Source organism: Actinoplanes sp. CA-142083, from assembly GCF_050942195.1.
Taxonomy (GTDB): Bacteria; Actinomycetota; Actinomycetes; order Mycobacteriales; family Micromonosporaceae; genus Actinoplanes.
This window is the reverse complement of the sequence record NZ_CP192076.1, coordinates 336,357-392,511: the sequence shown is the minus strand read 5'-3', so window position 1 is coordinate 392,511 and position 56,155 is coordinate 336,357. Positions and strand designations below refer to the sequence as shown.

Annotated in this window: 55 protein-coding genes, 1 tRNA gene and 1 pseudogene (2 of these 57 only partly in view); 21 read left to right on the top strand and 36 right to left on the bottom strand. The window is 70.5% G+C overall.

What is annotated here, in order from left to right:
- Together ligD (ACQPZX_RS01895) and ligD (ACQPZX_RS01890) are read right to left on the bottom strand one after the other, a co-directional pair.
- Positions 1–868 carry the 5' portion of a non-homologous end-joining DNA ligase gene (ligD, locus tag ACQPZX_RS01895; RefSeq protein ID WP_433373439.1) on the bottom strand. The gene continues 47 nt to the left of window position 1, outside the view, so the window shows 868 of its 915 coding nt (coding positions 1–868); the start codon lies at positions 866–868; the stop codon falls past the left edge of the window.
- Positions 858–1,808 carry a non-homologous end-joining DNA ligase gene (gene ligD / locus ACQPZX_RS01890; RefSeq protein WP_433373436.1) on the bottom strand — a complete coding sequence of 317 codons (951 nt, stop codon included), beginning with the start codon at positions 1,806–1,808 and terminating at the stop codon, positions 858–860. The genes ligD (ACQPZX_RS01895) and ligD (ACQPZX_RS01890) overlap by 11 nt, the downstream gene beginning before the upstream one ends.
- 63 nt (positions 1,809–1,871) lie before the next feature.
- On the opposite strand from ligD (ACQPZX_RS01890), the gene ACQPZX_RS01885 reads away from it, so the two are divergent.
- From ACQPZX_RS01885 to ACQPZX_RS01865, 5 genes are all read left to right on the top strand, one after another.
- Positions 1,872–2,729: a Ku protein gene (locus ACQPZX_RS01885; protein WP_433373434.1), complete on the top strand. Its 858-nt coding sequence runs from the start codon at positions 1,872–1,874 to the stop codon at positions 2,727–2,729.
- Positions 2,730–2,742: 13 nt separating this feature from the next.
- A complete protein-coding gene (locus tag ACQPZX_RS01880) occupies positions 2,743–3,228 on the top strand; it encodes an NUDIX domain-containing protein (protein WP_433373431.1) in 486 nt (161 codons plus the stop codon).
- Positions 3,229–3,268: 40 nt separating this feature from the next.
- Positions 3,269–4,561, top strand: a complete 1,293-nt coding sequence (locus ACQPZX_RS01875) for an MFS transporter (protein WP_433373428.1) — start codon at positions 3,269–3,271, stop codon at positions 4,559–4,561.
- A gap of 84 nt (positions 4,562–4,645) precedes the next feature.
- Positions 4,646–5,311 carry a hypothetical protein gene (locus tag ACQPZX_RS01870; RefSeq protein WP_433373426.1) on the top strand — a complete coding sequence of 222 codons (666 nt, stop codon included), beginning with the start codon at positions 4,646–4,648 and terminating at the stop codon, positions 5,309–5,311.
- Positions 5,312–5,495: 184 nt separating this feature from the next.
- The gene (locus ACQPZX_RS01865) at positions 5,496–5,711 is read left to right on the top strand and encodes a hypothetical protein (RefSeq protein ID WP_433373423.1); all 216 of its coding nucleotides are present in this window, start codon (positions 5,496–5,498) and stop codon (positions 5,709–5,711) included.
- Positions 5,712–5,728: 17 nt separating this feature from the next.
- On the opposite strand, the gene ACQPZX_RS01860 is transcribed toward ACQPZX_RS01865, so the two are convergent.
- Positions 5,729–5,802: transfer RNA gene (locus tag ACQPZX_RS01860), tRNA-Thr, on the bottom strand.
- A gap of 86 nt (positions 5,803–5,888) precedes the next feature.
- Here ACQPZX_RS01860 and ACQPZX_RS01855 point away from each other — a divergent pair.
- On the top strand, positions 5,889–7,610 hold the full coding sequence (locus tag ACQPZX_RS01855) for a metallophosphoesterase (RefSeq protein WP_433373421.1): 1,722 nt from the start codon (positions 5,889–5,891) through the stop codon (positions 7,608–7,610).
- Here the strand turns inward: ACQPZX_RS01855 and ACQPZX_RS01850 are convergent.
- Complete coding sequence (locus ACQPZX_RS01850; RefSeq protein ID WP_433373418.1) at positions 7,607–8,443, bottom strand: PSP1 domain-containing protein; 837 nt, start codon at positions 8,441–8,443, stop codon at positions 7,607–7,609. The two genes, ACQPZX_RS01855 and ACQPZX_RS01850, sit on opposite strands and share 4 nt — an antisense overlap.
- Positions 8,444–8,602: 159 nt before the next feature.
- Between ACQPZX_RS01850 and ACQPZX_RS01845 the strand changes: the two genes are divergently transcribed.
- Positions 8,603–10,303, top strand: a complete 1,701-nt coding sequence (locus ACQPZX_RS01845) for a hypothetical protein (RefSeq protein WP_433373415.1) — start codon at positions 8,603–8,605, stop codon at positions 10,301–10,303.
- Between the two features lie 221 nt (positions 10,304–10,524).
- On the opposite strand, the gene ACQPZX_RS01840 is transcribed toward ACQPZX_RS01845, so the two are convergent.
- Genes ACQPZX_RS01840 through ACQPZX_RS01830 form a run of 3 tightly spaced genes read right to left on the bottom strand, consistent with a single transcriptional unit; the run spans position 10,525 to position 11,739 of the window.
- Positions 10,525–11,115: a hypothetical protein gene (locus ACQPZX_RS01840; protein WP_433373413.1), complete on the bottom strand. Its 591-nt coding sequence runs from the start codon at positions 11,113–11,115 to the stop codon at positions 10,525–10,527.
- Positions 11,115–11,411, bottom strand: a complete 297-nt coding sequence (locus tag ACQPZX_RS01835) for a hypothetical protein (protein WP_433373410.1) — start codon at positions 11,409–11,411, stop codon at positions 11,115–11,117. The genes ACQPZX_RS01840 and ACQPZX_RS01835 overlap by 1 nt, the downstream gene beginning before the upstream one ends.
- A gap of 1 nt (position 11,412) precedes the next feature.
- Positions 11,413–11,739, bottom strand: a complete 327-nt coding sequence (locus ACQPZX_RS01830; RefSeq protein WP_433373408.1) for a YbaB/EbfC family nucleoid-associated protein — start codon at positions 11,737–11,739, stop codon at positions 11,413–11,415.
- 159 nt (positions 11,740–11,898) lie between these two features.
- On the opposite strand from ACQPZX_RS01830, the gene ACQPZX_RS01825 reads away from it, so the two are divergent.
- Entirely contained in the window at positions 11,899–13,092 is a 1,194-nt protein-coding gene (locus ACQPZX_RS01825) for a DNA polymerase III subunit delta' (RefSeq protein WP_433373405.1), read from the top strand.
- A 20-nt stretch (positions 13,093–13,112) separates the two neighbouring features.
- On the opposite strand, the gene ACQPZX_RS01820 is transcribed toward ACQPZX_RS01825, so the two are convergent.
- The 3 genes from ACQPZX_RS01820 to ACQPZX_RS01810 form a co-directional block, all read right to left on the bottom strand.
- Entirely contained in the window at positions 13,113–13,382 is a 270-nt protein-coding gene (locus tag ACQPZX_RS01820) for a hypothetical protein (RefSeq protein ID WP_433373403.1), read from the bottom strand.
- Positions 13,383–13,678: 296 nt separating this feature from the next.
- Complete coding sequence (locus tag ACQPZX_RS01815) at positions 13,679–14,893, bottom strand: MFS transporter (RefSeq protein WP_433373401.1); 1,215 nt, start codon at positions 14,891–14,893, stop codon at positions 13,679–13,681.
- Positions 14,893–15,468: a TetR/AcrR family transcriptional regulator gene (locus ACQPZX_RS01810; protein WP_433373398.1), complete on the bottom strand. Its 576-nt coding sequence runs from the start codon at positions 15,466–15,468 to the stop codon at positions 14,893–14,895. The genes ACQPZX_RS01815 and ACQPZX_RS01810 overlap by 1 nt, the downstream gene beginning before the upstream one ends.
- A 63-nt stretch (positions 15,469–15,531) precedes the next feature.
- Here ACQPZX_RS01810 and ACQPZX_RS01805 point away from each other — a divergent pair, with 63 nt between their 5' ends.
- Positions 15,532–16,650, top strand: coding sequence for a geranylgeranyl reductase family protein (locus ACQPZX_RS01805; RefSeq protein WP_433373395.1), 1,119 nt, complete (start codon positions 15,532–15,534; stop codon positions 16,648–16,650).
- Here ACQPZX_RS01805 and ACQPZX_RS01800 read toward each other — a convergent pair.
- From ACQPZX_RS01800 to ACQPZX_RS01770, 7 genes are all read right to left on the bottom strand, one after another.
- The gene (locus ACQPZX_RS01800; RefSeq protein WP_433373392.1) at positions 16,639–17,166 is read right to left on the bottom strand and encodes a DUF6226 family protein; all 528 of its coding nucleotides are present in this window, start codon (positions 17,164–17,166) and stop codon (positions 16,639–16,641) included. The two genes, ACQPZX_RS01805 and ACQPZX_RS01800, sit on opposite strands and share 12 nt — an antisense overlap.
- A gap of 70 nt (positions 17,167–17,236) precedes the next feature.
- Positions 17,237–17,530 (bottom strand): DUF397 domain-containing protein, encoded by a 294-nt coding sequence (locus ACQPZX_RS01795; RefSeq protein WP_433373389.1) that lies wholly within the window; start codon positions 17,528–17,530, stop codon positions 17,237–17,239.
- A gap of 50 nt (positions 17,531–17,580) precedes the next feature.
- Positions 17,581–18,504, bottom strand: a complete 924-nt coding sequence (locus tag ACQPZX_RS01790) for a helix-turn-helix domain-containing protein (protein ID WP_433373386.1) — start codon at positions 18,502–18,504, stop codon at positions 17,581–17,583.
- Positions 18,505–18,685: 181 nt separating this feature from the next.
- Positions 18,686–18,877, bottom strand: a complete 192-nt coding sequence (locus tag ACQPZX_RS01785) for a DUF397 domain-containing protein (RefSeq protein WP_433373384.1) — start codon at positions 18,875–18,877, stop codon at positions 18,686–18,688.
- A 550-nt stretch (positions 18,878–19,427) separates the two neighbouring features.
- Positions 19,428–19,859, bottom strand: coding sequence for a DUF6232 family protein (locus ACQPZX_RS01780; protein WP_433373381.1), 432 nt, complete (start codon positions 19,857–19,859; stop codon positions 19,428–19,430).
- A 276-nt stretch (positions 19,860–20,135) separates the two neighbouring features.
- Positions 20,136–20,315 carry a hypothetical protein gene (locus tag ACQPZX_RS01775; RefSeq protein ID WP_433373378.1) on the bottom strand — a complete coding sequence of 60 codons (180 nt, stop codon included), beginning with the start codon at positions 20,313–20,315 and terminating at the stop codon, positions 20,136–20,138.
- Between the two features lie 83 nt (positions 20,316–20,398).
- On the bottom strand, positions 20,399–20,845 hold the full coding sequence (locus ACQPZX_RS01770; RefSeq protein WP_433373376.1) for a DUF6232 family protein: 447 nt from the start codon (positions 20,843–20,845) through the stop codon (positions 20,399–20,401).
- A gap of 401 nt (positions 20,846–21,246) precedes the next feature.
- On the opposite strand from ACQPZX_RS01770, the gene ACQPZX_RS01765 reads away from it, so the two are divergent.
- Positions 21,247–21,705 carry a DUF2231 domain-containing protein gene (locus ACQPZX_RS01765; RefSeq protein WP_433373373.1) on the top strand — a complete coding sequence of 153 codons (459 nt, stop codon included), beginning with the start codon at positions 21,247–21,249 and terminating at the stop codon, positions 21,703–21,705.
- A gap of 185 nt (positions 21,706–21,890) precedes the next feature.
- Entirely contained in the window at positions 21,891–22,934 is a 1,044-nt protein-coding gene (locus tag ACQPZX_RS01760; protein WP_433373371.1) for a peptidoglycan-binding domain-containing protein, read from the top strand.
- 3 nt (positions 22,935–22,937) lie between these two features.
- Here ACQPZX_RS01760 and tmk read toward each other — a convergent pair whose 3' ends face one another.
- The gene (tmk, locus tag ACQPZX_RS01755) at positions 22,938–25,073 is read right to left on the bottom strand and encodes a dTMP kinase (RefSeq protein WP_433373368.1); all 2,136 of its coding nucleotides are present in this window, start codon (positions 25,071–25,073) and stop codon (positions 22,938–22,940) included.
- 195 nt (positions 25,074–25,268) lie between these two features.
- On the opposite strand from tmk, the gene ACQPZX_RS01750 reads away from it, so the two are divergent.
- The gene (locus ACQPZX_RS01750) at positions 25,269–26,471 is read left to right on the top strand and encodes an amino acid deaminase/aldolase (protein ID WP_433384943.1); all 1,203 of its coding nucleotides are present in this window, start codon (positions 25,269–25,271) and stop codon (positions 26,469–26,471) included.
- Positions 26,472–26,484: 13 nt separating this feature from the next.
- On the opposite strand, the gene ACQPZX_RS01745 is transcribed toward ACQPZX_RS01750, so the two are convergent.
- Positions 26,485–27,114: a TetR family transcriptional regulator gene (locus tag ACQPZX_RS01745; RefSeq protein WP_396033620.1), complete on the bottom strand. Its 630-nt coding sequence runs from the start codon at positions 27,112–27,114 to the stop codon at positions 26,485–26,487.
- 137 nt (positions 27,115–27,251) lie between these two features.
- On the opposite strand from ACQPZX_RS01745, the gene ACQPZX_RS01740 reads away from it, so the two are divergent.
- Positions 27,252–28,550 (top strand): D-arabinono-1,4-lactone oxidase, encoded by a 1,299-nt coding sequence (locus tag ACQPZX_RS01740; RefSeq protein WP_433373365.1) that lies wholly within the window; start codon positions 27,252–27,254, stop codon positions 28,548–28,550.
- Here ACQPZX_RS01740 and topA read toward each other — a convergent pair whose 3' ends face one another.
- From topA to ACQPZX_RS01710, 6 genes and pseudogenes are all read right to left on the bottom strand, one after another.
- The gene (gene topA, locus ACQPZX_RS01735) at positions 28,551–31,358 is read right to left on the bottom strand and encodes a type I DNA topoisomerase (protein ID WP_433373362.1); all 2,808 of its coding nucleotides are present in this window, start codon (positions 31,356–31,358) and stop codon (positions 28,551–28,553) included.
- 957 nt (positions 31,359–32,315) lie between these two features.
- A pseudogene (locus ACQPZX_RS01730) lies at positions 32,316–32,663 on the bottom strand (hypothetical protein); the annotation flags it as partial.
- Position 32,664: 1 nt separating this feature from the next.
- Positions 32,665–33,195 carry a hypothetical protein gene (locus ACQPZX_RS01725; protein ID WP_433373359.1) on the bottom strand — a complete coding sequence of 177 codons (531 nt, stop codon included), beginning with the start codon at positions 33,193–33,195 and terminating at the stop codon, positions 32,665–32,667.
- Positions 33,196–33,277: 82 nt separating this feature from the next.
- On the bottom strand, positions 33,278–35,632 hold the full coding sequence (locus ACQPZX_RS01720; RefSeq protein ID WP_433373356.1) for a sodium-translocating pyrophosphatase: 2,355 nt from the start codon (positions 35,630–35,632) through the stop codon (positions 33,278–33,280).
- A 247-nt stretch (positions 35,633–35,879) separates the two neighbouring features.
- Positions 35,880–36,320 carry an ATP-binding protein gene (locus tag ACQPZX_RS01715; protein WP_433373353.1) on the bottom strand — a complete coding sequence of 147 codons (441 nt, stop codon included), beginning with the start codon at positions 36,318–36,320 and terminating at the stop codon, positions 35,880–35,882.
- Complete coding sequence (locus ACQPZX_RS01710) at positions 36,317–36,676, bottom strand: STAS domain-containing protein (protein ID WP_433373350.1); 360 nt, start codon at positions 36,674–36,676, stop codon at positions 36,317–36,319. Before ACQPZX_RS01710 ends, ACQPZX_RS01715 begins: the two co-directional genes overlap by 4 nt.
- 113 nt (positions 36,677–36,789) lie before the next feature.
- Between ACQPZX_RS01710 and ACQPZX_RS01705 the strand changes: the two genes are divergently transcribed.
- On the top strand, positions 36,790–39,132 hold the full coding sequence (locus tag ACQPZX_RS01705; protein ID WP_433373347.1) for a DEAD/DEAH box helicase: 2,343 nt from the start codon (positions 36,790–36,792) through the stop codon (positions 39,130–39,132).
- 43 nt (positions 39,133–39,175) lie between these two features.
- On the opposite strand, the gene ACQPZX_RS01700 is transcribed toward ACQPZX_RS01705, so the two are convergent.
- The 8 genes from ACQPZX_RS01700 to ssd form a co-directional block, all read right to left on the bottom strand.
- Positions 39,176–39,538 (bottom strand): Rv3654c family TadE-like protein, encoded by a 363-nt coding sequence (locus ACQPZX_RS01700; RefSeq protein ID WP_433373344.1) that lies wholly within the window; start codon positions 39,536–39,538, stop codon positions 39,176–39,178.
- Entirely contained in the window at positions 39,535–39,891 is a 357-nt protein-coding gene (locus ACQPZX_RS01695) for a TadE family type IV pilus minor pilin (RefSeq protein ID WP_433384941.1), read from the bottom strand. The genes ACQPZX_RS01700 and ACQPZX_RS01695 overlap by 4 nt, the downstream gene beginning before the upstream one ends.
- On the bottom strand, positions 39,891–40,019 hold the full coding sequence (locus ACQPZX_RS01690; protein ID WP_378966372.1) for a DUF4244 domain-containing protein: 129 nt from the start codon (positions 40,017–40,019) through the stop codon (positions 39,891–39,893). The genes ACQPZX_RS01695 and ACQPZX_RS01690 overlap by 1 nt, the downstream gene beginning before the upstream one ends.
- Before the next feature lie 142 nt (positions 40,020–40,161).
- Positions 40,162–40,875 carry a type II secretion system F family protein gene (locus tag ACQPZX_RS01685; protein ID WP_433373341.1) on the bottom strand — a complete coding sequence of 238 codons (714 nt, stop codon included), beginning with the start codon at positions 40,873–40,875 and terminating at the stop codon, positions 40,162–40,164.
- A complete protein-coding gene (locus ACQPZX_RS01680) occupies positions 40,872–41,183 on the bottom strand; it encodes a hypothetical protein (protein ID WP_433373340.1) in 312 nt (103 codons plus the stop codon). The genes ACQPZX_RS01685 and ACQPZX_RS01680 overlap by 4 nt, the downstream gene beginning before the upstream one ends.
- Positions 41,180–42,007, bottom strand: a complete 828-nt coding sequence (locus ACQPZX_RS01675) for a hypothetical protein (RefSeq protein ID WP_433373337.1) — start codon at positions 42,005–42,007, stop codon at positions 41,180–41,182. Before ACQPZX_RS01675 ends, ACQPZX_RS01680 begins: the two co-directional genes overlap by 4 nt.
- A complete protein-coding gene (locus tag ACQPZX_RS01670) occupies positions 42,004–43,191 on the bottom strand; it encodes a TadA family conjugal transfer-associated ATPase (protein WP_433373335.1) in 1,188 nt (395 codons plus the stop codon). The genes ACQPZX_RS01675 and ACQPZX_RS01670 overlap by 4 nt, the downstream gene beginning before the upstream one ends.
- Positions 43,188–44,267: a septum site-determining protein Ssd gene (gene ssd / locus ACQPZX_RS01665; RefSeq protein WP_433373332.1), complete on the bottom strand. Its 1,080-nt coding sequence runs from the start codon at positions 44,265–44,267 to the stop codon at positions 43,188–43,190. Before ssd ends, ACQPZX_RS01670 begins: the two co-directional genes overlap by 4 nt.
- A gap of 228 nt (positions 44,268–44,495) precedes the next feature.
- On the opposite strand from ssd, the gene ACQPZX_RS01660 reads away from it, so the two are divergent.
- Both ACQPZX_RS01660 and ACQPZX_RS01655 read left to right on the top strand, forming a co-directional pair.
- Complete coding sequence (locus ACQPZX_RS01660; protein ID WP_433373329.1) at positions 44,496–44,843, top strand: STAS domain-containing protein; 348 nt, start codon at positions 44,496–44,498, stop codon at positions 44,841–44,843.
- Between the two features lie 336 nt (positions 44,844–45,179).
- Positions 45,180–45,977: an HAD family hydrolase gene (locus tag ACQPZX_RS01655; RefSeq protein WP_433373327.1), complete on the top strand. Its 798-nt coding sequence runs from the start codon at positions 45,180–45,182 to the stop codon at positions 45,975–45,977.
- An 800-nt stretch (positions 45,978–46,777) separates the two neighbouring features.
- On the opposite strand, the gene ACQPZX_RS01650 is transcribed toward ACQPZX_RS01655, so the two are convergent.
- Positions 46,778–47,245, bottom strand: a complete 468-nt coding sequence (locus tag ACQPZX_RS01650) for a PH domain-containing protein (RefSeq protein WP_433384937.1) — start codon at positions 47,243–47,245, stop codon at positions 46,778–46,780.
- 69 nt (positions 47,246–47,314) lie between these two features.
- Positions 47,315–48,046 carry an oxidoreductase gene (locus tag ACQPZX_RS01645; RefSeq protein ID WP_433373324.1) on the bottom strand — a complete coding sequence of 244 codons (732 nt, stop codon included), beginning with the start codon at positions 48,044–48,046 and terminating at the stop codon, positions 47,315–47,317.
- A 207-nt stretch (positions 48,047–48,253) separates the two neighbouring features.
- On the opposite strand from ACQPZX_RS01645, the gene acs reads away from it, so the two are divergent.
- The 5 genes from acs (at position 48,254) to ACQPZX_RS01620 (ending at position 54,881) form a co-directional block, all read left to right on the top strand.
- A complete protein-coding gene (acs, locus tag ACQPZX_RS01640) occupies positions 48,254–50,239 on the top strand; it encodes an acetate--CoA ligase (RefSeq protein ID WP_433373322.1) in 1,986 nt (661 codons plus the stop codon).
- Between the two features lie 226 nt (positions 50,240–50,465).
- Entirely contained in the window at positions 50,466–52,769 is a 2,304-nt protein-coding gene (locus ACQPZX_RS01635; protein ID WP_433384934.1) for an immune inhibitor A domain-containing protein, read from the top strand.
- Positions 52,770–52,892: 123 nt separating this feature from the next.
- A complete protein-coding gene (locus ACQPZX_RS01630; RefSeq protein WP_433373319.1) occupies positions 52,893–53,297 on the top strand; it encodes a hypothetical protein in 405 nt (134 codons plus the stop codon).
- A 65-nt stretch (positions 53,298–53,362) separates the two neighbouring features.
- A complete protein-coding gene (locus ACQPZX_RS01625) occupies positions 53,363–54,277 on the top strand; it encodes an alpha/beta fold hydrolase (RefSeq protein WP_433373316.1) in 915 nt (304 codons plus the stop codon).
- A 418-nt stretch (positions 54,278–54,695) separates the two neighbouring features.
- Positions 54,696–54,881: a gamma-glutamylcyclotransferase family protein gene (locus ACQPZX_RS01620; protein WP_433373313.1), complete on the top strand. Its 186-nt coding sequence runs from the start codon at positions 54,696–54,698 to the stop codon at positions 54,879–54,881.
- Between the two features lie 116 nt (positions 54,882–54,997).
- On the opposite strand, the gene ACQPZX_RS01615 is transcribed toward ACQPZX_RS01620, so the two are convergent.
- On the bottom strand, positions 54,998–56,155 hold the 3' portion of the coding sequence (locus ACQPZX_RS01615) for a chemotaxis protein CheA (RefSeq protein ID WP_433373310.1). 996 nt of this gene lie beyond the right edge of the window; the window shows 1,158 of its 2,154 coding nt (coding positions 997–2,154); the start codon falls outside the window, past its right edge — the gene reads right to left on this strand; it ends in the stop codon at positions 54,998–55,000.

Genomic DNA, 56,155 nt, shown 5'->3' with positions numbered 1-56,155 from the left:
GCAGATCGCCGTGCTCCTCGATCCGGTCCAGCACCTCGTCGGCCCGGTAGTGGTGCGGCTCGGCCGAACCGGTACCCACCGCCTCGACCTCGTCCCAGGTCAGCGGCGTCGACGCGGTCGGGAACTCCTGGGCCCGCAGCGAGTACGGCGTGACCGTCGTCTTGGCCGCCGCGTTCTGACTCCAGTCGATGAAGACCTTGCCGGGCCGCACCGCCTTGGCCATCTTCGCGGTGATCGAGGCGGGCACCATCGACGCCAGCTCCTCGGCGATCCGCTTCGCGTACCCCGAGACCGTCTCGGCGTCCTGCGTCCCCGAGATCGGGCAGCACAGCTGCATGCCCTTCTTGCCCGACGTCTTCGGGTACGCCGCCACCCCGTCCTCGGCCAGCCGGTCCCGCATCAGCACCGCCACCGCGCTGCACTCCCGCAGCCCGGCCGGCGCGCCCGGATCCAGGTCGACCACGAGCAGGTCGGGGTCGGCGCCCACCCGCCACTGCGGGGTGTGCAGCTCCAGAGCGGCGAGGTTGGCGAGCCAGACCAGGGTCGGGAGGTCGTCGACCACCACGAAGTCGATGGTCTCGCGGCTCTTCGTGGACCCCGGCACGGGCAGCGTCTCCAGGCGCACCCACTCGGGCGTGCCCCCGGGCTTGTTCTTCTCGAAGAAGTGCGCGCCCTCGACGCCGTTCGGATAGCGGATGCGGGTCACGGCGCGGCCGGCCAGATGCGGCAGGATCACCGGCGCGACCCGGGTGTAGTAGTCGATGACCTCGCCCTTGGTGAAGCCCGCGGCCGGGTACATCAGCTTGTCGAGGTTGGATAGCTCCAGGTCGCGTCCGTCGATCGTGACGTGGAACCGCTCAGGCGCCATCCTCGTCCTCCTCCGCGCACTCCTGCGGGCTCTTGTCGTCACGCAACCGCAGGAACCGCGGGAAGCGCAAGCGACCGTCCGGCGTCCGGTTGCCGTAGCGGACCTCGACCACGAGCTGCGGGTCCACCCAGTGGGCGCCCCTCGCATCCTCGCGCGGAACGGCGCCGGGCGCGAACGGTGAATCCCGCCGGGCCAGCGGCTCCAGCCGGGACAACAGCTCCTTCTCGGCCACCGCGCCGATGCCCCCGCCGACCCGCCCGCGGAACACCAGCCCGTCGTCGCCCGGCACGCCGACCAGCAGGCCGCCCAGCTTGCGCGCCCCCGACCGCCAGCCGCCGATCACATAGTCGCCGGTGCGGTCGAACTTCACCTTGACCCAGTCCGGCGAGCGGGTGCCGGGCAGGTAGACCGAGTCGGTGCGCTTCGCGACCACGCCCTCGAGGCTGTTCTCGCGGGCCGCGATCTCGGTGGCCGGCCCGTCGCCGAACGAGGGCGGCACCATCCAGCGCGGCCCCGCGAGCTCGAGCTCCTCGAGCCTCTCGCGCCGCGCGAGATAGGGCAGGCCGGTCAGGTCCATGCCGTCGTGATAGAGCAGATCGAAGATCATGTACGTGACGGGCAGGCTCGCCGCGAGCCGGGCGGCACGGCCGTGCTCGCGGACGTGCATGCGCTCGGCCAGGGCCGTGAACGACGGCCGGCCGTTCGCGTCGAGCACCACCATCTCGCCGTCCAGCAGCGTGCCCTCCGGCAGATGCAGGTCGGCGATCTCCGGGTACGCGGCAGTCACCACCGCTCCGGAGCGCGCGAACAAGGCCGGCGGACCCCCGGCGAACAGGGCTAGAACGCGGACCCCGTCCCACTTGAACTCGTAGCTCCAGTCCGGGCCGACCGGCAGCGCACCCGCGGTGGCGAGCATGGGAGACAGCGGCGCACCAGGCACCTGATCACCTTAGGCAGGCCCGAAGGCCTTACGCAGGCGTCTCACTAATGCAATCCTGAAGCTATGCGCGCGATCTGGAAGGGCGCGGTTTCGTTCGGCCTGGTGTCGATCGCCGTGAAGCTCTACTCCGCCACCGAGGAGAAGGACATCCGGTTCCACCAGGTGCATCGCACCGACGGGGGCCGGATCAAATATCAACGCACCTGCTCGATCGACGGCGAGGTGGTCAGCTACGACGACATCGCCAAGGGATACGACATCGGCGGCGGCGAGATGGTGATCCTCACCGACGAGGATTTCGCCGACCTGCCGCTGACCACGTCCCGGGCGATCGACGTGCTGGAGTTCGTCCCGGCCGACCAGATCGACCCGATCCTGTTCGCGAAGGCGTACTACCTCGAGCCCGAGGGTCAGGCCGCGAAGCCGTACGTGCTGCTGCGCGACGCCCTGCAGGACGCCGACCGGGTGGCGATCGTCAAGATCGCGCTGCGGCAGCGGGAGCAGTTGGCCACCCTGCGGGTGCACGAGGGCGTGCTGGTGCTCAACACCATGCTCTGGCCCGACGAGGTGCGCACCCCCGATTTCGGCTTCCTCGACGAGGACATCGAGACCCGGCCGGCCGAGCTGGCGATGGCGTCGTCGCTGATCGACTCGATGGCGGGCAGCTTCAAGGCCGACGAGTTCACCGACAACTACCGGGCCGCGCTGCAAGAGGTGATCGACGCCAAGGTCGAGGGCCGCGAGATCGTCCAGCCGGAGGAGGCCGAGGAGGCGCCGGCCGCCGCGATCGACCTGATGGCCGCCCTGAAGGCTTCGGTCGAGCGGGCCAAGAAGGCGCGGGGCGAGGAGCCCGCCAAGCCGGCCAAGAAAGCCGCCAAAAAGGCCGCCCCCGCCAAGAAGCCGGCCAAGAAATCGGCGTGACTAGAGTTGGCGCGTGGCACTGACGTGGGCTGAGTCTTATCTGGGCAAGGTACGGGCGAGCATCGGCGACACCGACACGATCCTGTTCGTCGGGGCGCGCGGCGTGATCATGGACGATCAGAACCGTCTGCTGCTGATCCAGCGCTCCGACAACCATCGGTGGGCCATCCCGGCCGGCGCCATGGAGCTGGGCGAGAGCATGGAGGAGTGCGCGATCCGCGAGGTGTGGGAGGAGACCGGCCTGCGGGCGACGTCGCTCACCCCGTTCGCGTTCTACAGCGCGTACACGTACACGAACGACTACGGGCACACGTACCAGCAGATCCTGATGAGCTTCCGGATCCACACGTGGGAGGGCGAGCTCCAGCGGCAGACCGAGGAGTCCGTCGACGCCGCGTTCTTCCCCCTCGACGCGCTGCCCGCGAAGTCCTTCGTGATCGACGAGACCCTTAACGATCTTGCATCCTTCGAGGCCACCGGCCGTCTCGTGCTGAAATGACGTCGCGTCCCCGGGGCGCTGCCACGTAGCATCGCGCCACGTGAGCAAGCGCCTGGGTCTCGATCTGAGCCCGCTACGAACTTCCCGCGACTACCGCCTGGTCTTTCTGGGTGGGTCGGTGTCGGCTTTCGGGTCGTTCATCACGTACGTCACCATCCCGTACCAGGTCGCGAAGCTCACCGACGACCCCCTCATGGTCGGCCTGCTCGGCGTCTGCGAACTGGTGCCGCTCCTGGTCATGGCGTTCGTGGGCGGCGCGCTCGCCGACTACGTCGACCGCCGCCTGCTGGTCCGCGGCGGCGAGCTGGGCCTGACCGTCCTCACTGGCGTCCTGCTGCTCAACGCCTTCTCCGACCGCCCGCACCTGTGGCTGCTCTACGTCATCGCCGCCCTGGCCGCCTGCGTGGACGGCCTGCAACGCCCCGCCGTCGAGGCCATGGTCCCCCGCCTGGTCGAGCCCGAACAGCTACCCGCTGTGATGGCGCTGCAGTCACTGAGCATGCAGATCGCCCAGCTCGGCGGCCCCGCCCTGGCCGGCCTGCTGATCTCCGCCGTCGACCTGACCTGGGTGTACGCCTTCGACCTGCTGACCTTCGCCGTCTCTCTGACCTGCCTGACCCTGGTCCGCGCCGTCCCACCCCCGCCCGCCGCCGACCGCCCGTCGATCCGCTCGGTCATCACCGGCCTGCGCTACGCCAAGTCCCGCCCCGAGCTGCTCGGGACGTACCTGGTCGACATCAACGCCATGTTCTTCGGCATGCCCCAGGCCCTCTACCCGTTCCTGGCGACCCAACTGGGCGGCCCTCGCATTCTGGGCCTCCTCTATGCCGCCCCGTCGGTGGGCTCGCTGATCGCCACCCTGACCTCACGCTGGACGGCCAGGGTCCACCGCCACGGCCTGATGGTCCTCGTCGCCGCCACCTTCTGGGGCCTCGGCATCGTCGGCGTAGGCCTCTCCAACACCCTGTGGCTGACCCTCTTCTGCCTGGCCTTCGCCGGCGGCGCCGACATGATCTCCGGCATCTTCCGCTCCATCATGTGGAGCCAGACCATCCCCGACCACCTCCGGGGCCGCCTGGCCGGCATCGAGATGCTCTCCTACACGACGGGCCCGCTGCTGGGCCAGCTCCGCTCGGGTCTGATGGCCCGAACCCGCCTGGGCGTGACCGGCTCGATCTGGCTGGGCGGCGTCCTCTGCATAGCCGGCAGCGCAGCCCTGGCCGTGGCCCTGCCCCGTTTCCGTCGCTACGACGGCGAGCACGGCTTGGCCTTGAAGAAAGCCGCCGACGAGGAGTGGCTCGCCGCAAGCACCGCGCGTTCCGCCGAGGTCTGACGCACTCCGCGAACGGCAGAAGCCCCGGTCGGACCACCGAAACCCAGTTGTCGCAAGCAGACCTGCGACGTACCGTCACTCACCGTGAACAACCACAGCCCGACGATAAAGTTCGGGATCACCACCGACGGCAAGCGGTCATCGTACTGGCGACTACGCGCTGGGGTTAAGCAGCCCGAGCTCTTTCTGGAGCGCGAGGCGTATGGGAAGAAGTGGCACTTTAGTCTTCACGCCTCCGGCCAGTGGCACATGAAGGAGAGCGGCAAGACACAGGTGACGTGGACGAGGCCTGCCGAGGTGGCACCTGGGTACACCAGGGCCGTCGGGATCGTGGAACCCATCGTGGCCGCTCACCGGAAGGACCCGGCGCCCCAGGAAGTCGTGCTCGTTCCGGTGGCCCTCGAGACCCAGATGAGCACGGTCTTCAGCATCTTCATTGAGCGGCCGGGCGCGAACCTGAACGACAGCTGGCCGGGGAGGAACGCCGATCACAGCACCTTCATAGGCCGGATCCCGCTGGCTACCGGCGGTGGGACCTGCGTTGTCGTCGCCTCCCAGGCGCCGCTCCAGCCCGGTCGGGTGGAGATGCCCCGGCCGAGTGACGACGAGCTGCGTCAGATGCGGGAGTGGGCGGTCAACGGCGTGCTCGTGACGACAATCGTCGGCGAGTTCACGGACGGCGCTATTGCGCTGATCGACCTTTGTGCCGACCCGAGTGTCGTGGCGACAATCGACGGCGCCTTGTCGTGACGGCACCTGCCTACGAGGATCCGGTCCGGGCGTTGACGTCGCTTCCCCGTCGGATCTATCTGGACACGTCGATGCTGTAGACCATTTACGACTACGCGGAGAGATCTTCGAGAACGAGCCGTTCGAGCCGACCGGACGGGCGGCGAGGGTTCGTGGGCTCGCCCAGGCGATCGACGCGCTCCGAATGATCTTTGCGGTCAACGAGCGCGCCGGCGCGAACGTGAAAGCGGTTCAGCGGATGCTCGGGCGCGCCTCGGCGTCGATGACCCTGGACGTGTACGCGGGGCTGTTCGGCGACAACCTGGACGCGGTGGCGAGCCGCCGTGCGGACTATTCGCGGACTACGGCCCTCGGCGGCGCGGTGATCGACCTCAGGAAACGACGAAGCCCAGGTCGGTGACCTGGGCTTCGTACCTGAGCCGCCTGACGGAATCGAACCGTCGACCTACGCATTACGAGTGCGTCGCTCTAGCCGTCTGAGCTAAGGCGGCAACGATGGATAAGTGTACGGTATCCGTCCCCGGAGTCTTGACCCGGGCACTGCTTTGGGTCGTCCGCCGGGACTAGTGTGCCAGGCGTGACCGACGATCACCCCCGGCCCGTCGAGGCGGAGCACGTCGTCCCGCCCCGCCCGCGCAGCATGGATCCCAAGGAGCTCGGCTTCACCCCGCAACGGCCGGTGGGCTGGCTCGCGCCGCTGCTGCTGCTCAGCACGGGGCTGCGCGCGCTGCTGGCGATCCTGTTCGGGGCGTACCTCGACAAGCGCGAGCTGCAGAACTCGCTGGACGGCGAGTGGTTCGACCATTCGGCGACCGCCGACGGCGAGATGTGGCTCGACTACGTGGCCGACCTGGGCGACGGCTTCCACGCGACGTACTCGATAGCCTGGCTGCTCGCCCAGCCGCGCCTGGAGATCGACGGTGACGAGCTGCCCCGCGGCCGGCTGCTGCTGATGGGCGGCGACCAGGTCTACCCGCTGGCCAGCGGCGACGGGTACGAGAGCCGGATGAAGGGGCCCTACCGCGCGGCGCTGCCCGAGCCGCCGGCCGGCGAGCCACGGCCCACGATGTTCGTGCTGCCGGGCAACCACGACTGGTACGACGGTCTCACCGCGTTCCTGCGCCTGTTCGCGCGCCGTAAGGACGGCCACATCGGCGGCTGGCGCACCCAGCAGCGCCGGTCGTACTTCGCGGTCAAGCTGCCCGCGGACTGGTGGCTGTTCGCGATGGACGAGCAGTTCGGGGCGTACATCGACGATCCGCAGCTGCTGTACTTCGAGAAGGCGGCCCGCCACGTCGGTCCGCAGGACAGGGTCATCCTGATGACCCCTTCGCCCAAGTGGGTCAAGGCGGCGGACGATCCCAACGCGTACGACGCGACCGACTACTTCATCCGCACCATCCTCGCGCCCACCGGGGCGAACGTGCGGGTCCTGGTCTCCGGCGACCTGCACCACTACGCGCGGTACGACGGGCCCGACCGGCAGCTCATCACATGCGGCGGCGGCGGGGCGTACCTGCTGGGCACCCACCAGCTGCCGGGCAAGCTCACCGTCCCGCCCGAGGAGACGCTGACCCGCAGCAAGAGCCGCAGCCGGGAGTACGAGCTGAAGAGCCGCTTCCCCGACGCCGCCACCTCACGGCGGATGAGCTGGGGAGTCTTCCGCCGGGTTCCGGCGCGCAACCCGGGCTTCGCCACCATGCTCGGCATCATCCAGACACTGACCATGCTGGCCATGGCCGGCGCGGCCAGCCAGGGCGGCAGCATCCAGCGGCTCTTCACGATCCCGCTCGGCCTGATGGTCTTCATCATCCTGGCCGGCACGGTGCTGTTTGCCCGGCCGCCCGGCGCCGCGTTCAACAATCACGCCCGGCATTGGCTGTTCGGGCTGGGGCACGGCTTCGCCCAGATCGGCCTGGCCATCCTCGGCACCTGGGTGTGGCTGCAACTGCCGCCGCACAACTGGACCGGCCCGGCGCCGCTGGCGGTGGCCGCGGTCATCTATCTGCCGATCATCGGCTTCCTGTCGACCCAGTTGTGCGCGCTCTACCTGCTGATCGCCGGCCAGTTCCAGGTGAACGTCAATGAGCTGTTCGCCGGCCAGGGCATCGAGGACGCCAAGAGCTTCCTGCGCCTGCACATCGCCGCCGACGGCTCGCTGACCATCCACCCGATCGGCATCGACAAGATCTGCAAGAAGTGGGCGCCCGACCCGGACGCCGAGCCGCACAGCTCCTGGCTGCGCCCGGACGCCCCGCTGGTCGCCCACCGCATCGAGACGCCTATCCGGGTGCGCTAGTTGTAGCGCTCCTCATGGCTCTGCCGCGGGCCGCACACCGAGGCCCGGCTGCACGAGCAACGCGACCCGTCGGCGTCCATGCGGACCACGACCTCGTCTTTCGGCACGCTGTGCGCCACCACCCGGCCGTCGCCGTCCGGAGTGGTGACCCGGGTGCCGACGGCGGGGGCCGACGCCTGGAACTTTTGGTACAAAGGATGTTCGTATTTGAGGCAGCACATGAGGCGGCCGCAGGCGCCCGAGATGCGCAGCGGGTTGAGCGGCAGGTCCTGATCCTTCGCCATCCGGATCGTGACCGGCTCGAAGTCGGTGAGGAAGGTCGCGCAGCACAGGTCGCGGCCGCAGGAGCCGATGCCGCCCTGCACCCGTGCGGAGTCGCGGGCCGACAGCTGCCGCAGCTCGACGCGGCAGTGCAGGGTCGCTCCGAGATCGCGTACGAGCGAGCGGAAGTCGACCCGGTGCGGCGCGGTGAAGTAGATCGTCGTGCGCGGGCCGCCGGAACCGCCCTGGTCGAGCACGTGATCGACGGCGACCACCTTCATCGGCAGCTCGTGTGCCTTGATCAGCTTTTTTGCGGCGACCTTGGCCTCGGCCTTGCGCTTGCGCAGCAGCTCGTCGCGGCGCAGATCGTCGTCGCCGGCCAGGCCCGCCACCTTGGGGAACCCGGACGTGTCCTCGTCGACCCACTGCGTCGCCCAGACGCACTCCGCCACCTCGGGCCCGTCGTCGGTGGGCACGAGCACCCGGTCGCCGACCTGGGGCGAGAAGTCGCCCGGATCGAGGTAGTAGAGACGGCCATACCGATTGAAGCTGACCGCGCACAGCATGCCCATGGACACCACCCTACGACGGCAGATCGGCCGTACCAAATGTCGGCTTTGAACTACCCGCTGGGGTTGTCGCATAGATACGACGCAACCGCCCAGATCGACCTTCGTTGGGCAGACCCGTAGACGCCAACCCATCGCGGAACACTTCGGGAGGGAACTGCCATGAAGCCCGCTAGGTCGCTGGCCGCCAGTGTCGCAGCACTCGGATTCGCCGGTTCGGTAGCCGCGCCGCTGCCCGCCTTCGGCGCGCCCGCGCCGTGTGAGAGGGCCGAGAGCTACGCGGCCCAGTCCGGCGCCGAACTGCTCCGCATCGATCGGCTGGAGGTCCGCGCCGGCGAGGCGGAACGGCCGGTGACCGAGGACTCGGGGCCGCCGGCGGGTGCTGCCGCCCGGGTCCTGGACGGGAACGTCGACCCGACGAAGGACAACCCCGACGACAGCGACACCCTGAGCGAGGGGATCGGCTTGGCGGGGTCTCAGCTGCTCGAGTCGATCCTGCACCCGACCAACCCAATCCTGCCGCGCGCGGTCAACGGCGAGTCCGCCGAGACCGATGCCGGCGGCGCCGAGCCCGATGCCGGCGGCGCCGGGCCGGCCGACGAGTCCGATGAGGACACCGGCGGCATGGGCGGCGGCAGCGTCGTCGCGGAGGTCCCGGACACGGACGACACCACCGCAGACAACCCGAACGACGAGGACCCGGCCCGCCCGGCCGCCAAGACGGCGCGGCTGAGCGATGTCGGTCTGGGCGAGGCGCGTACGGCGATGGTCGGCACCTCCAAAATCAAGTCCGCGGCGGTGGCCCGCGTCCTCGACGGCAAGGCGGACGGCAAGTCGTCCTGGACCGAGCCGGTCCTGCAGCAGGCGCCGCCGAACAATGCCAAGCCGATGACCCGCTCCACCTCCGCCGGAAAGGCCGGCCCGCTGAAGCTCGGACGGGGCGAGCTGTCCGGCCACGCCCGGTGGGATGCGGCGATGGCCTGCGGCCAGGCGGTCGGCGAGACCGCTCGCGCGCAATCGGCGGTCAACGGGGCCGGCGTCCTCAGTGGACCGGAGAGCGCTCTGGTACGCGTACCGGAAAAGGCAGCAAGCCTGAGCACGACGGCGCTGGAGGGACGCGCCGGCAGTGCCCACTCGGTGGCCTCGGCCACCGTGACCGCCGGACGCGTCGAGCTGGCCGGCGGGAAGGTGCGGCTGCGGGTATTGAGGGCGCCGAAGCTGGTGGCGAGCATGGGCGCCGACGGTGGCGACGTGCGGTACCGGCCCGCGCAGATCGAGATCTCCGGCGACGGCATCGCGACCAAGCGCCTCGACGCGGCCGGCGAGTCGGCCGACGTGACGCTCCGCCCGGACCGGCAGGCGACCGAGTCGGGGGTGCTCGACGCCGCGGGCCTGGGTGGCCTGCGCCCCGCCAGCCGGCCGCTGCCGTTGCCGCACGTGCCCGGCCTGCCCACGGTGAGCGCCCCCAGCCCGGTCACCGAGTCCACGCCGGCCGTCGGCACGCGGGTGCACATCGAGCTGGGCAGCGCCCGGCGGGCCACGAAGGGCCGCGCCATCGCGGCCCGCGCCACCGCGATCCAGGTGTCGATCACCCAGGGTGGCGCGGTTTCCGGCGATCGCACCAAGTCCGGGTACGGCGGCAAGCCCGCCACAGCCTCGCTCGATCTCGCCTTCGGTCTGCTGGAGGCGGCCGCGGTCGCTCCCGAGCGCGGCACCGCCCCGGCCGACACGTCGGGCGCCGCCGGTGGCCTCCCGATCACCGGTCCCGGGGTCGCCGGGCTGGCCGTGGGAGGCATCGCGTTGCTGCTCAGCGGGGCGGCCGCCGTGGTCTTCGGCAAGCGTCGGCGTCGATCGCACTCCTGACGCAATCACCCAGATGGACAGCCATCGATCCCCCGACGGCCGAGCCCGCATCGACGGTCGTGCCGTCCTGCTCCGCCGAGCGTCCCGATCCGGCCCGGAGGCCGAGACAACGGTCGATGAATGGCGTTGAGTGGGCAACACCTGTGGGGGGTGCAGGAGGACGCGGCGTCGCATTCGGAGCAACGAACCCGAATGCGGCGCCGCGCCCACATCCGGCCCTCCTACATCGGGATGGCCTCGGCCAACTCCGCGGAGGCCTGGAGCAGATCGTCGGCCTCCGCGTAGCTTTCCGCGATCGTCCGTAGCACGTGGGCGCCCACCCCGGCCGCCGCTTCCGGCGCGTCGTCGGCCGCCAGCGCCAGCGCCTCTTCCGACCCGAGCGCCGTGGCCAGCGCCACCGCCAGGTCGGCCCGCGCTTTCGCCATCCAGTCGATCAGCGCCTGGGCGAGGTCGGCCGAGGCCTCCAGCCGCTCGTCCAGACTCTCGCCGTCGCCGCTCAGCCGGTCGGCCACCCGCCCGCGCAGCTCGGCGTAGGCCTCCGCGGCCTCGCCCTCCCACTCCTCCGGCGGCGGCAGCTCGGCGGCCACGTCGGCGCAGGCCCGGGCATCGGCGCGCAACAGGCCCACCGCGTCGTCGAACTCACCGGGCCGCAACGCGGCCACCGTCCGCGCCGCGTCGCCTGGCAGCAGCCGTACGCGTCGAAGCTGCCGCCACACCTCGTGATCGGCCGGCGCCCCCATCGTGCCGAGCAGGTCGTCGACCCGTGACAGCAGCGGCGCCGCGACAGCGAGCACCGAGTCGAGACGATCCATCACATCTCCCGGCCGATGCGCCGGCGGACCGCCTCGTCGGTCTCGGCGTAAGCCCGGTGCGCCGCCCGCACCGCGCCCGCCGCCTCGGCGAGCTGCCCCGCGAGATCGGCAGCCTCGCGGCCGCGCGCCTCGAGCACGGCGGCCCACCGGCGATGCAACTCGTGCCCGAGACGGCCCGGCATGCCGGCGTCGTCGGCGCCGAAGGCGGACGCCGTGACGGCCAGGGCCGGGAGCCGGCGGTCGACCGTCGCGAACGTGTCGGCCGCCCGGTCGAGCCGGTCGGCGAGGTGACTCATCTCAATCCTCTTTCAGCGGGTGCAGCCGGCCGAAGAACTCCTCGTGCAGCTTGGCCCGAGCCCATCGGGCAGCCTCCGAGGCCTTGGTCACGACGGCCTGGATCTCACGGGCGAACTCGCTGGCGCTCCGATGCTGGAGCGAGCCGGTGATACGCACGTCGGTGATCTCTCCCTGAGCCGTGACCACTACCTCGATCGAATCGTCCGGCGAATGAACCGACACGGAATGCGACGCCACGACCTGCTTGAACTCGCTGCGCAACTCATCAAGGCGTCGATACCGATCGATTGCATCGTCGATCCACCCCTCGTCGATCTCGCGCGCCATCCCACAGGCTCCTCACCGCGCGTCAGCACGTCGTCGCTTTCCGGGACCAGACCGTACCTGTAACGGTCACTCCTCCGCTACGCCCAGTTGTCCTCTGTGGATAACCCGTTCCGGCCTCTCGTTGAAGAGTTGTCGGACCCGCGCAATACCATCAGTGCCGTGACAGACGTCTTCGCTGACCTGGTGGGCCAGGACGAGCCGGTCGAGACGCTGCGCCGCGCCGCCGGAGCCGCCGCCCGGGTCGTGGCCGGCGAGCAGGTGACGGCCGGTGCGATGACGCACGCCTGGATCTTCACGGGCCCGCCCGGCTCCGGCCGCTCGGTCGCCGCCCGCTCGTTCGCCGCGGCCCTGGAGTGCGAGCGCGACGGCGTCGGCTGCGGCGAGTGCCACGGGTGCCACACCGCGCTCGGTGGCACCCACGCCGACGTCCGCTTCGTCGTTCCCGAGGGCCTCTCCATCGGCGTCAACGAGATGCGTGCCCTGGTGCTGCGCGCCGCCAGCGCCCCATCCGGCGGCCGCTGGCAGGTCGTCGTCATCGAGGACGCCGACCGCCTCACCGAGCAGGCCGGCAATGCCCTGCTCAAGGCGATCGAGGAGCCTCCGCCCCGCACGGTGTTCCTGCTGTGCGCGCCGTCCACCCACCCCGACGACATCTCGGTGACGATCCGCTCCCGCTGCCGCGTGATCACCCTCCGCCAGCCGCCCGCCGACGCCGTCGCCGAGGTTCTGGCCCGCCGCGACGGCGTCGCCCAAGACGTCGCCTCGTGGGCCGCCGCGGCCGCCCAGGGCCACGTCGGCCGGGCAAAGCGCCTGGCCCGAGACTCCGACGCGCGCAGCCGCCGCGACGCCGTGCTGGCCGTCCCGCGCCGCCTGACCGGCGTCGGCGCCTGCTACGAGGCCGCCTCCGCCCTGATCAAGGCGGCCGAGGCCGAGGCGGCCGAGTCCTTCGCCGAGTCCGACGCCGCCGAGCGCTCGGCCTTGGAGCAGGCTCTCGGCGCCGGCGGCACCGGCCGGGGCGCGGCCGGGGCGATGCGCGGCGCCGCCGGCCAGATCAAAGACCTGGAGAAGCGGCAGAAATCCCGGGCGACCCGCTCGAAGCGGGACGCCCTCGACCGGGCGCTGGTCGACCTGGCCGGCTTCTACCGCGACGTCCTGGTCACCACGCTGAAGGCGCCGGTCCCGATCGTGCACACCGACGTGGCCCAGCAGTCCGGGGCAGCCGCCGGCAAGTGGACCGCCGAGAGCACCCTGCGCCGCCTGGAGGCGGTCCTGGCCTGCCGGGACGCGATCGATCAGAACGTCAAGCCCGACATCGCCGTGGAGGCGATGATGCTCACCCTCTGGCGCGGCTGAGCGCGAAGGGTTCGACCGGCCTACGACGAATCGTCGATCTCGGCGGCATTGGCGTTCGAGGGTTCGGCTCGACTGACGGCATGCGAGGTTCGTTTCCAGGGCACCGCCATCCCGCCGTCAGGGTGAAGGGCCCGCGTGAGAGCTGCCGCCGCGAACGCCCGCTCGAGGTCGTCGATGGTCTTGCAGCGCTTGAGGAGTTGGTGGAGGACCCACATCCGCTCGATCGTCCCTGCGACGATGGCAGCGGTCGGGCCGGCAACGATGAATATGACTGCCTGCGTGAGATTCACGTGCACCGCCGGATGCAGGAAATGCAGGAAGCCGAGTCCTGTCGGGACTCGGCTCCGTACGCGTCAAGGTGTTATCGGCGCAAGAGGACACGCCTGTACCGGAATGGAGTAGACCCGCCGGCTCCGCTCGGAGATGACAACGGCACCCGATTGCCGCCGGGTGCCGTTGCGGTGTCTCTCCCTCGTGGGCCGGACACTGCAACGAGCACTGGGTCGTCACCGCTGAGCTAACCAACTGCAACGACTCAACACAAGGGTGAATCCGGCGTCACGAAGAGTGGTGTGAGCGTGCTCGCTTACCGTGCCTTCAACGGCTTGATGGAGTTCGCCAGGGCGATCGCCACGACCAGCAGCACCATCACCGCTAGCAGCGCCTTCAGCACCGTGTAGTGGTCGCCGAGGAAGCCGATCAGCGGCGGCCCTCCGAGGAAGGCGCAGTACCCGATGGTGGCGACCACGCTCACCCGCGGCGCCGCGTGGGCCGGGTCGTCGGCGGCCGCGCTCATGCCGACCGGGAAGCCCAACGACGCCCCGAAGCCCCACAGCAGCGCCCCGGCGAAGGCCACGGCCGGCCACGGACCGAAGACGAACAGGGCGAGGCCGGCGACGCTGACCACCGCGAGCACGCGGACGACCGGGACGCGGCCGTAGCGATCGAGCCAGCCCGGCCCGAACCAGCGGCCGACCGTCATCGCGGCCAGGAACACGGCGAACGCCAGGGTGCCGACGGTGGCGGGCACGCCGTACCCGTCGATCATGGCGACGCTGATCCAGTCGATGCCGACGCCCTCGGTGAAGGCGAACGCCAGCACGAACAGGCCGATCAGCACGGTCCGCGGCTCCCGCCAGGTGGCGAGGGTGCGGCGCAGCCGGCTGGACGGCGCGGACACGGCGTGCGCGGGCTCGTCGGGGACGACGTCCGCGGGGTCCTCGTCCGGCCCGAACGACCGCACCGAGGCGATCACCACGACCGCGACCACCGCCGCGACGACCAGCAGGTGGATGGTGACCGAGAGGTGCACCGCCACCGCGAGAGCGCCGACCAGCGCGCCCGCCACGGTCCCGACGCTGAAGCCGGCGTGGAAGCGCGGCATGATCGCCTTCCCGAGCCGCCGCTCGACGACCGCGCCCTGCACGTTCATCGCGACGTCCCAGGCGCCGTTGGCGAAGCCGAAGCAGAACAGCCCGAGCACCACCGGCAGCACCCCGAACTCGTAGCCGAGGGCCACGCCGGAGATCGCGATCCAGAGGATCACGGCCATCACGGTGACCGTGCGCCGCGAGCCGAAGTGGGCAACGATCTGCCCGGCGAGCGGCAGCGCCACGATCGAGCCGGCCGCGATGGCGAGCAGCACGAAGCCGAGCCGCGACGGGGTCAGCGACAGCTCGTCGCGTACCTGCGGGATCCGTGACGCCCAGCTCGCCCCGGCGAAGCCGAGCATGATGAACGCCGTGTACACCGCCTTGGTCGCCTGCCGGACCGGCGTCGCGACCATCTCGATCGTGCTCATCAGTGCGTGTCCTCCAGCAGGCGGGCGACGATCTCCCGGGTGTCGGCGCGGTCGAAGGTGGCGGTGGACAGCGTCAGATGCATGACCATGCCCTCGATCTGGGCGTCCACGCCGCGGGCGGTCACCGGATCGACGAACCGCTCGAGCACGGCGCGTGACCGGCGCATCCAGGACTCGGTCACGCTTCGGAGCGCCGGGTCACGCAGGGCGGCGAGATAGAGCTCGTACGCGACGACCCAGTCCCGCGGATCCATGCTCGCCCCGCCGTGGATCAGGTCGGTCACCGCGTCGATGAAGCCCTCGCGGTCGCGTACGTCCTCGAAATGCGCCTCGTAGAGCGGCGACATCCGCTCGGCGTGCCGTTCGAAGGCCTGCGCCAGCAGGTCGTCGAGGCCCTCGAAGTGGTAGGTGAGCGAGCCGAGCGGCACGTCGGCGACGGCCGCGATCCGGCGCATGGTGGTGCCGGCGACCCCGTGGGCGGCGACGACGTCGATGGCCGCGTCCACGATCCGGCTCTTGCGCTCGGGGTCGTACCGCCGCGGCGACCGCGCCACGGGAATGGTCCGCGTGTTCATGCGTACGATCGTACACAGCATATGTACGCTCGTACACAACTCGGCTGACTAGACTCTCCGCTCGTGATCTGGGATGTCGCTGTGGTCGGGGCCGGACCCGCCGGACTAGCCGCCGCGCACGCCGCGGCCACCGCCGGCGCCACCACGGTCGTGCTGGAACGCGCGACCCACCCGCGCTACAAGACCTGCGGCGGCGGCCTGATCGGCACGTCCCTCGCGATCGCCGAGCCCCGCATCGAGACCGTCCCGGGCCGCGACACGATCGACGCGGTCACCTTCACCCGCGGCGGCCGGCGCACCTTCACCCGGCACGCCCGCGGCGGCCCGCTGCTCACCATGGTCAGCCGCGACGACTTCGACCACGCCTGGTACGAGGCGGCCGTCAAGGCCGGCGCCACCGTCCGCCAGGAGTCCCAGGTCAGGTCCATCGCCCAGGACGACGAGACCGCGACCGTGACCCTGGCCGGCGGCGAGGAGATCGTGGCCCGCACGGTGATCGGGGCGGACGGCTCGGCCGGCGTCACCTCCCGCCACGCCGGCGTCACCTTCGATCAGCAGGATCTCGGCCTCGAGCTGGAACTGGAGGCCACCGAGCAGGACCGCCGCGACTGGCGCGGCCGGGTGCTGCTCGACTGGGGCCCGTTCCCCGGCTCGTACGGCTGGGTCTTCCCGAAGAACGACCAGCTCACGGTCGGCGTCATCATGACCAAGGGGCACGGCGCCGAGACCAAGCGGTACCTTCGCGACTTCGTCGCCCAGCTCGGCCTGACCGACCGCCGCGTCGTGCGCGACTCCGGCCATCTGACCCGCTGCCGCCGCCCAGACTCGCCGCTGCGTAGCGGCCGGGTGATCGTCGCGGGCGACGCGGCCGGCCTGCTCGAGCCGTGGACGCGGGAGGGGATCAGCTACGCGCTGCGCTCCGGCTCGTGGGCCGGCGCCGCGGCCGCGTCCGGCGACCTGACCGCCTACGAGCAGCGCGTCGAACGAGAGCTCGCCCCCGAGATGGCCGCCGGCCGACGACTGCTGGCCATCCAGATGAGGCGGCCGATGCTGATCCATGCCGCCATGGCGATGCCGGTCGGCTGGCGCGCGTTCGAGATGTTCTGCCGGGGCCGGCTGGCGATGGCCAGCGTGATCGAGCGGCCGGTCATCCGCACCGCGGTCAGGCTCTTAGGCGCATAGCCGGCGGGGCCACGGCGCCCACCGCACCGGCGCGGCGAACCCACCCCGCCGGGCGTCCCGGGCATCCCGGCTGGTCAGTGGCCCCTCGCGGCGCGCGCTGAGCCCCACGCCGATCAGCCGGGTCTCGAACCAGGACCCGCCGACCCCGCGCCGCACGCGCTCCCACAGCCCGCCCTCGATCAGCGCGCCGACCTGACCGCGCAGCACCCCGATGAGCTCCGCGGGTTCCTCGGCGCAGGCCCCGCACCCGCAGGCCGGCAACATGTCGACCCACCAGCGGCCGAGGCGGACCATCAGCCCGGGGAAGTCGGTGAAGGCGACCGCGAGAGGACCGGCCGCCGGCGTACGCGGAATGAGCCGCACCATGCGCACGAGGGCCTCCTCGGCCCCCAAGCGCTCCTTGCTCTCCCGCCGCTCCACCATGTAGCGCTCGTGCAGATCGTCGAGCAGCGTCTCCGCCGCGTCATGCAAGACCGCGAAGCGTCCGGTGTCGGTTGCGTGCGGGAAAGCCCTCACCTGCGCCAGTATGCCCCGCCCGGCCAGGGGCGGCTGCCGGTACGCGGGAGCTTGGCGAATGATGAAGGACTCAGTAGCGGAACTCGCCGTCGGCGACCCCGTCGACGAAGGCGGTCCACTCCTCCTTGGTGAAAGACAGCGCCGGCCCGTCCTGGGCCTTCGAGTCGCGCACCCAGATTTGGCCATCGACCTCGGCAACCTCGACGCAGGTACCAGTCCCGCACCGCGATGATCGTTGCCACTGCGCGTGTTTCGTTGGCCTGTTCAATTTCTGCACCTCCAGACGGTGTCCGCCATCCACGGTAAGGGAGCATCGGAAGAGGCTGGAGAAGTTTACGTGAGTGAATATGCGTCTATGCCACATTCATCACGGAACGAGCAAGTTGCCGGTCGGCATAACGCCGGATTAGCGAATTATGTCGTATTTACCGAGGTCGCTCGCACCTGATCCTGGAGGGTCTTGATGCGATCGGCGAGGAAGTCGAGCGTCTCTTCCTCGGTGGCGGCGGCGTGCCAGATCTTGTCGAAACGATCGTGGTATTTCTGCACCGAGCGATCATCGATGATCTCGTCCTGCAACCCGGTCTCCACGTACAGCACCTCGTTGCGCTCCCCTTCCTTACCCGATTCGAGGGTCAGGAGGTCGAACGTGGCGTTGTTGGTCACCGTGTAGCCGCTGTCGAATCGGAGCACGCGCAGCTTGATCTTGTCAGCGGTGATCAGATCGTGCAGATCCTGGAGTTGCTCGAGAAATACCTCGGGGCCACCGATCGGGCGGCGGAGCACGGACTCGTCGAGCAGTGCGTAAATGTGGAGCCCACTGCCGAGCCGGGCCAGAACGGCCTCGCGGCGCCGCTCCCTTGCCTGGGCACGCATCCGGCGTGTCTCCACGAGGATGTCGTCCTGCTCGAAATTCGCCAGGTTGGCCCACGTGTACGCCGGAACCTGCAGCGGGCCCGGCATGTAATACACCTGGTAGTAGCGGATCTCCACCGCCTCGGCCTCGAACTCGACCAGGCGGAGCATCGGGGCCGTCATGTGTTCCTTGACACCGGGCTTCTGATACCACTCGCCCCGCGGCCTCTTCCGCGCGATCTTGGTCAGCTCCAGCAGCTCGTTGACGACGGCACGATCCCTGACCTCGAGAAAGCCCAGAAGGGGGCGAAGATCGTTCGGCGCGATGCTGACATCACCGTTCTCAATCCGGATGACCTTGCTGAGGGACCACTCCATGGCCTCGGCCACCTGCGGTTGAGTCACGTTGGCGCGGTCTCGGGCGTCACGTATCGCCAGGCGCACCTTGTAGCGCGCAATCGTCGGCGAAACCTCCTCGGCCACTGCTCCTCGCCAATCTCTCGCTGCCACGCATCGGATCTGCCGGCTCGCTGGTCGCGTGCCCGGTGATCAGCAATGGCACCATGTTATACACCGCCGCACCGGAACAAAACATTGTGTCTAATCCAGTGCGGCGGCCGACCCTCAGAACGGCCCGCGGCGAGGCGGCCCGGCGGTGAGTCGTTTAGTTGAACTCCCCTGCTTTGACGCCCTTGACGAAGGCAACCCACTCATCGGTGGTGAAGGCGAGCGGTGCGGACTGCGGGTTCTTGGAATCGCGAACGAGAACAGCGTCCGAGGTCGTCGCGACCTCGACGCATGCGCTGCTGCCGCAGTAGCTGCTCTTCTGCCACTGTGGCATCTGATCGGTGTTCACTTGAAAGCCTGACCTTCCGAGTCGGCGGTGTTTTCGCGTGCTAGAACCTTGCCACCCCTGGAATGGTTACGATGCTGTCGTCATCCCAACTCATTGACCAGCCTCCAGACAAAATGATCGTGTCATCTTTCCTATCGGCAATTTTCCAGAGCTTTTGACAACGATCATTACGGCGCGCGACCTAGCCGATCGCAGCGACTCTGTTGATCGTGAAACCTCGAAGGTTGCGTCCGCTCGGCTCATCTTCCCGGCGACCACGGTCGGGCAACCCATCGGCGCATGCGGCATCGAGCGCAAGCGACGTCGCGCATCAGTGAGCGCGTCAACCTCGACCATGAGGTCCTTCAGCTTCGAGAAGATGATGTTGGGGACGGCAGATAACCTGCGACATCGCTGGATGACATGATGCATCCAGCGAGGTCGCGCGATAGCTTACTTACCGTCGTACCAGATGGGAAATCCGCATACGGCGTTTCCCAAAAACTCGACCCGGTCATCGCGTCATCAAATCTTGACGGTCCGCTATAGCACCTGGTAACCAGGGCTCCCGCTAGCCGGCCACGAGTCCGTAGGACTGCCGCAGGGCGCGTCGCTCGATCGTGCGCCGCAGCGCGCGCGTCACCTGATTGAAGATCCGCGGGTCGGGCGAGGTGTACACAGTGACGTCCTCGGCGCGGTACCGCGCCCTGATCTCCCAGGCGTGCCCGCTGCCCCGGCGCCGCAGGGCGAACAGGGCAACCCCGACGATCGCGACGACCAGCGGCGTGGCCGCCATGGCACCGAACTTCAGCCCGGCGACGACCGCGAGGATGAGCAGGCCGAAGCCCAACGAGAACTCCACCCCGGACGGTCCGCCGCCAACGGTGCGCTCCAGACGGACGTCGTCGAGGTCGTCGATGGCGAAGATCTTGACCGCCGGGCTCTGCCAGACGAAGTGGGTGTCGGTGATGACGGCGTCAGGTCCGCGATAGTAGGTGCGCATTTCCGTCTTCCCCCCTCGGTTCCCCAGTGGAAATCCGGCGAGGAAGGAGCGACACAGAGAGAATTCCCACCTCGCTTGCCCAGGCGGTCATTCCCGTAGAGGGAAAAACGGCACCTGGTTGCCGCCAGGTGCCGTTCTGGATCTCCCCTCCGAAAATCCGCCCTCCGGACTGTCTGTATCGAGTACAGCATGGCCACCAGTCTCCCCGCTACCGCTCAACCTGCCATCTAGCAGACTGCGCACAAGCCGATCCGGCCGGATCAACGTTTTCGCAGGTCAGGTGGACTGCACGGAATTGGCGATCAGAAATTCGAGGGTGCAGCTGCTACCCAGCACGGCCAGGCCCGCCACCGCGGCCCGATACCTGCCCACGCCCTGGGCATCCGTGATGATGTAGCAGATGAGGCCGAGAATGATGGAGATGAGCACCAGGATTACCGCTACATAGGGCTTCATGTCGTTCTCCGGTTTCGGTGAGCCCCTGAGGGCACACATCCTACTCATCCGACAATCCGGTCACGTCGGAAACGACGGAAACGTCACGCGGCAGCAGCACCGTTCGTGTGCGGCGGCCACTGACGCCCGGCCTCGATCGCCCGTAGCAGCGCCCGGCCGACCTGGTTGAACACGCGGTCGTCGGCCGAGGCGTAGAGCGTCACTTCGCGCCCCTCATACGTCGCGCGCAGCTCCCAACGCCGGGGCCGATGCTGGTGCACCATCGCGAAGACCATGCCGGCCGCGCAGGCCGAGACCGCGATGGCGACCGCGACCAGCACCCCGCCGGCCACCGAGACGACCGCCGCCGCGACCAGGACGGCCGCGGCGGCGGGAAGAACGACGATTCCGGGGCGTACACCCTCCGGAACGGCGGGCGCGATGCCGACATCGCGCAGGTCGCGGATCGCGAATCGTCCGGGCGACGGTCCGTGCCGGACGAAGAGTTCGCTGGTCACGACCACGTCAGGCGCACGATAGTAGATGCGCATGGCGAACTCCCTCCCTGACTGCCTTGCGAGTCAGGGATATGCGAGCCACCATTGGCAAAGAGAGAATTCCCCGCCTCGCTCGTGTCGCTGTTCTTTGTCGAGTCTCGTCTCGACGACGGAGCTCTAGAGGTGACAACGGCACCCGGTTGCCGCCGGGTGCCGTTGCGGTGTCTCCCCTGCCACTCCGCCCTTGATGCTCTACTGGTAGTAGAGCACGCCACCCGGCTGTCCGCTACTTCTCAATCTGCCATGTTGCAGATTGCGTACAAGCCGGTTAGCAGGGAGTAGCACGCGTCACTCCTGCCCTTCTGCGGCGTTTCATTGACGTATGCACCGGGTAGGCCTCACACGGATGCCACGACGAACCTACGATTTACGCAGGTAGGAAGGGCGATGACCGCATGGAGAGCCGCCTGAGCATCGCGGGTCAAGCGGTGCAACCCATCCTGGTGATGTTCCCGCTGGGACTGTTCACGATGGCCGTCATCTTCGACGTCGCGAACCTGCTCGGTGGCCCGGGCATGCTGGGCGCACTCGCGTACTGGAACATCGTGGCCGGCCTGGCCGGTGGGTTCCTCGCGATGGTGGCCGGCGCTATCGACCTCGCCTTCGTCCGCCGCCCGGTGACGAAGCGCATCGGCGTCCTTCGCGTCCTGCTCAACATGGGCGTGCTGGTTCTGTTCGCCGTCATTCTCATGGTCCGCATCGGGGCGCCCAACCGTGCCGCGGGCGTCGGACTGCTGCTCATCGAGCTGCTGGCCCTGGCCATCTCCGGTTTCGGCCTCTGGTTCGGCGGCGAGCTGGCCAACGGGCGCACCCCCGCCTTCGCCAAGGCGGCGGTGGGAAATCGCGGCTACTAGGAGCCCCTTCATCCGGCAGGGGTGATCCCCTCCCGTGAGCCGTGCCCGACCCTGGGTCGCGACGCGGACCATGGGAGGGGTTGCCGTGAACGGTTTGCTGCTCTGGGGGCTGGTGCTCCCGATCCTGCTGGTGGTCGCCGGGACCGTCGTGATCCTGCGACGCCGCAACGACCGCCGCCGGTAACGTGATCAAACCTCGATGGCCGCTGGTCGCGGCCGGCATCGTCACGCTGGCGCTGGCCGGCTGCGGCGGAAGCGACGCGGACCAGGTGGCGAAGAGCCGGGAAGCCCTCGACGAGGCGCGCACCGAGCTGGCGGCTCAGGTCGACGGGTTCTGCCGCTCCACGGCGACCTACATCCAGGCCCTGGACCGCTACGGCGACGTCCTCACCGGCACCGCGCCGACGGTCGGCGACGTCACCGAGGCGGGCGCCGACCTCGAGGAGCCCCGCGACGAGGTGGTCTCGGGCGCCAAACAGGTGCAGGAGGCGAAGAAGGCCGTCGCCGACGCCGAGAAAGAGCTGGCCTCGCTCTCCCCGCCGCCCTCGGCCTCGGCCTCGGCGGAACCGTCGCCCAGCGCGACGCCGCCCGTCTCCGTCGCCACCGTCGACCGGGTCAAGCAGGCCGACGCCGACTTCACCGCCGCGCAGAAGGGCATCAACGCGCAGAGCCCGGTCGAGGACGCCTCCGAGCAGTTCAACGCCGCCGCGGTGGCGCTGGAGATGGCCTGGCTGCGGCTCTTCGACGAGGCCGGCTGCCTCGACGACGAGCAGCAGGAACAGGCCCACCGTGCGGTCCGGGACTACACGCTGGCCCTGCAGAAGTCGCTCGCCGAGGCCGACTACTACCAGGGCGAGATCGACGGGGTGTACGGGCCGACAACCGTGGACGCCGTCTCGGCGCTGCAGAAGAAGCACGACCTGCCGGTGACCGGAACCGTGGACAAGGCCACCGACGCGGCGCTCCAGGCCGACCTGGAGGCGAAGGGCGGCGCCGCGGCCGAGCAGGCCGTCGCCTCGACCGCGGCGGTCCAGCAGACGCTGAAGCTGGCCGGCTTCTGGCCCGGAGCGGTCGACGGCACGTGGACGCCGGAGCTGACCGAGGCGCTCAAGGCGTTCCAGACCGAGCTGAAGGTGAAGCCCACCGGCGAGGTCGACGCGGCGACCATCGCCGCCGTTCAGAAGAAGGTCACGACCCCACCCGCGCCGAGCCCGGCGACCTCCGGGTGAGCCTCACTTCCGGCGGTGCGGCGGGATCTCGTCCTCGACGCCGAGCAGCTCGGCCATCTCCTCCAGGGGAGGTTCCTCGATGAGGTCCGGCGCGGTCAGGTCGGGGCCGGGCGGCAGGTCGGTGGAGGCGGGCGCCGGGGGCGGCGGCGCGGCCGCGAGCAGGCCGGCGAGGCGCTCGCCGACCGCGGCGCTGATCTCGTCGGCCGGGCGGGCCGCGTCGAGCACCAGGTAGCGCTTGGGGTCGGCGGCGGCCAGGTCGAGGAAGGCGTACCGGACCCGCTCGTGGAACTGGCGGGACTCCGACTCGAGGCGGTCCTGGCCCTGGCCGCGGGCGTCGACGCGGCTCAGGCCGACGCCCGGGTCGACGTCGAGCAGCACGACCAGATCGGGCTTGAGGCCGCCGGTCGCCCACGAGGACAGCCAGGAGATCTCGGAGACCGGCAGGGTACGGCCCGCGCCCTGGTAGGCCAGCGAAGAGTCGACGTACCGGTCGCTGACCACGACGGCGCCGCGAGCCAGCGCCGGACGCACGACGGTCGCCACGTGGTGCGCGCGATCGGCCGCGTACAGCAGGGCCTCCGCCCGCGGGGCCGGCGACTCGCTCTTGTCGAGCACCAGCTGACGGATGCGGGCGCCCACGTCGGTGGCGCCGGGCTCGCGGGTCACCACGACGTCGTGGCCCTCCTCGCGCAGCCCCGCCGCGAGCCGCTCCACCTGGGTGGACTTGCCGGCGCCCTCGCCGCCCTCGAAGACCACGAAGACCCCGGTGCGCACGAACTCCTCGGCCGGGGCGAGCGGGCGGCCGCGGATCGAGCCCCACAGGTCGGCGAGCACGGGCACGCCGGTCTTGTCGTCCATCTGCCGGAACGAGCTGATGCCGACCCAGATGCCGATCGCGCCGGCGACCAGGAGCAGCACCCGGGTGAAGGAGACGTCGAAGCTGAAGGCGCCCAGGTCGACCCGGCGGGAGCTGCCCAGGCCGACCAGGAAGCCGGAGAGCGTGATGGCCAGCAGCAGCACCATCCGCACGCCGATCTGCACGACCGCGAAGACCCGGCCGCGGACGGCGTCGTCGACCTCGCCGTAGAGCAGCGTGGTGCCGGCCAGGAAGGCCATGCCCGCGCCGGCGCCGACCAGCAGAGCGCCGACGAGCGCCATGGACAGGTGGAAGGCAAGGCCGAGGAACATCACCGAGCCGCTGGCCAGCACGATGCTCATGCCGAACCAGCGACGCCGGGACAACTCGCGGATGATCATTGGGCCGAGGCCGATGCCGACCGCGAGGCCCATGAAGATCGTGCCGAAGAGCAGGTAGAACGCGGCCTCGCCGGCACCCAGCGAGGTGGCGAAGGTCTTGGCCGCGCCGATCACCACGCCGCCGGCCGCGAAGGCGCCGAAGATGCCGAGCACCAGACCGCGTACGAGGGGGGTGCCGCCGATGTACTTCCAGCCGTCCAGGAACTGGCGGAACATGCTCTGCTGCGCCTCGCGCTCCCGCTCGGCGCTCTTGCCGCCGATCTCCTTGATGCCGAAGAAGACGGTGAGCGCGGTGGCGAGGCGGGAGAACGCGTTCAGGTACAGCGCCAGCTGCACCGGCTGCGCCCAGTCGGGCAGCGTGACGCCGGACTGCTGGACCCCGGCGGTCAGCGCGGAGAGCGCGAGCGCGGCCAGGATCGGCGTGATGCCGTACGTGGTGACCAGGGTGAGCTGGTTGCTGATCTCGATGCGCGACTTGGGGATCAGGTTGGGGACCGCGGCCTCCTTGGCCGGGATCCAGATCAGCGTGATCGTCTCGCCGATGAAGGTGGCGATGGTGGCCCAGGCGACGACGACGGCCGGCGAGGCGCCGACCAGCGCGACGACCGGGATCGAGCCGTAGAACACGAACCGGAGCAGGTCGGTGATGACCATCGTGTAGCGGCGGTCGAACCGGTCGGCGAAGACACCGGCGATCGGGCCGAGCAAGAGCGCGGGCAGCAGCCGTACGGCGATGGTGCCGCCGAACGCGGCGCCCTGCCCCGCGCTGCTCTGGAACTGCGCGGCGGCGAAGATGCCGGTGGCCAGCAGGCCGATCCAGTCGCCGAACGAGGCGAGGCCGAGCACCAGCCACAGTCGCCGGAACGGCCTGATGCGCAGCACTGACCGCAGCGCCGCGGCCCCCGACAAGTCGACAGGTCCGGTTTCGCGCGTTTCGGTGTCGATGGCCGTACCTCCCGTGAATCCGCAGGGTGCACTCTATCCGGCGACCTCGACGTGCCGGGTTTCGCACGTTCGGGTAACGCAAAAGTGAAGGTCTTTCGCATTGCTCGATGAAGGCGTTACCGTGCTCGCGTGATCCCCCGAGACCGCAGCACGCTGCAGAAGCGCCTCGACCGGGCGACCGGTGACCTCGAGACGCCGGTCGCAGCGGTCGACCTGGCCGCCTTCGACGACAACGCGGCCCAACTGGTGGCCCGGGCCGGCGGCAAGCCGGTGCGGGTGGCCAGCAAGTCGGTGCGTTGCCGGCAGCTGATCGAGCGGGTGCTGGCCCGGCCGGGCTGGCACGGCGTGATGGCGTACACGCTGGCCGAGGCGGTCTGGCTGGTCCGCGAAGGGGTGACCGACGACGTCCTGGTCGCGTACCCGACAGTGGACCGCAGGGCGATCACCGCGCTGACCTCCGACCCGGCCCTGGCCGGGTCGATCACTCTCATGGTCGACAATTCCGCCCACCTCGACGTGGTCGACCGGGTGACCGCGCCCGGCAAGCGGCCGGACGTGCGGCTCTGCATCGACCTCGACTCCTCCTGGAAGCCCGGCCCGCTGCACGTGGGCGTGCGCCGCTCGCCGATCCACTCGGCCGCGCAGGCCTCCGCCCTCGCCCGCCGCCTGGTCGAGCGGCCCGGCTTCCAGCTGGTCGGGCTGATGTCCTACGAAGCGCAGATCGCCGGGGTGGGCGACGCGCCGCCCCGCCAGGCGCTGCGCGGGCGGGCGATCCGGCTCATGCAGTCCCGCTCGTACCCCGAGCTGCTGAGGCGGCGCGCCGACGCGGTCGCGGCGGTGCGCGAGCACGCCGATCTCGAGTTCGTGAACGGCGGTGGGACCGGTAGTGTGGCCGCCACCAGCGCGGACCCGGCGGTCACCGAGGTCACCGCCGGTTCGGGGCTGTACGGTCCGACGCTCTTCGACGCGTACCGGAGCTGGCAGCCCACCCCGGCCGCCTTCTTCGCGCTCTCGGTCGTGCGCCGCCCGGCGCCGCGCATCGCCACCGTGCACGGTGGCGGCTGGATCGCCTCGGGCCCGGCCGAGCAGTCCCGCCTGCCGCAGCCCTACCTACCGGAGGGGCTGCGGTTCAAGCCCGACGAGGGCGCCGGCGAGGTGCAGACGCCATTGCTCGGCGAGGTCGCCGACACGCTGCGCACCGGCGACCGGGTGTGGTTCCGCCACGCCAAGGCCGGCGAGCTGTGCGAGCACGTCAACGAGCTCCAGCTGATCGACGGTGAGACCGCGACGCCGGCCCCGACGTATCGGGGAGAGGGCCATGCGTTCCTGGGGTGAGCCTTACGGCCACTCAGGCGGTGACGTGGCGGTGAAGGTACTCCCGGATGAGGGCCTTTGCTTCGGTAAGCACGGATTCGTCGCCATTGGTGTCCCGGCGGAACGCCAGCTTGATCAGCGCGTCCGCCGCCTCGACCGAGATCTGCAGCGCGAACCGCAGGCGGGCCCGGTCGATCAGCTGGAACTGGTCGACCAGAAGCTCGGCCAGCCGGTCGGCGATGACCGCGTTGTTGTCGCGCTCGACGTCCAGCAGGTGAACGTCGACCACGTCGCCGAAGTGCAGCGTGCGGAAGCCCGGCACGCTGCGGTGCATCTGGATGTAGACGTCGATGGCCGCGTCGACTCCGTCCCACCAGTGGGCGAAGGTCTCGCTGCCGAAGCGGGCGGACAGACCCTGCAGGTACGCGTCCATGTTGCGCATGGCCAGGGCCTGCACGATCGCCCGCTTGTCGGGGAAGAACTGATAGACGGAGCCGATAGCCACCTCGGCTCGTTCGGCGAGCAGCGTCGTGGTCAGGCCTTCGTAGCCGACCTCATCGACGAGCTCGGCGCAGGCGTCGAGCATGCGCTGGACCCGGGCAACGCTTCTGCCCTGCACCGGGACGCGCCGCAGCGGCCCGGTGGTGACGGTTGGTGTCGACACGCGTCGCCACTCCCTCTCAGCAGTGATAATCGGAACGTTACTCGGATCAACGAGCGAGGGGCATCGACGGGACGCGGAGGACACTCCACACGCCCAGTTTTGTGCGACTGTCCGCTCGTACGGAGGACAAAGCCATAATGACGACCCCTGTCATCGCCCGCCGCTGGACCAACTGGGGCGGCAACCAGCAGGCACACGCGACCGACATCCTGACTCCTGGCACTGTCGACGAGGTCGTGTCCCAGGTCAAGGAAGCGTCTGATTCCGGACGCCGGATCAAGGCGGTGGGCAGCGGACACTCGTTCACGGCCATCGCGGTGGCCACCGACCAGCGGCTGTTCCTGCACCGCCTGGCCGGGCTGGTGTCGGTCGACGCGCCGCTGGTCACCGTGCAGGCCGGGATGCCGCTGCACGTGCTGAACGCGGTGCTCGCCGAGCACGGGCTCGCCATGCCCAACCTCGGCGACATCGACCAGCAGACGGTGGCCGGGGCGATCTCGACCGGCACGCACGGCACCGGCGCGGAGCACTCGACGCTGGCCTCCTGCGTCGAGGCGGTCACGCTGGTGACCGGCACCGGCGAGGTGCTGGAGGTGGGCAAGGACGACCCGATCTTCCCGGCCGCGCGGCTCGGGCTGGGCGCGCTGGGCATCCTCGTCGAGGTGACGCTGCGCTGCGTGGACGCGTTCACGCTGCTGGCGGACGAGCGGCCGATGGCCCTCGCGGACGTGCTGGCCGGCCTGGACGAGTGGATCCCGGCCAACGACCACGTCGAGTTCTACTGGTACCCGTACACCGACCGGGCCCAGTTGAAGATCAATAACAAGGTGCCGGCGCACGACAAGCCGCTGTCGAGGTTCCGCGGCTGGATGGACGACGAGTTCCTTTCCAACACGGTCTTCGGCGCGGTCTGCCGGCTCGGCAAGGCGGTGCCCGGCGTGGTGCCGACGGCGAGCGCCGTCGCGGCCCGCGCGCTGACCGCGCGGACCTACACCGAGCGGTCCGACCGGGTTTTCTGCACGCCGCGGCGGGTGCATTTCACCGAGATGGAGTACGAGATCCCGCGCGCGGCCCTGCCGGAGGTCATCGGGGCGCTCCCCCGCGTGATCGAGAGCCTGCCGTTCAAGGTCCAGTTCCCGGTCGAGGTGCGCTTCACCGGGCCCGACGACATCTGGCTCTCGCACGGGTACGGGCGCGAGTCGGCGTACGTGGCCGTGCACCAGTTCACCGGGGTCGACTACGAGCCGTACTTCCGGGCCGTCGAGGCGGTCTGCCAGCCGCTCGGCGGGCGCCCGCACTGGGGCAAGCTGCACTACCGCTCGGCGGAGGACCTGCGCCCGGTCTACGAGAAGTTCGACGACTTCGTGGCCGTGCGCGACCGGATCGACCCGGCCCGGGTCTTCAGCAACGAATACCTGGACCGGGTGCTCGGCTGATCACTCGGCGGAGGCCGCCGCCTTGCGGGGGGCGGCCTTCTTGGCCGGGGTTGCCTTCTTGGCGGCCGCGGCCTTCTTGGCCGGGGTTGCCTTCTTGGCCGGGGCCTTCTTGGCCGCGGTCTTCTTCGCGGCGGCCGGCTCGGCGTTCTTGGCCGGCGCCTTCTTGGCGGCGGCCTTCTTCTTGGGCGCCGGGCCCTTCGCGCGCTTCTCGGCCAGCATCTCCGAGGCCTGCTCGACGGTGAGCTCCTCGGGCGTCTGCCCGCGCCGCAGGGAGGCGTTGTACTCCCCGTCGGTCACGTACGGCCCGAAGCGGCCCTCCTTGATGATCATCGGCTTCTCGGTGACCGGGTCCGGGCCCATCTCGCGCAGCGGCGGCTTGGCCTCGCGGCGCTGTCGCGTCTTGGGCTGGGCGATCAGCGCGAGCGCCTCGTCCAGCGTGACGGTGAACAGGCGGTCCTCGTTTTCCAGCGACCGGAAGTCGTCGCCGCGCTTGACGTAGGGGCCGTACCGGCCGTTGGCCGCGACGACCTCGGCGCCTTCCGGGTCCTTGCCCAGGGCGCGGGGCAGGCTCAGCAGCCGCAGCGCCTGGTCGAGCGTCAGCGTCTCGGGCGACTGGGTGCGGAACAGCGACGACTTGCGCTCGCCGGCCTGCACGTACGGCCCGAAGCGGCCGGACTTGAGCTGCACGGACTCGCCGGTCGCGGGGTCGTCGCCCAGGGAGCGCTCGCCGCCACCGCCCAGGAAGAGCTCGTTGACCTTTTCCGGGGTCAGCTCGTCGGGCGCCACCCCCTCGGGGATGGAGACCCTGTCCTCCGGCGCCTCCTCGGTCGCCTCCGGCAGCTGGCGCTGCAGGTAGGGACCGTAGCGGCCGACCCGGACGACCACGTTGCGGCCACCCTCGTCGATGAACAGCGGGATCGAGTTGACCGAGCGCGCGTCGATGGCGCTGAGGTTCTCGGTCACCATCTTCTTCAGCCCGCCGGCCGCGGCGATCGTGTCCTCGGCGCCGGCCGTCTGGCTGCCGAAGTAGAAGGAGGTGAGGAAGTCCAGCGCCGCGTGGTCGCCACCGGCGATGTCGTCGAGCTGGGTCTCCATGGCCGCGGTGAAGTTGTAGTCGACCAGGCGGGGGTAATGCCCCTCCAGTAGGCCGATCACCGCGAACGCGAGGAACGACGGGATCAGGGCCTGGCCGCGCTTCTCCACGTACCCGCGGTCCTGGATCGTCCGCATGATCGACTCGTACGTCGACGGGCGGCCGATGCCCAGCTCCTCGAGCGCCTTGACCAGCGACGCCTCCGTGTAGCGGGCGGGCGGCGTGGTGTGGTGGCCGGCCGCGGCCAGCTCCTCGGCGGTCAGCGGCTGGTCCTTGACCAGGGTCGGCAGGCGGCGCTCGGCGTCCTCGGCCTCGGCGTTCTCGTCGTCGGACGACTCGACGTAGGCGCGCAGGAAGCCCGGGTCGGTGATCGTCTTGCCGGACGCTGCGAAGTCGACCTCCTCGCCGGTGGTGGAGATCGCGCGGATCCGGACGCTCACCGAGTTGCCGACGGCGTCGGTCATCTGCGACGCGATCGTCCGGCGCCAGATCAGCTCGTACAGCCGGAACTCGTCGCCGGAAAGCTCGTTCGCCACCTCGCCGGGGGTGCGGAAGTTGTCGCCGGCGGGGCGGATCGCCTCGTGCGCCTCCTGCGCGTTCTTGACCTTGCCGGTGTAGCGGCGCGGCTGCGGCGGCACGTTGTTCTGGCCGTAGAGCTCGGCGATCTGCCGGCGAGCCGCGGTGAGCGCGGTCTCGGACAGGTTCACCGAGTCGGTACGCATGTAGGTGATGTAGCCGTTTTCATACAGCCTTTGCGCGGTGCGCATCGTCTGCGAGGCGGAGAACCGCAGCTTGCGGGCCGCTTCCTGCTGCAGCGTCGAGGTGATGAACGGCGCGTACGGGCGGCGGCGGTACGGCTTCTCCTCGACCCGGGTGACCGTGAAGGGGCGGTCCTCCAGGCGGGCGGCCAGCCCGCGGGCGCCGGCCTCGTCGAGGTGCACCACGCCGGCGCCGGGCCGGACCTTGCCGGTGGTGGGCTCGAAGTCCTTGCCGGTGGCGATCCGGTCGCCGTCGAGGGCGATCAGGGTGGCGTTGAAGTTACGCGGGCCCTCTATCTTTCCCTGCACGGCGAGGGTGGCGAGGATGTCCCAGTACTCCGCGGTGCGGAAGGCCATGCGCTGACGCTCGCGCTCGACCACGATGCGCGTCGCCACCGACTGGACCCGCCCGGCGGAGAGGCGGGGCATCACCTTCTTCCACAGGACCGGGCTGACCTCGTAGCCGTACAGGCGGTCGAGGATCCGGCGGGCCTCCTGCGCGTCGACCAGGTCGCGGTCGATCTCGCGCGGGTTGGCCACCGCGGCCTGGATGGCCGGCTTGGTGATCTCGTGGAAGACCATGCGCTTGACGGGGACCTTGGGCTTGATCGTCTCGACCAGGTGCCAGGCGATCGCCTCGCCCTCGCGGTCCTCATCGGTGGCGAGGAAGATCTCGTCGACTTCCTTGGCCAGTTTCACCAGCTTGGCGATCTGCGCCTTGCGATCTTGGGAGACGACGTAGAGCGCGTGGAAGCCGTTGTCGACGTCGACGCCGAGCCGCGCCCACGACTCGCCCTTGTACTTGGCGGGCACGTCGGCGGCGTTGCGCGGCAGATCACGGACATGGCCGAAGGAGGCCTCGACGAAATAGTCGGGGCCCAGATAACCGGCGATCGTCTTGGCCTTCGACGGAGACTCGACGATGACCAGACGCGTCGTCCTGGTGTCACTCGGCACGGCACTCCCAAACTTCGCACTCAGCGTCCCGCCTTCTCTGGCGGCGGGGCACAGACTTTCAACGTAACGCGCCGGACGAGACCGCATTCCCGGGGAACCCCGGAGTCGGATGGTAACGGTCCGGCCACCGCATGCGTCCGACGGCGACACCGTACACCGCGAAAGGTGAGTCGTGTCGCACACAATCCAGGAAGATCACGCGCTTGTCGCAAACGGCCACACCTGCTCCGGCGCCGCATCGGGGCGCTCACCGACCAGCTCGGCGAGTCGCCGGAGGCGCTTTTTACCGGCGATCAGATAGTGGCGTCCGTCATCCGACAAACGGCCGGCCAGACCGGCTCGCACCAGCGCGGCATCGACCGCCACCAGGTCCTTGACCGGGTCCAGGCCTAGAGAATACCCGCCCGGCACGGGTTCACCCGCCGCCGCGACCCACAGGCGGAGCCGAGGTCCGGAGAGGAAGAGCTGCGTGGCGGCCTCCGGCCAGCCACGGGCCAGGCCGTTCAGCCGACTGGAGTACGCCGTGAGCACCTCGAATCGCGGTCTCGGGGCGGTTTCCTCGGAGCTGGGTGTTTCGTCCCCCTCTGACTCTTTTGGAACGGCATCGCCAACGGGCTCGGCCGGGGGTGTCGACCGGCCGAGCTCATCCGATTTTTCGGACTCCTCCTCACTTGCGGCCGAACGCCGGCCGGTTGTGAGAGAGAGCTCCCCTGGTACAGGAAGGCGCCGGCCGGCGTCCGGGTGTTGTGGATCTCTCCGGCCATCTTCAAGGAGATCGTCGTCGACCGGCTCATCCGCAGCGGAGGAGTCGGGCCACGCGTCGGGCTCCGGATAAATGTCGTCGAAAGGGTCGGGCCCGCTCGCCTGCGACGCCGGGGACCTGGTCTCCTGTGGTTTGTCGCGCTCCCCCGCCCGTACGTCGGCATCGGGAACTTGATTTTGATCTTGCAGTGGCCGCCAGTGGGCGGTCAGACCGCGCGCGACCAGCTCGGAGATCAGGACGTGCACGCGCCAGGCCGCGTCGACCTCGACCGACACCCGCGCGGTGCCGCCCATGCGGCCCAGGCGGCCCGGACCGGCCAGCAGACCGGCGAGATCGGCAGGGGACGGCTCGGTGGTCTCGGCGCCGAAGAACGGCAGCTGACGGCCGAGATCGGGAACCGGCGGGCGCGGAACGGACCGAGGTTTCACAGCTGTGCTGTCACCGGCGCCTGGTCCTACGGACGGCGCGGAGAACCCGCGTCCCTTCGGGACCGGCTCCGGCAGCATCTCGCGCGGGATCAGCGGCCACCCTGGCTCGGTCATCTCACCGGCACTCGGGCACTTCGTCGAAGGCCTGCTTGAGCTCGGGCGAATCCAGCTTGCTCGTGTCGAGGCTGCTCGCCTCGTAGTCGGAGTTGAGCTGGTCGACGACCTTCTCCACCTGCTCGTAGAAGACCTTGGCGGGTGCCGTGGCCAGGCCGTCGATGCCGGTGGCGGCCTTACCGTACGCGTCGCGGAGGCCCGCCAGCGCGCCGGTGAAGCCGTCGGCGATCTTCTGGCCGTTGTCCACGTCGGGCACGCCGGCGTCGGCCACCCCGGCGCGGGCCCGCTCGCTCGCGTCCTGCGCGCCGGAGAAGAGCCGGCTCAGGTTTTCTTTCGCCTGGTTGGGTGTGGTGTTGACGTTGATCTGCTGCTGGGCGCGGGTGGTCAGGGAGCCGATCTCGGTGCGCCACGGACTCAGCGTGCCGCACACCGACGCGGCCCAGGCACGCGCGTTGTGCGCGCTCCCGCAGGCCGCGGCGCTCAGGACGAGCGCGACCAGAAGCACTACCGAAAGGGGACGGGCCGCACGCATGGGAAGCAGCGTACGGCCCGGGTGTGACAACCTTCCATGGTGCTGGCGGGGGTGCCCTCGCGGGCACCCCCTTCGATGATCGTCAGGCGCTGACCTTCTCGGTCGGAACCGAGTTGTCCACCGGGGTGTCGTCGCCCATCGAGATCGGCTTGCGCTTGCTGATGAAGACGGCCACGACGATGATCGCCGCCGCCACGACCGCGATCGTCACCCGCAGCGGGGTGTTGGCGTCCGAGCCGATGCTCCAGCTCACGACGGCCGGCGCGATCAGCAGGGAGACCAGGTTCATCACCTTGAGCAGCGGGTTGATGGCCGGGCCCGCGGTGTCCTTGAACGGGTCGCCCACGGTGTCGCCGATGACTGTCGCGGCGTGCGCCTCGGAGCCCTTGCCGCCGTACGAGCCGTCCTCGACCAGCTTCTTGGCGTTGTCCCAGGCGCCACCGGAGTTGGCCAGGAAGACCGCCATCAGCGTGCCCGCGCCGATCGCACCGGCCAGGTAGGCCGCGAGCGCCCCGGCGCCGAGGCCGAAGCCGACCGCGATCGGGGCCATGATCGCCAGCAGGCCGGGGGTGAGCAGCTCGCGCTGCGCGTCCCGGGTGCAGATGTCGACGACGCGGCCGTACTCGGGCCGCTCGGTGCGGTCCATGATGCCCGGGTGCTCGCGGAACTGGCGGCGGACCTCCATCACGACCGCGCCGGCGGAGCGCGAAACCGCGTTGATCGCCAGACCGGAGAAGAGGAAGACCACCGCGGCGCCGATGAGCAGGCCGACCAGGCTGCGCGGGTTGGCGATGTTGAGCAGGCCGAGGATCTCGGCGCCGACGTCCTTGATCCCGGCGTCGGCCAGCGAGCTGGCCAGGCTGTTCGTGTACGAGCCGAACAGCGCCGTGGCCGCCAGGACGGCGGTCGCGATCGCGATGCCCTTGGTGATCGCCTTGGTCGTGTTGCCGACCGCGTCGAGCTCGGTGAGGATCTGCGCGCCGTGCTCGTCGACGTCGCCGGACATCTCGGCGATGCCCTGCGCGTTGTCGGAGATCGGGCCGAAGGTGTCCATCGCGACGATGACGCCGACCGTGGTGAGCAGCCCGGTGCCGGCGAGCGCCACCGCGAACAGCGACAGGGTCAGCGACGAGCCGCCGAGCAGGAACGCGCCGTAGACGCCACCGGCGATCAACAGCGCCGAGTATACGGCCGACTCGAGGCCGACGCTGATACCGGCCAGCACGACGGTGGCCGCGCCGGTCTGCGACGACTTGCCGATGTCCTGCACCGGGCGCCGGTTGGTCTCGGTGAAGTAGCCGGTCAGCGCCTGGATGGCGGCGGCCAGCACGATGCCGATCACGACGGCGCCGATGGCGACCCAGCGCGGGTCGCGGCCGCTGGCGACGATGTCGGCGCCGATGCCCTCGTCGTTGAAGCCGGCGAACGAGCTCGGCAGGTAGATGAAGCTGACCACCGCCACCGCGATCGCGGAGAGCGCGGCCGAGATGTAGAACGCCCGGTTGATCGCGGTGAGACCGTTCTTGTCGGACGGACGCAGCCGGGTGATGAAGACACCGACGATGGCGATCACGACACCGATGGTCGAGACGATCAGCGGGAAGATCAGGCCGTCCTGGCCGAACGCGGCCTGGCCCAGGATCAGCGCGGCGACCAGCGTGACGGCGTACGACTCGAACAGGTCGGCCGCCATGCCGGCGCAGTCGCCGACGTTGTCGCCCACGTTGTCGGCGATGGTCGCGGCGTTACGCGGGTCGTCCTCGGGGATGCCCTGCTCCACCTTGCCGACCAGGTCGGCGCCGACGTCCGCGGCCTTGGTGAAGATGCCGCCGCCGACCCGCATGAACATCGCGAGCAGCGCGGCGCCGAAGCCGAAGCCCTCGAGCACCGTCGGCGCGTCGCTGTTGAAGATCAGAACGACCAGCGCGCCACCGAACAGGCCCAGGCCGACCGTGAGGAAGCCGACCACGCCGCCGGTACGGAACGCGATGCCCATCGCGGTCTCGCGGCCGCCCTGCTCACCGGCGGCCGCAGCCACCCGCAGGTTCGCCCGGGTCGCGAGAGCCATGCCCGCGCCGCCGATGAACGAGGAGAAGACCGCGCCCACGATGAAGAAGAGCGAGCGGCCGATCTTGACCCACACCTCGTTGTCGGTGTCGTGCACCGGCAGGAGGTAGAGCAGGACGACCGCGATGACTACGAAGATCGCGAGTGTCCTGAACTGACGGAACAGGTACGCCGAGGCGCCTTCCTGCACGGCGCCGGCGATCTCCTGCATGTTCTTGGTGCCGCGCCCGGTCTTCAGAACCGACTGGACGAACATCGCGGCGAAGCCCAGCGCGATGAGCGCGAAGACCAGCGCGACGATGACGAATGTGACGTTTGAACCGCTCAGGGACACTCCGCCCGCGGCAGAAGTTATCAAGGTCCCGGACATCAATGTCCTCCTGTACACCGACCGCACCCGAGGCGACGGACGAAAACGCCCGGGCGCATCCCCGTTACCGGGGAGACGACAACTGGGCCCCGCGGACGCGGGACCAGGAGCAGTAGCTGATAACTCGCGTACTGTATCGGCCGGTCGTGGTGGTGGTCACACCCGGCTCCGGCCGTGTCGTGGTGATGTTCGCCGCTGTGTTAGCGCGGCGCCAGAGGGGTAACGATCTTTTTTGATCTCCAGTTGGTCACCGGCGCTGTACCGGCCACACCATCCGGACCTCGGTGCCGGGACCATCATCGACCGGGCGAACCTGCAGGTCATCGACAAATCCGGCGAGCAGGGCGAAGCCCACTCCGGTGGTGAGCTCGTCGTCGGTCAGCGACTCGGCGGCCAGCTCGTCGGGCGGCAATTTGGCCAGGCCGACGCTTGCCTCGATCGGGGCATGATCAATCACCCGTACGGCATATGAGTCCGAATCAGACATTTCGACCGTCACGAGATCGGGTAGGCCGTACTGGACGTGCAGGGCCACCGCGCGCGTGCACGCCTCGCCGATCGCCAGCCGAACCTCGTCGAGCAGTTCCTCGGCGACCCCCGCCCGCCGAGCAACCGCCACACCGACAAGCCGTGCCGTCCGGACATGGACCGGCGCCGGCGAGAAGGACAGACGGACCGTCGCCATCACGAAGTCGGACCGCTGCCGTCGCTGTCTGCGGTCGCCGCCTCGATCGTGGGATAGATCGGGAAAACCTGGTCCAGCGCGGTGATCCGGAAAATCTTCAGCAGCGGTTCTTTGGAACAGACCAGGCCGAACCGGCCGTTCGCCACGCGCAGCCGCTTCATCGCGCCGACCAGCACGCCCAAGCCGGTGGAGTCGAGGAACTCGACGCCGCCCAGGTCGACAACCACGTTGCGGGCGCCCGCGTCGACCAGCTCGACGAGGCGCTCACGCAGCCTCGGAGCCGTGTAGACGTCGACCTCGCCGCCCACCTCGAGCACCGTGTGCTCGGCGACGGTCCGAGTCGCAAGGGACAGCTCCATCGCTCCTCCTCCCTGCGGATCTCTCCTGCGAATCTAACCACCGCCTGGGTTGCCGCGGCGCGCGGCACCCACCCCAGGTACCCGTTTGAGGTTGCGGCCATACCGATGTCAGAGTGCAACGCGTGACGTCCACCGCCCACCGGCCGCTGCTTTCCTCGCCCTCGGTGACCCACATCGAGCGCCTGCCGGCCCGGGCGGGCACCCGGGTTTCGTGGCCGGCGTGGGCTTCGCCGGCCGTTGTCGCGGCCTGCCGGGCCCGCGGGATCTCGGAGCCGTGGGCACACCAGGCGGCGGCCGCATCGCTCGCCTTCGATGGCGAGCACGTCGTGCTGGCGACCGGGACGGGGTCGGGCAAGTCGCTCGGCTATCAGCTGCCGGTCCTCACGCGCCTGCTCGACGATCCGCGCGCGACGGCGCTCTACATCGCGCCGGCAAAGGCACTGGCGGCGGATCAGTTGCGCGCCGTCGCTGGTTTCGGTCTTCCCGACGTACGGCCGGCCACTTACGACGGTGACACGGCGCGCGAGGAACGAGACTGGATCCGGCAGCACTCCCGCTTCGTACTAACAAATCCGGATATGTTGCATCATGGGATGTTGCCCGGGCACGAGCGGTGGGCGACGTTTCTCCGGCGGCTCTCGTACGTGGTGATCGACGAGTGCCACGCCTACCGCGGCGTTTTCGGCTCGCACGTCGCGCATGTCCTGCGGCGGCTGCGCCGGTTGGCCGCCCGGTACGGCGGGAAGCCCACGTTCATCCTCGCGTCGGCCACCTCGGGCGACCCGGCCGACACGGCATCGCGGCTGGTCGGGGTGCCGGTCACCGCGATCACCGAGGACACCTCGCCGCGTGGGGCCACGACCTTCGCGCTCTGGGAGCCACCGCTTCTGGAAGTTGACGAAGGCTTGCCGCAGGTCCGCCGGTCCGCGCTGAGGGAGACGGCCGACCTGCTGACCGACGCGGTGGTGAGCGGGACACGGACGCTCGCGTTCATCCGGTCGCGGCGCGGTGCCGAGGTGGTGGCGGCAGTGACCCGCCGGCAGTTGGACGAGGCGGTCCCGGGGCTGGGCGATCGGGTGGCCGCGTACCGGGCCGGCTACCTCAAGGAGGACCGGCGGGAGATCGAGCGGCAATTACTCACGGGCGAGCTGCTCGGGCTGGCCTCGACCAACGCGCTCGAGCTCGGCGTCGACCTGGTCGGGCTGGACGCGGTGCTGATCTGCGGTTATCCCGGGACGCGGGCGTCGCTGTGGCAGCAGGCGGGGCGGGCCGGGCGTGCGGGCGAGCCGGCGACGGCGGTGCTGATCGCCCGGGACGATCCGCTCGACACGTACCTGGTGCACCACCCGTCGGCGCTGTTCGGCCGGCCGGTCGAGGCCACGGTGCTCGACCCCGGCAACCCGTACGTTCTCGGGCCGCAGCTGTGCTGCGCCGCGTCGGAGGCGCCTCTGTCCACCGCCGACCTCGCACTCTTCGGCAGCGGCGCGCAGGCCGCGGTCGACGGTCTCAGCGAGGCCGGGGTGCTGCGCCGCCGGCCGACCGGCTGGTACTGGACGCACAAGGGCCGGCCCGACGTGGACCTGCGCGGCACCGGCGGCGCGCCAGTGCAGGTCGTCGAGTCGTCGACCGGCCGGCTGCTGGGCACGGTCGACGCCGGCTCGTCGCACGTCATGCTGCACACCGGCGCGGTCTACCTGCACCAGGGCGTGACGTTCGTGGTCGACGACCTCGACCTCGAGGACGCAGTCGCACTCGTGCACCAGGAGGAGCCGGACTGGTCGACGCACGCCCGCGACGTGACCGACCTGTCGGTGGTGAGCGTCCGCTCGTATGTGGACGCCGGCCCGGTGGGGCTCTTCCTCGGCGAGGTAGACGTGACGAACCAGGTCGTCTCCTACCAGCGCCGCCGCCTCGGCTCGGGCGAGGTGATCGACACCCGGCCGCTCGACCTGCCGCCACGCGAGCTGCGGACGGTGGCGGTCTGGTTCACGGTGTCGCCGCGGGCAATGGAGGCCGCCGGAGTGGAGCCGCCCGACTTCCCGGGCGCCCTGCACGCGGCCGAGCATGCGGCGATCGGGCTGCTCCCGCTGATGGCGACCTGCGACCGCTGGGACATCGGCGGCCTCTCGACGGCCAACCACCCCGACACCGAGGCGCCGACGGTCTTCGTCTACGACGGCCACCCGGGCGGGGCGGGCTTCGCCGAGCGCGCCTACGAGACGGCGGCGGCCTGGCTCGGCGCCACCCGGGACGCGATCGCGGCATGTGGGTGCGAGACGGGTTGCCCGTCGTGCGTCCAGTCCCCGAAGTGCGGCAACGGCAACAACCCCCTCCACAAGCCGGGCGCCGTCGCAGTCCTGGACGCCGTCCTCGCCGCCCTCTCCGTCGCCGCTCTCCCCGTCGCCGCCGATCCGTCGCCCGACCTCAGCCCACAGGCCGCCGCTGCCCTCCCTTAGCCACGGGCCGTCGCCTCCCTTAGCCCACGGGCCGTCGCCTCCCTTAGCCCACCGGCCCAAAGAGCGGGCCTGCCCGGGCGCCCTCCTTCGCGTGTCGCACCATGCCGGGCATCGGCTCGACCTCGACCTCTGCCCAGACCACCACCTCCAGCCCTTCGACGGTGCAGAACGTCAGCCGCCCGCCGTTCGCCGTCGCGAACTCGCGCGCCCGCGCGCACGCCGCGTCCTCGCCCTCGATCGCCCGCATCGCCGCGGCCAGCGCCGCCAGGTCGGCCGCGGTGCGAGCCTGGTGTCGCGCGACCCGGGCAGAGCCGATCGCCGTCGCGCCGAGCCCGGCCAGCACCAGCGCCAGCCCGACGGCCAGCAGAAAGATCGAGGCACCGCCGCGATCCGGTTCGCGGATCATTGCGTCACCCCCGGCTCCCGGGCGGCGACCGCCTGCCCCTTCACGGTGATCGCAGGAAGGCGCGCGCCCAGCATCCGCACCGGCGCCCGCACGACGACGGCGACCGTGTCATCGCCGGTGGCCACGTCGATGCTCGCCCCCGGCGGAGCCACCCGCCCCGCCGCCGCGGTCGCTCCCTCGCCCCGCGCGCCCGCCATCGCACCCTCCCGCGCCGCGTCGACGCACTGCCCCTTGGCCGTCACCGCCACGACCGCGGTGAGCCCGGCGAGGAGCAGCATGATGAGCGCCGGCAGCCCGGCCGCGAGCTCGGCGGTGAACGATCCCCGGTCGCGTCCGGGCTGCCGGCGCCGGATCACTGCAGGGCCCGGTCGATGATCGCGGCCAGGGCCGCTTGCACCCTTTCACCGCCGACGACCTTGAGCAGAACGCCGGCGAACGTCACCGCGGCGAGCGTGCCCACGGCGTACTCGACGGTGCTCATCCCGGCGTCGCCGGCGTCCACCCGGAGCCGGGCGAAGTTCGCGATCAGTTTGCGCACGTGGTTCTCCTTCGGTTGTGGTCGGCAGCGACCGGCGGGCCGCTGCCGCGATCCGTGACCCGGGGCCACGGAGGTCTCGGCGGTGTCAGAGCACGTCCTCGAGCACCGCGATCACGACCGGGACCAGCCCGGCCAGCAGAAACGCCGGCAGAAAACAAAGCCCGAGCGGCAGCACGATCAGCACCGCGGCCCGCTGGGCGGCCGCCTCGGCGGCGACGGCCCGGTCGGCGCGCAGGTCGTCGGCGAGCCGTCCGAGCGCCCCGGCGAGCGCTCCCCCGCTGGCGCTCGACCGGACGGCCGCCGCGACCAGCCGCTCGGCGCCGTCGAGCCCGTCGAGGTGCTGCCACGCCTCGGCCGGTCCGGCGCCGAGCCGCAGCGACCGCGCCGTCCGCCGCAGGCGCTCGCCGAGCGGACCGCCCAGCGCCTCGGCCACCTCGGCCGCGGCCCGGTCGATCGGCGCACCGGCCCGCAGAGCGGCCGCCAGCAGGTCGGCGCCGAGCGGCAGGTCGGCCAGGGCGGCGAGCCGCTCCCGCCGGCGCGCGGGCGGCTCCCGTCGCCGCAGGTACCGCTCGACGCCCACGCCGGCGGCCGCTCCGACCGCGAGGCCCCACCAGGACCCGATCAGCCCGGCGACGGCGACGCCCGCAATCACCGCCAGCCCGATCCGCACCCCGCGCCCGTCGCCCTCCGGCGCGCCCGCAAAGGTGCGCCGCAGCCGATCGAGCCGCCGACGAGGCTCCCGGCGCCACAGCGTCAGCAGGAGCAGCAAGGCCGCCGCGCCCAGAGCCACCAGGCTCATGGCGACACCCGCATCTCAACCTCGCCCGCCGCGCGCACCAACGACACATCCTCAGCGACTACCTCGCCCGCCGCGCGCACCAAGGACACGCTGCCGGCGGGCACCTCGTCTGCGGCGCACACCAAGGACGCGTCTTCGGCGCCCTTCTTGTCCGCCGCGGCGGGCGCACTGCCTCGCCGGGGTCCGGCGGGGTCGGCCGGAGTGGGCTGGTGACGATTCACCAGCGCCGCGAGGCAGCAGGGCCGCACAGTCACCCGGACCGGGCCGCCCGGGCTCAGCAGCACGTCCAGCGCGCATTGCTCCTTCATCGAGCCACCCCCGCGGTCAGTCGTTCGGTCCAGATCAGGCCGCCGCTCTGCAGCACCACTGCCCCGATCGCGCAGGCCGCGCCCAGCGGGGTGTGCAGCAGGACCCCGATCGGGTCGGCGCCGATCCCGATGCCCAGCCCGATGCCGCCGGCCGGCAGCCCGGCCAGCAGCAACGCGGTGGCCTGCGCGCCGGCCGCCTGGGCCGCCGCCGCGTCCGCCGCACGATCTGCCGCCCGCGCGTCCGCCTCGATGCGCTCGACGAGATCGGCGGCCGGCGCCCCGGTCCGCTCGGCCAGCCGCCACACCGACGCCGTGAGCCGCTCGAGACGCCCAGCCGCGACCGCGCCCGGTGCAGCCCGGCCCGACGCGAACCCGCCCGACGCGAACCCACCCGACGCGAGCCGGCCCATCGCGAACCCGCCTGCAGCGAACCGGCCCATCGCGAACCTGCCCGAAAAGGAGCCACCGGCCACGACCACACCCGGCGTGGTTTCGCCTGAGCCGAACCCGCCTGGCACCGGACCAGTTGGGGGCAGTCCCGCGCGGAGGTCGGCTGCCAGCGCGACCAGTCCGGCGAGGGAAGCCGCCCGGCCGGCCTTGACCTGCCGCCGGGCCGTTCGCCGCAGCAGCGCCCGGCCGGCGAGCCCGGCGTAGGCGGCGGCCACTACGGCGAGCACCGGCCCGCCGACGACCAGACCGACCGCCGCGGCCGCGCCCACGCCTGCCACGACCGCGTGCGGCGAGGCCCAGGAGAGCCGGCGCCGTGCCGGCCACGCGATCACCACGGCCCCGGCCACGAGGCACGCGGCCAGCACCATGCTCATGCTCCGACCCTGGGCGGAGGCTCGAGCACCGCCGGCGCGGCCACCCCTCGCACGGCCAGCAGCCGTGCGAGTGCTGTCGCACCCGGCGCCGCCCCACGCGTACGTCGCCAGGCCGGCACCACGGTCGCTAGCCGCTGCTCTCCTGCCGGCAGCAGCACGCTCACCGACTCGAGCGCGCGGCCCCGGGCCGTACGGCGAACGTGCAGCACCACCTGCAGCGCCGCCACCACCTGGGCGTGCAGCGCGGCTCGCGGCAGTCCGCCGAGCAGACCCAGCGCCTCCAGCCGCGCCGGCACGTCGCCCGCGGTGTTGGCGTGCAGCGTCCCCGCCCCGCCGTCGTGCCCGGTGTTGAGCGCACCCAACAGGTCGGCTATCTCGGGGCCGCGGCACTCCCCGACCACCAGCCGGTCGGGGCGCATCCGCAGTGCCTGCCGCACGAGATCGGTCAGCCCGATCGCCCCCGCCCCCTCGACGTTGGCGGTACGGGCCTGCAGGGCCACCACATGCGGATGCACCGGGCGGAGCTCGGCCGCGTCCTCGACCAGCACGATCCGCTCGGTCGGCGGCACGAGCCCGAGCAACGTGGACAGCAGCGTCGTCTTGCCGCTGCCGGTGCCGCCGGTGACCAGGTACGCCAGTCGCGCCTGCACGATCGCCCGCAGCACCGGCGCCACGGTCCGGGTGAGGGTGCCGTGCTCGACCAGGTCGTCGAGCGTGAACGGCCGCTGCCGGAAGGTCCGCAGCGACAGGTACGGCCCGTCGGTGGCCACTGGCGGCAGCACCGCGTGCAGCCGGGTGCCGTCGGGCAGGCGCGCGTCGGCGTACGGCTGACCGTCGTCGAGCCGCCGACCGCACGCCGCCGCCAGCCGCTGCGCGAGCCGCCGCACCTCGTCGTAGTCGCGGAACATCTCGCCGGCCCGCTCGAGCCCGGCGCCCCGGTCGACCCAGACCTGCTTGCCGTTCACCAGTACGTCGGTCACCTCGGGGTTCGCGAGGAACGGCGCGAGCGGCCCGGCGCCCACCAGCTCGTCGTGCACCCGGTCGGCCAGCCGGTGCACCGCGTGGTCGCCGAGCGCGCCGGTTTCCCGGCGCACCGCGTGGACCACCGCGGCGGGCGTGGCCTCGACGCCGCCGACCGCGAACTGTTGCCGCACCGAGGTGGTGAGCTGCCCGTACCCCGTCATGCCGCCGCCTCGTTCCGCGGCTGGTCGACCAGTTTGCCGAGAAGCTCGCGGCACAGCCCGGCGAGGCGCCCGCGAGTGCCGTACGCGGGACCCTTGCCGTTCTCGATCGCGACCAGCATGTCCGGCTCGGGGCGCAGCACCCCGGCCAGCGGAAGCCCGAGCGCCTTGGCGACGTCCCGCGGCGGGAGCGGAACGGGCGCCGGGCCGCGCACCACCACCGCGAGGTCGTCGCGATGGACCCGGATCGTCTGCGCCACCCCGTGCGCGCCGACGAGGCTTCGCAATTCGGGCCTCACGACCAGCAGGGCCCGGTCGGCGGTCTGGAGGGCGAGCACCGACGCGTCGTCGAGTTGCCGGGGCAGGTCGGCGACGATCACGTCGCGGGCGCGGCGACCGGCGTGGAGGGCCGCGGCCATCGCCTCGCTGGGCACCGACGCGGACTCGTCCCGGGCGAACGACAGCAGCACGAGGTCGCCGCGTTGCGGCAGGGCGCGCAGCAGCTCCGGCGGGTCGACGCGGCCGCCGGCCCGGGCGAGCGCGGGCCAGCGCAGGCCGTTCTGCTGTTCCCAGCCGAGCAGCACGTCGAGGCCGCCGCCGAGCGGGTCGCCGTCGACGAGCAGTGTGCGGTGCCCGGCCCGGACGGCGGTGACGGCGAGGCCGCCGGCGAGGATGCTGGCGCCCGCGCCACCGCTGCCGCCGATCACGGCGACGGTGCGTGCCAGGGGCGGGTCGGCATGTGGCAGCGAGGCGAATCGGTCGACGAGCCAGGCCTCGCCGTCCGGAAGCAGGCAGATGTGGACCTCGCCGAGCCGCCGGGCCGCGTCGTCGACGGCGTGCGGCCATTCACTACGGGTGGCGATCACGGTGCGCGAGTGCCGGGGCAGACCGGCCCGGAGGCACTCGACGACGACGTCGGCGCCGAAGACGACCATCGGCGCGGCGGTGATCCTCGGGCTGGCCGAGATCGGGTCGGTGGCGACGACGACCTCGGTGCCGCCGGCGGCAGCGAGGCGCACGAGGTCGTCGAGAAGCTCCTGGTCGGCGGTCACGACGAGGGGCAGGCGCGGAGTGGGCATCGTGGCTCTCCAACACGGCGTCGGGCGGATGAGGCGCCCACCGTCGCGGAGGCCCGTGACGCCCGGCAACGCCGCCTGCCGTCGCCTGTGGATAACTTCGGTCGTTGTGGATAACCCGCATGGCCGGGGTGGATCTGTTATGGGTATCGGTATAAATCGGACACGAGCCTGCATGCGGTCCGGGACTGTTGGGTATGTTGGTGCCGACCCGGGACCGATGGGATTGGCATGGAAAGTTCGATCCAGCGCACGCTCGCCGACGACGGCACAGCCACGGTGACCGTGTACGGGGAGATCGACTTCGCCAACTGCGACGAGCTCGCCGGCTACGCCCGCGATGCCATCCGCGAGTGGGCGCCGACCGTCCTCCGCATCGATCTCGAGCGGGCCGCCTTCATCGACACGACGGGCCTCGGCGCCCTCATCGAGGGCTACAAGGAGGCCACCGCGGCCGGCGCCCGATTCGCTGTCGTGAACCCGACTCCGTCGTTCCGCCGCGTCCTCGACGTCACGGGCTTGTCCACGTTCTTCGGGCTTACCGACGAAGGCGTGGAGACCGAAGCCACCGGCACATAGGGAACGACCCCCGTCGGGGGAGACGGGGGCCGTCCGAGGATTCGGCTCCGGGGGGGTCGAGCCGAATCGACTCGGTGATCGCGGGGGGCGCAACCACCGAGGGTCAGGTGATGGAAGCAGATCGTCAATGACGCGGCCGCGATTCAACAGCGCAATACGTGAATCCCGATCGCAACAGCACTAGCATGCCTCACGAAAGGCACACGCGTCGAGTACCGATTGTGGCTCAGTGCGAGGGTGCTGCCCGTCTGACTGATTTCACAGCGCGTCACCAAGCGTCCGCGCGGCGCGGTGGGGACGACGGGGATGACCGACTTGCGGCTACACTTTCGGCCCGTGGGCCGCAGCGCCGCGTTTTTCGACCTCGACAAGACCGTCATCGCCAAGTCCAGCGCGCTGGCCTTCGGACGGCCCTTCTATCGTGACGGCCTGATCAGCCGCCGCGACGTCGTCAAATCCGCTTACGCACAGCTCATGTTCCGCCTCGGTGGCGGCGGTGACGAGCAGGCCATGGCCCGCACGCGCGACTACCTGGCGGCGCTGACCAAGGGCTGGCGGGTCGAGCAGGTGCAGCAGATCATCGCCGAGACCCTCGACGAGCTGATAAACCCTTACGTGTACGCCGAGGCGGCCACCCTGATCAGCGAACATCAGGCGGCCGGCCGCGACGTGGTGCTGGTGTCGGCCTCCGGCGAGGAGATGGTCCGCCCGATCGGCGCCCTGCTCGGCATCACCGACGTGATCGCGACCCGCATGAGCATCGTCGACGGCCGGTACAGCGGCGAGATCGAGTTCTACGCCGCCGGCCCCAACAAGGTCGTCGGGGTGGACGCTTTGGCCGAGTCCCGCGGGTACGACCTGGCGGACTGCTACGCCTACTCCGACTCGGCCAGCGACCTCCCGCTGCTGGCGGCGGTGGGCCATCCGAGCGTCGTGAATCCCGACCGGGCCCTGCGCCGGGCGGCGCTGGAAAACTCGTGGCCGATCCTCGAGTTCCGCAACCCGATCCCGGTCGGCAAGCGCCTGCGAGACCGTCCGGCCGTGCCCGTGGCGGCGGCGCTGGGCGTCGGCGTGGGGGCCGTGATCGGCCTCGCCATCTATGCCAGGCATCGCCGGTCTCGCGCCGCCGTCTGACCCTTCGGGACCCACCCCGGAACGTGCGCTCAGCAGCGCAAAGAGTGACGTCCTCAGGGCGGCGCAAGCCAATGAGCAGCGCGAATGGCTTTGGTCTGACTAATCTGAAACGCCAGGTTTGCCGGGCTGAAGGCCTGGCGATCAAGCGGCGAGCGGCGTAGAAAGAACTGGCGAGAACCGTTGCGGAGGACCAGGAGCCGGGCGACCCGGGGGTCGGGATACCTGAGCTTCGGAAGGCCGTAGCTCCGCGTTCAGGCATCGGTACTCGTGCACGGCCACCGGGAACCCACGCGCGATCAGCCACGGCAGGCACGTTGCGGCGGGACCTCAGCCGAGAGGCTTAAGGACTGTCGACAACGACCCAGGTGCACGCTTGATAACCCGGTCCGGACGCGCTAAAGCCGGCGCCCCTAGCGGGACGCCGGCTCTATTTTGTGCACTGTCCCGTCGCCGCCCCGAAGCGTGATGACTTACGGCGAGCAGCGCACACCAACTCACCAACACCCGGGACACCCAGCGGCTAGGCGCCGCGCCCGTTTGGATCGTGATGACTTGGGGCGAGCAGCGCACGCCAACTCATTAACGCCGGAGCACCGGCCGGCTAGCCGCCGCGCCCGTGTGGATCGTGATGACTTGCGGCGGCCGGCGCACGGCAAGTCATCAACGGCCCGCTTGCGGCCGCGAAGGTTTGCGCTGATGGGCATGCAGGCACAGCCCGGCGCCGGCGGCACGGGACGGTGAGTTGCAACCAGCTCGCCTGGTGGGCGGGGACTCTGCCTGACCCGTACTCGATAAGGGCTTTAGGTGTTTTGGGCGTCTAAATGGCGGTTGCGTAGCTCGTGATAGACCGCCCGGAAAAGTGACGGGCGGGAGTGGAAGTCGATGCCCTGGGCCCACAGCTCGGTGTTGACCATGGAGCCGTCGCGGCGCTCGATGAGGACGGTCATGCCGCTCTCGATGCGCCAAGGGCCGACGCGATGGGTGGCCTTGTGCAAGCGCACGTGGGCGACGTCGCGCCACGACATGGTGCGGGAGCGGACGAGGCCGTGGATGCGCAGGCCGGTGGCGCCGACGTAGGCGCCCATCTGGAGGATGCGGTGGGCGCCGATCACCCAGATGGCGGCCAGTGCGCAGGCGACCAGCTTGACGCCGTGGCCGGTCAGGTCGAACTGGCGGATCGTGGCCCAGGCCAGGAGGGCCAGCGCGGCGGCCTCCCAGCCGATCACCAGCCAGCGGCCGGGGCCGGGCGGGTAGGGACGCGTCCACATTTCGCTCACGGAAGCGAGTATCCCAGCGTGCGGGCGCCGTTTGACCGGCTCCGACCAAAGAATGACCGATCAGGCCGCGGCCAGGACTCCATCACCGATGACGGTGAGCTCGTCGGCGGCCGTGGAGACCGCCGCTGCGTAGTGCCGCAGCCAGGAGCGCACGCCGTCGGGGGTGCCGGTGGCGTAGGCGCCGGAAGAGCCGACATATTCGGGCTCGCGGGCGAAATGTCCGATCTCGACGGCGACCAGGCCGCGCGGGTCCAGGCCGCGACCGATCAGGGTCAGGCGAGCGGCGGCGCGGGCGACAATTCCGGAAGGGCCGGCGAAAGGCCGCAGGGTGAGCAGCTCGGCGTGCACGACGGCGGCGAGCAGCAGGGGCGGAGTGTCTGAATTGTCGGCAACAATACGAGCCAGCGCGTCCACGCGATCGGCGCCACCGGTCAGCCGGCCGAGGTCGTCGGCGGGAACGACGCCGCGCGCGGCCAGCACGTGCAGCTTGGCGAGGACCTGCCGGGGCGCCCGGGGCCAGAGGTCGACCAGCCCGCCCAGACCCTCGGCCACGCGCAGCGACCCCTGCACGACCGGGTCGGTCACCGTGCCGCCGCGGACCTCCTCGACGTCGTAGGCATGGCCCTCGAGCGCCGCGCTCGCCACGGCCGCGCGCAGCGAGACCTCGGCGGCGACCTGACCGCCGTGCCGGCGCAGGGCGCGATGCCGCATGGCGGCGTCGACCTGGTCGCGGGCGCCGGCCAGCGCGGAGGCGACATCGGCGAGATCGAGCAGCGGTGCGAGAGGATCCACCCGAACACCGTAGCCGGTAAGACACGCGAAACATGGGGTGCGCAAAGCGGCTCGCAACTGGCAAGATTCGCGCAGCACCAAGCAGCAACCGGTCATCCAGCGCGCGCACGATGCCACCGAGCGCGCCCGCCGTCGCAGGTGTCGCCGCGGCACCCCGGCAGAACTAATGTGCAACGAAGAAACCCCAGTGAAAGAGGAGCCGCCCTCATGAGCGAGACATTGGCGAACCTGTCATCGGAGACACGTCAGTTCCCGCCGCCGGAGCAGATCGCAGCGGACGCCAACGTCAAGGCCGACGCGTACGAGGAGGCCGCCGCCGACCGCCTCGCCTATTGGATGAAACAGGCCGAGCGGCTCAGCTGGGCCAAGAAATGGGACCAGGTCCTGGACTGGTCCAACCCGCCGTTCGCGAAGTGGTTCATCGGCGGCGAGCTCAACGTGGCGTACAACTGCGTCGACCGGCACGTCGAGGCCGGCCACGGCGACAAGGTCGCGATCCACTGGGAGGGCGAGCCCGGTGACACCCGCACCATCACGTACTCCGACCTGCTGAAGAGCGTCAGCCAGGCCGCCAACACGCTGACCGAGCTCGGCGTCGGCGCCGGCGACCGGGTGGCGATCTACCTGCCGATGATCCCGGAGGCCGCGGTCGCGATGCTGGCCTGCGCCCGGATCGGCGCGACCCACAGCGTGGTCTTCGGCGGGTTCTCGGTCGACGCGCTCTCGACCCGCATCAAGGACGCCGACGCCAAGCTGGTCATCACCGCCGACGGCGGGTACCGGCGGGGCAAGCCGTCCGCCCTCAAGCCCACGGTCGACGAGGCCGTCGCGCAGTGCCCGAGCATCGAGAACGTGCTGGTGGTCCGCCGCACCGGGCAGGAGGTCGCGTGGGGCGAGAAGGACAAGTGGTGGCACGAGACCGTCGAGCAGGCCAGCCCGGAGCACCAGGCGCAGGCCTTCGACTCGGAGCACCCGCTCTTCATCCTCTACACCTCGGGCACGACCGGTAAGCCCAAGGGCATCCTGCACACGACCGGCGGATACCTCACCCAGACGTCGTTCACCCACCACGCCGTCTTCGACCTCAAGCCGGAATCCGACGTCTACTGGTGCACGGCCGACATCGGCTGGGTGACCGGCCACTCCTACATCGTCTATGGCCCGCTCTCCAACGGCGCCACCCAGGTCATGTACGAGGGCACGCCCGACACCCCGGGTCGCGACCGGTTCTGGCAGCTGGTCGATAAGTACAAGGTGTCCATTCTGTACACCGCGCCCACGCTGATCCGCACGATGATGAAGTGGGGCGACGACATCCCGGCCGGGTACGACCTGTCGTCGCTGCGCATCCTCGGCAGCGTCGGCGAGCCGATCAACCCCGAGGCCTGGATCTGGTACCGGAAGAACATCGGCCGCGACCGGACCCCGGTGGTCGACACCTGGTGGCAGACCGAGACGGGCTCGATCATGATCTCGCCGCTGCCCGGCGTGACCGCGGCGAAGCCGGGCTCGGCCATGACGCCGCTGCCGGGCATCACCGCCGACGTGGTCGACGACCAGGCGCAGTCGGTGCCGAACGGCGGTGGCGGCTTCCTGGTGCTGCGCGACCCGTGGCCGTCGATGCTGCGCACGATCTGGGGCGACGACAAGCGCTTCATCGACACGTACTGGTCGCGGTTCGGCGCGGGCGCCGGCCAGGGCGACGACTGGATCTACTTCGCCGGCGACGGCGCCAAGAAGGACGACGACGGCTCGATCTGGCTACTGGGCCGGGTCGACGACGTCATGCTGATCTCCGGCCACAACATCTCCACCACCGAGGTGGAGTCGGCCCTGGTCTCGCACCCGGCGGTGGCCGAGTCGGCGGTGGTCGGGGCGACCGACCCGACCACCGGCCAGGCGATCGTGGCATTCGTGATCCCGCGCGGCAATGTCGACACTTCGGGCGACAAGGGCGAACAGCTCAACGTCGACCTGCGCAACCACGTGGCCAAGACGCTCGGCCCGATCGCCAAGCCGCGGCAGATCATGCTCGTCCCCGAACTGCCGAAGACCCGCTCCGGCAAGATCATGCGGCGGCTGCTCAAGGACGTGGCCGAGCACCGCTCGCTCGGCGACGTGACGACGCTGCAGGACTCGGCGGTGATGGATTTGATCTCGGCGGGGATGAAGACCGCCAAGCCCGAGGACTAGTCGGCTGGGGGCCGGCGTCGCCGGCCCCCACCAACGTTATGGATCTCCCATAACACGTAACTGATCAATATCGATTCCTGCAGCTATCGCTGTCTTTACATACGTTTACCTCCAGCCCCGAACCCCGGGGCCGTTTTGATGCCGGGCCGCTCACCCCAGCGCCCGGCCCCATAAGCGGAGGTAATGCGTGGTGCGCAAAGTAGTCGCAGGACTGCTCGGCGCCGCGATGGTCACCAGCGTCGGAGTGTTGCTCCCGACGGTGGCCCAGGCGGCACCACCGGTCGAGCCGGTCACGGCGGTTCCCGGTGGGCGGGCGGGCGTGGACGATCTGCCCAGCCCGCTCGAGGACAAGCGCCGTGCGCTGCGCGCGCAGGCGGTGTCCGATGTGGTCAGCGGCAAGGCCAAACCGGTCGACCGGAACGGCAGCCAGGTGGTCAAGGTCGGCCGGCACGGCCGCAAGGACCAGTACGTCGAGCTGAGCCGCCAGCGAACCGACCGGATCTTCGTGATCCTGGCCGAGTTCGGCAACGAGCGGCACCCGAGCTACCCGGACGTCGACTCCGACCCCAACACGGCCGGACCGACGACGTACGAGGGCCCGCTGCGCAACAAGATCCCCGAGCCCGACCGGACCAAGGACAACAGCACGGTCTGGCAGGCGGACTACAACCAGGACCACTACCAGCAGGTGTACTTCGGCGCCGGCAAGAACGTCGAGTCGCTGAAGACGTACATGGAGGCCCAGTCCTCCGGCCGCTACTCGGTCGACGGCGAGGTCACCGACTGGGTCAAGGTCCAGTACAACGAGGCCCGCTACGGCCGGGACGTCTGCGGCAGCCACGTCTGCACCAACGTCTGGGCGCTCGTGCGCGACGCCGCCAACCAGTGGGTCACCGACCAGCTGGCCACCGGCAAGACCCTCGCCGAGGTCACCGCCGACCTGAAGACGTTCGACCAGTACGACCGGTACGACTTCGACGGCGACGGAAACTTCAACGAGCCCGACGGCTACCTCGACCACTTCCAGATCGTCCACGCCGGCGGCGACCAGGCCGACGGCGACCCGCAGCAGGGCGAGGACGCGATCTGGAGCCACCGGTCGTACGCGTACTCGAGCGGCGACGGCGTCACCGGCCCGACCGGCAACCTGGCCGGCGGCACCCAGATCGGCACCACCGGGATCTGGATCGGTGACTACACCATGCAGCCGGAGAACGGCGGCCTGAGCGTCTTCACGCACGAGTACACCCACGACCTGGGCCTGCCGGACGACTACGACACCAGCGGGCTCGGCGACAACAACAACGAGTACTGGACGCTGATGGCGCAGAGCCGGCTCAACGCGACCGGCGAAGCGCTCGGCACCCGCCCCGGCGACATGGGCGCGTGGAACAAGCTCCAGCTCGGCTGGCTCAACTACACGCAGGTCAAGGCCGGTCAGAAGAAGCTGGTGAACCTCGGGCCCGAGGAATACAACAGCAACAAGCCGCAGGCCGTCGTCGTGACGCTGCCGGACAAGTCGGTGACCACCGACCTCGGCGCCCCGTTCGAGGGCTCCAAGCAGTTCTTCTCCGGCAACGCGGACGACCTCGACACCACGCTGACCCACGACATCGACCTGACCGGCAAGACCAGCGGCAGCGTCACGGTCAAGGGCCGGTACAACATCGAGCAGGACTACGACTACCTGTATTTCGAGGTGTCGACCGACGGCGGCGCCAACTGGACCGCGGTGAACGGCACGGTCAACGGCGCCGCGCTGCCGACCGACGCCGACGGGCACCCGGCCCTGACCGGCGAATCGGCCGGCGCGTGGACCGACATCGCGATCCCGCTGGACGCGTACGCGGGTCAGGCGGTCAAGTTCCGCCTGCATTACAAGACCGACGGTGGCCTCTCCAAGGGCGGCTTCTTCGGCGACCTGCTCACCATCACCGCGGACGGCGCGACCGTGCTGGCCGACGGCGCGGAGGGCACGTCGACGTGGACCGCCGCCGGATGGTCGGTCGTCGGGTCGAGCGTCACCAACAAGTTCCCGGGCTACTACATCGCCGGTAACCGCAGCTACACGACGTACGACAAGTACCTGGCCACCGGGCCGTACAACTTCGGGTGGGCCAGCACCAAGCCGGACTGGGTGGAGCACTACAACTACCAGACCGGCCTGCTGATCTCGTACTGGGACACCTCGCAGGCGGACAACAACACCAACGAGCACCCCGGCTCGGGCCGCAACCTCTACATCGACGCGCACCCGAAGCCGTTCAACAACGTCAACGGCGTCCCGTTCCGGTCCCGGATCCAGGTGTACGACGCCCCGTTCGGCCTGTACCCGACCGACGGCATGCTGCTGCACGTGGACGGCAAGGCGTCGCCGGTGTGGCCGCAGCTGCCCAGCCCGCTCTTCAACGACAAGGGCAAGTACTACTACGACGAACTGCCGAACCAGGGTGTCAAGCTGCCCGCGGTCGGCGTCAAGATCGGGGTGCTCGGCCAGAACGGCACCTCGATGACGGTCGCGGTCTCCTGACGCGTTTCCCAGCCGGCGCCCGGGGAGTTTCTCCCCGGGCGCCGTTTTTCTTGCGGAACCCGGGTCGGTCGCGCAGCGTCTTACTCGACACGCCTCGCTTCGCTTCAGAAGGGACAGACCATCATGAGGTACGCCGTTCCGGCCGCCCTCGCCGCAATCCTGGTCGTCCTCGCGTCCGGGTGTGGCAGCCCCTCGCCCGCCCTCTCCTCCGCGCCCTCCTCGGCGCCACCCTCATCCGCGAGTGAACCCGCCGTCCCGCGGCCCTTCACGCCGAGCGGGCCGCCCAACGGCTTCACCGACCAGATCAAGCCGAACGGCTGGATAGTGGGCACGGTCACCGCCGGCGGCACCGGCCCCTGCTACGGCCTGGAAACCGACGACGGCGTGCAATACGCCCTGTACTCCACCGCCGGCATCCGCCTCGACAAGGGCACCCGCGTCCGGGTCAAGGCCACCCCGTCCCGCCTCCGCATCCACTGCGGCCCCGGAAAGCTGCTCGACATGAGCGCCGCCGAGCCGCTGCGCTGACCCCCCGCGCGGCGGGTCACGGCCGCGGTCCGGCCCGAGTCGACCGAACGGCCTAGGCTGGACGCATGGTTGACGAGTCGGTTGTCCTGGTGGAGGGCCCCTGGACGCACCGTTTCGTCGGCGCGAACGGCAGCCGGTTCCACGTCGTCGAGGCCGGCGCCGGCCCGCTGGTGCTGTTCCTGCACGGCTTTCCCGAGTTCTGGTGGGCGTGGCACGACGTCATGACCCGGGTCGCCGACGCCGGTTTCCGCGCCGTCGCGATCGACCTGCGCGGCTACGGCGCCAGCGACAAGCCCCCGCGCGGCTACGACGGCTACACCATGGCCGCCGACGTGACCGGCCTCATCCGCGCCCTCGGCGAACGCAACGCCATGATCGTCGGCGCCGGCGCCGGCGGCATGATCGGCTGGGCGGCCGCGGCCTTCCACCCCAAGCTCGTCAGCCGCCTGGTGGTGCTGGGCGCCGCCCATCCCCTGCGCCTGCGGGCCGCCATCTTCGCCGACCCAAGAGGCCAGCTCGCCGCCTCCTCGACGGTCCTGCGCTTCCAGGTCCCCCGGTACGAACATGTCCTGACCCGCGACGACGCCGCCCTGGTGGGCGAGCTGATGTCCCACTGGTCCGGTCCGACGTGGAGGCACTCCGAGGAGTTCACCGACTACGTCCGCCGCTGCCGCGACGCCATGCAGATCCCGCAGGCGGCCTTCTGCGCGCTGGAGGCGTACCGCTGGGTCGCCCGGAGCGCCCTGCGCCTGCAGGGGTACCGCTTCGTCAAGCTGATGCAGCACCCGCTGATCACCCCCACCCTGCAACTGCACGGCGCCCTCGACACGGCGACCCTCCCCCGCACCGCGCAGGGCTCGGGGCGTTACGTGATCGCGCCGTACGAGTGGCGCCTGATCCCCGACGCCGGCCACTTCCTCCACCAGGAGGCCCCCGACTTCGTAACCGGCGAGATCCTCCGCTGGCTCAAAACCGCGTAACCACCCTGCGCTCACACTCCGCCGCGCCCGTTCGCCACACCCCGCCCGCGCCACACCCCGCCCCGCACGCACGCCGCGCCCTGCCGCCCTCGCACCCGGCGCGCCGCGCCCCCGCCCCCGCCGCGCCGCGCCCCACCGCCCTCGCCGCGCCGCGCCCCACCGCCCTCGCCGCGCCGCGCCCCACCGCCCTCGCCGCGCCGCGCCCCACCGCCCTCGCCGCGCCGCGCCCCACCGCCCTCGCCGCGCCGCGCCCCGCGCTGGCCCTCGCCGATCTTGATGAGTTCGTGTGGGCGCTGGACGCCAAATCATCATCGCCCCGGCCGCGCGAGCTCTCGGCTCACCGATCTTGATGAGTTCGTGCGCGGTCCGCACGCCAAGTCATCATCGCGGCAGGCGCGCACGCATCCACGTGCTCGCGGTGAGCGGCGAGACGCACCACCCGATCCTGGTCGCGACCGCGGACCGCGCGGACGCCGTGGCCGGCTCGGTCTTCGAGGTCACCGACGACGAGCTGGTCAAAGCCGACGAGTATGAAGTGGACTACCGCCGGGTCGAGGCGCCGCTGGCCTCCGGAGATGTTGCCTGGGTCTACGTGGCCGCCTGAACGGGGTTTCACCACTCACGCAGAATGAAGCGCCAGGGCCAGCGCAGCTGGGCCCCGGCGCGGCCTCGGCGGGAGCGACGTCTCGTACCACCCACCCAGATACGACATGAAGAATTTCATCTTGCGGCGCCGACGCGTTGTGGTGTCGGGCGGCGGCGCGAGGCCGAGTGGCGCATCTTTTCGAGATCGGCGTATTCGGTGACCAACGGGCCCACGTCGAGGATGAGGGCCACGTCGCCGTTGCCGAGGATGGTTGAGCCGCTGACGCATTTCAGGGAGCTGAACAGCGGGCCCAGCGGCTTGATGACGGTCTGGAACTCGCCGAGCAGGGCGTCGACGACCAGGCCGGTGCGCTGGCCGGACTGCTCGACCACGACGACGCTCTGCCGGCGGGCCAGGTCGCCGTCCAGGCCGAAGAGCTGGTTGAGGCGGATGAACGGCAGCACCTCGCCGCGCAGGTTCATGTGGTCGCGATCGCGGTCGTTGGTGGGGAACTCGACGCATTCGGTGACGCGGTCGAGCGGGACGATGAAGGACGATCCGCCGACGCCGACGAGGAAGCCGTCGATGATGGCCAGCGTAAGCGGGAGGCGGATGCGGATGGTCGCGCCCTGCCCGCGTACGGAATCGACCTCGATGCTGCCCCGCAGCGCCGCGACATTGCGGCGCACCACGTCCATGCCGACGCCCCGGCCGGAGAGATTGGAGATCTTTTCGGCGGTGGAGAAGCCAGGCTCGAAGATGAGGTCGTAGACTTCGTGGTCGCTCAGGGTGGCACCGGCCGGCACGAGGCCGCGGTCGACCGCCTTGGCGAGGATCCGGTCCCGGTCGAGGCCCTTGCCGTCGTCGGAGACCTCGATGACGATGTTGCCGGCGTCGTGGTACGCGTTCAGCCGCAGCTGTCCCTGCGCGGGCTTGCCGGCCGCGACCCGATCCCCGGGCGACTCGATGCCGTGGTCGAGGGAGTTGCGCACGAGGTGCATCAGCGGATCGCTGATCCGCTCGACGAGGGCCTTGTCCATCTCGGCGTCGCCACCGGTGATGGTCAGGTGCACCTCCTTGCCGAGGTCGACGCAGACGTCCCGGACGACCCGCTCGAAGCGGCGCAGCGTCATCCCGATCGGCACCATGCGCAGGGCCAGCGCGCTGTGCCGCACCTCGTCGATGAGTCGGGTGACCTCGCCCTGCGCCTCGGACAGGTGCTCGGTGACGCTGATGCCGGCCTGGGCGATGACCAGCTCCCCGACGAGGTCGATGAGGCGGTCGAGGCGGCC

Coding starts and splice junctions, on each gene's coding strand:
- ACQPZX_RS01625 (WP_433373316.1), top strand. CDS start 53,363: ATGGTTGACGAGTCGGTTGTCCTGGTGGAGGGCCCCTGGACGCACCGT.
- ACQPZX_RS01815 (WP_433373401.1), bottom strand. CDS start 14,893: ATGAGCACGATCGAGATGGTCGCGACGCCGGTCCGGCAGGCGACCAAG.
- ACQPZX_RS01660 (WP_433373329.1), top strand. CDS start 44,496: ATGGAAAGTTCGATCCAGCGCACGCTCGCCGACGACGGCACAGCCACG.
- acs (WP_433373322.1), top strand. CDS start 48,254: ATGAGCGAGACATTGGCGAACCTGTCATCGGAGACACGTCAGTTCCCG.
- ACQPZX_RS01795 (WP_433373389.1), bottom strand. CDS start 17,530: ATGTGGCATAGACGCATATTCACTCACGTAAACTTCTCCAGCCTCTTC.
- ACQPZX_RS01700 (WP_433373344.1), bottom strand. CDS start 39,538: ATGATCCGCGAACCGGATCGCGGCGGTGCCTCGATCTTTCTGCTGGCC.
- ACQPZX_RS01840 (WP_433373413.1), bottom strand. CDS start 11,115: ATGGATCGTCTCGACTCGGTGCTCGCTGTCGCGGCGCCGCTGCTGTCA.
- ACQPZX_RS01690 (WP_378966372.1), bottom strand. CDS start 40,019: ATGAGCACCGTCGAGTACGCCGTGGGCACGCTCGCCGCGGTGACGTTC.
- ACQPZX_RS01685 (WP_433373341.1), bottom strand. CDS start 40,875: ATGAGCCTGGTGGCTCTGGGCGCGGCGGCCTTGCTGCTCCTGCTGACG.
- ACQPZX_RS01650 (WP_433384937.1), bottom strand. CDS start 47,245: ATGTGGACGCGTCCCTACCCGCCCGGCCCCGGCCGCTGGCTGGTGATC.
- ACQPZX_RS01775 (WP_433373378.1), bottom strand. CDS start 20,315: ATGAAGCCCTATGTAGCGGTAATCCTGGTGCTCATCTCCATCATTCTC.
- ACQPZX_RS01835 (WP_433373410.1), bottom strand. CDS start 11,411: ATGAGTCACCTCGCCGACCGGCTCGACCGGGCGGCCGACACGTTCGCG.
- ACQPZX_RS01630 (WP_433373319.1), top strand. CDS start 52,893: ATGAGGTACGCCGTTCCGGCCGCCCTCGCCGCAATCCTGGTCGTCCTC.
- ACQPZX_RS01720 (WP_433373356.1), bottom strand. CDS start 35,632: ATGTCCGGGACCTTGATAACTTCTGCCGCGGGCGGAGTGTCCCTGAGC.
- ACQPZX_RS01780 (WP_433373381.1), bottom strand. CDS start 19,859: ATGCGCACCTACTATCGCGGACCTGACGCCGTCATCACCGACACCCAC.
- ACQPZX_RS01810 (WP_433373398.1), bottom strand. CDS start 15,468: ATGAACACGCGGACCATTCCCGTGGCGCGGTCGCCGCGGCGGTACGAC.
- ACQPZX_RS01850 (WP_433373418.1), bottom strand. CDS start 8,443: ATGGGCATGCTGTGCGCGGTCAGCTTCAATCGGTATGGCCGTCTCTAC.
- ACQPZX_RS01845 (WP_433373415.1), top strand. CDS start 8,603: ATGAAGCCCGCTAGGTCGCTGGCCGCCAGTGTCGCAGCACTCGGATTC.
- ACQPZX_RS01725 (WP_433373359.1), bottom strand. CDS start 33,195: ATGCGTGCGGCCCGTCCCCTTTCGGTAGTGCTTCTGGTCGCGCTCGTC.
- ACQPZX_RS01710 (WP_433373350.1), bottom strand. CDS start 36,676: ATGGAGCTGTCCCTTGCGACTCGGACCGTCGCCGAGCACACGGTGCTC.
- ACQPZX_RS01865 (WP_433373423.1), top strand. CDS start 5,496: ATGATCTTTGCGGTCAACGAGCGCGCCGGCGCGAACGTGAAAGCGGTT.
- ACQPZX_RS01680 (WP_433373340.1), bottom strand. CDS start 41,183: ATGAAGGAGCAATGCGCGCTGGACGTGCTGCTGAGCCCGGGCGGCCCG.
- ACQPZX_RS01830 (WP_433373408.1), bottom strand. CDS start 11,739: ATGGCGCGCGAGATCGACGAGGGGTGGATCGACGATGCAATCGATCGG.
- ACQPZX_RS01635 (WP_433384934.1), top strand. CDS start 50,466: ATGGTCACCAGCGTCGGAGTGTTGCTCCCGACGGTGGCCCAGGCGGCA.
- ACQPZX_RS01670 (WP_433373335.1), bottom strand. CDS start 43,191: ATGACGGGGTACGGGCAGCTCACCACCTCGGTGCGGCAACAGTTCGCG.
- ACQPZX_RS01740 (WP_433373365.1), top strand. CDS start 27,252: ATGACGACCCCTGTCATCGCCCGCCGCTGGACCAACTGGGGCGGCAAC.
- ACQPZX_RS01675 (WP_433373337.1), bottom strand. CDS start 42,007: ATGAGCATGGTGCTGGCCGCGTGCCTCGTGGCCGGGGCCGTGGTGATC.
- ACQPZX_RS01765 (WP_433373373.1), top strand. CDS start 21,247: ATGGAGAGCCGCCTGAGCATCGCGGGTCAAGCGGTGCAACCCATCCTG.
- ssd (WP_433373332.1), bottom strand. CDS start 44,267: ATGCCCACTCCGCGCCTGCCCCTCGTCGTGACCGCCGACCAGGAGCTT.
- ACQPZX_RS01770 (WP_433373376.1), bottom strand. CDS start 20,845: ATGCGCATCTACTATCGTGCGCCTGACGTGGTCGTGACCAGCGAACTC.
- ACQPZX_RS01885 (WP_433373434.1), top strand. CDS start 1,872: ATGCGCGCGATCTGGAAGGGCGCGGTTTCGTTCGGCCTGGTGTCGATC.